We start from the raw sequence: 57,222 nt of genomic DNA, 5'->3' as shown, positions 1-57,222 counted from the left end.
CCATAGGTTTAACGCCTGTTCCTCTGTTTTTAGGGTTTACTAACACACTATCCACAGTATTAGGATTTAATGTGATGTCTCCTTTGAACGTTTCCTCAAGCTTGAAGTATTCCAATTTTAGTTTATCTTCAATGCTAATAGCTGTTGTAGTTACAACAGGAATAAATTTATCTAAATAAGAAGTGAATACATACTCTTTATGTAATACTTTATCAAACATACGTGCTATTTGAATAATGTAGGAGTACCATTTATTGAAATTGCGAATAGAAATTCTAAATTCGTGCTGTTCTTCATCGCTTAAGTCTGCATAACGTTCCAAAACTGGCTTTAAAAGACTGATCATTTCACCTAAATCTTTATCACCTTGTTTCCCTTTTTTATAATAAATTTTTAAGAATTTTTCAATATCTTGTTCATTATACAATTTATAATTGCGGATTATTGTTTGTACATCGTAAATCATATTTACATCAATTGCTTCATCCAGCGAAGTAGATTCATAGTACGGAGCAAATGCATCTTGTATTTCATCTGCTTTATTTACAAAATCCAATATAAAGGTATCTTCTTTTCCTGGATGTATGCGATTTAATCGAGATAAGGTTTGAACTGCTTTTACACCCGATAATTTTTTATCAATGAACATTGTATGTAAAAGTGGCTCATCGAATCCCGTTTGATATTTTTCTGCCACAATCAACACGTTAAAATCATTACCGTGGAATTCACCTTTTAATTGGTTCTCAGAGATGTTTCTACCATCTTTTGTTTTGTTCATACTCGTTTCACGGTAGTCAATTCCACCATCATTTACTACTCCAGAGAAGGCAATCAGAATGTCCAAATCATTGTAACCCTTTGCTTCAATATAACGCTTAAATTCGTGATAATAACGGACAGCGTGCAGCCGTGAAGCAGTAACCACCATAGCCTTAGCTTTACCGCCAATTTTATTCTTCGTGATATCACGGAATTGTTCAATCATAATAATCGTTTTTTGCTGCAAGTTGTGAGAATGCAGTGATTGGAAACGACGAATGGCTTTAACGCCTTTTGTCGTAGGAATCTCTGGGTTGTCCGGCGTTTTTTTCGCAATCCTATAAGATGTTTGGTATGTCATGTAATTCTTTAGGACATCCAAGATAAAGCCCTCTTCAATTGCTTGCCGCATACTATATACATGGAATGGATGGAATGTACCGTCATTATGGCGGGTTCCGAACATTTCTAAAGTCTTTTGTTTAGGAGTTGCCGTGAAAGAAAAGAAACTCAAGTTTTTATGTCGACCATGACTTAATAATTCTTTCACAATTTGGTCTTCTCCATCTTCCAAGTTAGCCTCTGCTTCTCCTTCAATTTCAGCGTATTCTCTTAACGCACCTTCCGTGTCTGCAAGTGCAGTTCTTAACTTCTTCGCACTGTTTCCTGTTTGAGATGAATGGGCTTCATCAACGATAATGGCAAATCTGCGACCAGTATTATCATTGATTTCATCAAAAATAACCGGGAACTTTTGAAGGGTTGTAATAATGATTTTCTTACCATCATTGATAGCATCTCGAAGGTCTTTAGAACTTTTTCCTTCACCTATAGTTTCTACAATTCCAACCGTATGGTCAAATCCCGAAATAGTAGCTTGTAATTGATTATCTAATACCCTTCTGTCCGTAACGACGATGACCGAAGTGAAGATATTTTGGTCTAACGCATCATGTAAACTAGACAAACGATAAGAAAGCCAGGCAATACTATTAGATTTTCCTGAACCAGCACTGTGTTGTATTAAGTAGTTTTCACCACTTCCATTCACACGAACATTTTCAACTAATTTTGTAACAACATCTAATTGATGGTACCTTGGGAAAATTAAGCTTCCTTTGGTAATGTCACCATCCAGGTGCATGTAACGCTGCAAGATATCAATCAAAGCATCTTTTCGGAGAACACTTTCCCATAAATAGGATGTTGAATAGCCACAAACATTTTGAGGATTTCCAGCACCCCCGACATTTCCAGCACCATTTGATCCTTGGTTAAATGGAAGGAAATATGTCTTGTTTCCATCTAATTTCGTTGTCATCCAAGCTTCGTACAAATCGACTGCAAAATAGACTAAGAAACGTTTGTTGAATTGAAAACATAATTCCCGTTTGTCACGATCATACATAAATTGTTTTTTAGCATTTTCAACGGTTTGCCCCTTGATTTGGTTTTTTAATTCCAATCCTACGATTGGAATACCGTTTAGTGACAAAACCATGTCAATGGTATTGCGGTTCTCCGTGGAGTAAGCGAATTGTCTTATACATGTTAGCCTATTGGCTTCATATGAGCGAATAACTTCGGTATTTAGGGAAGACTCCGGACGAAAAGAAGCAATTTTTAATCTTGCCCCTCTATCACTTATTCCGTGGCGCAAGACGTATAACAACCCATTAGTATTAATTTCTTGTGTCAATCGCTTGAATAGCTTATTTGGTGCATCCGATTGATACATTCTAACGTATTTCTTCCATTCCTTTTCTTGCGTTGTTTCTATATAAGCTATCAATTCATGGATATCAATAGCTTTCTCTTTGTCATAGGTAGCCTGAGTTCCTTTTGTATAACCTCCTTGGGTTAGAAGAAAAGTTTCAATGTCTTCTTCAAAACGTTTTTCAGTATCTTGTGTGACCGCCATTTAAAGGACCTCCTTTTTCCCTGTTACGTACTCATAAATCAAGGATTTTTTATAGTCCTCAAACTCTTTAATGAGTTGTTGTTTTTGTTCAATTAGACTATCTATATGAGAACATTTGTCATTAAGAAATTCTGCAATTTCAACTTGTTCTTTGCTTGGAGGTACTGCAATTTTATAATTTACTATGAAATTTCCTGGTATTCTCTTTAAGCCACCTGTACCATACATTGTGCTTACACCTTCATTTTTAAATCTCTCATCTTGCAATTTATAGAACAAAAATTCTGTATTAATTTTTTTTGTTCTTATCGTAAAAATTTCTGATGTTCCAAAGCCAATGCCATTGGTAAGATTTTTTGCTATTGCTATATTTCCATTTTCAAAACAAGGAGTTACTTTAGCTAAAACAATGTCATTCTCTTTAAAGTATGAATATCCTGAGTATACCTCACTTACAATTTGATTATTATCAAGTAACATCCTACCATTTCTTAATTTTTCCATTGGAAGAAATGTGCATTTAACATTTTTAGCTTTCACTTCAGATTTCGGAGGTTCAAAATTAATTAGATATTTAAGCTTATTAACCTCCCAATGTTTAGGAATTTCACCCATTGAATTAATTCCACTATTTTTCCTTTCTACTTCCCAATTTAATCCTTTTGTGACTGTTTCGGTAATCAGGGCTTGTTTATATTTTTTAATTTCATTAATGGAATGTTTTGTGTTTTCAATGATGCTATCAATTTTTCGTACTTTTTCGTTTAGAAAATTGGTGATTTTTTGTTGTTCATCCAATGACGGAACAGGTAAGACAAAATTTATGAATTTATCAGTTTGTAATCGCCATCTTCCCAAATTGGAAACTCCTTGTCCTAATCCAAAAAAAATTTTATTTGAATAGCACATTTGAAATATATATTTAAAATAATCACTTAAATAGGAGCTATTATTAATAAAATTAAAAACGCGATAATCCGGACTGGTAACACCACTATAGTTAGAACAATCAACCCAACCGGTTAACAAGTCCATATGATTCATTACAAAATCTCCAGGATTAACTAATTGATACTTACTATAATCCATAGCAATTTGACCTTCGTTACTAGATATGTCCTTTATTTTCAATCCTTTTTGGGTAACAGACAATACATTATGACCAGTTTCATTAGCTATAATTTTTTTTATTCGAAATATATATTTCAACTTTCTAGTTGTCCAATTTTTAGGGATTTCCCTAAGCCATTCAACTCCACTATCTTTCATAATCCTATCCATCGATTTCAACCTCCTGACCCGATAAAGCTTCAAAAGATTTCACGATACTTTCTTCTAGTTCTTTAATTCTATTTACTATAACTTCTGTTCTTTCAGGTTCTTCATACTTGTAAAACAAACGGGTAAAAGGAATCTCATATCCAACCTTAGTCTTTGTTTTATCTATCCATGCTTCAGGGTTAAAAGGTTTAACTTCACGTTCAAAATATGAATCAATGTCTTCAATCAATGGAATTTCTTCTGTATCTCTTAATTTAGTATCAGGTACTAGTTTATTTTTCTTCATCACAACATTGCCATCTTCATCTTTTAATGGCGACTCAATAGTTACTTTGTTAAAACCGAAGTCAACATTGTCTACTATTTTTGATTCAAGCGTTTTATCTCCTAATGTGTATTCTTTGTTAAAGAATTCTCCGTAAGCTTGAATAATGATTTCACGACAATCCTCAGTAATATCATTACGTTTGCTGCCAATAGCCTTACGACGTTTTTCAAACATGTTTGAAGCATCAATCAGCTGGACTTTACCTTTCCGATAGTCTTGTTTTTCTTTTGAAATGACCCAAACATATGTAGAAATTCCAGTATTATAGAAAGAGTCTCCAGGTAATTGCACAATCGCTTCCAACCAATCATTTTCGATTATATATCGACGAATTTCACTTTCTCCGCTTCCAGCAGCACCGCTAAACAAAGGAGAACCATTATGAATAATTGCCATTTTTCCTGTGTCTTTCAATTTTTTTATTCCGTTCAGCATGAACAGCAATTGACCATCGCTTTTCTTCGGCAATCCAACACCAAATCTACCATAACCTCCAAATTCATTTTCTGCCTTAACTTTTTTGTATTCTGCATTCCAGTCAATACCAAACGGGGGGTTACTGATGCAATAATCGAAGGTATAACCTTTGAATTGATCCTCTGTTAGCGTATTCCCTTGTTTCATGTTATCGGGATTTCCCCCCTTGATAATCATGTCAGCTTTAGCAATTGCGTAAGTTTGAGGATTAATCTCTTGACCGAATGTTGTAACCTCTGCATCAGCATCCAACAATTTTAAACGTTCTTCCATAGCTCCCAGCATTTGTGATGTACCCATTGTTTGGTCATAAACAGTTTTTACTACTCCTTCTTCTATTAAAGAATCCTTTTCTTCAGATAATAAGATATCCGTCATTAAATAGATGATATCACGACTGGTAAAATGCGCCCCAGCCTCTTCGTTGTAGCTTTCTGAGAATCGTTTTACTAAGTCTTCGAATACATATCCCATATCAGTGCTAGTAATGATATCTGCGCCCATATAACCCTTAGCCGTGTTAAATTCTTGAATTATGTGAAATAATTTCCCGTTTTTAGCTAACTTCGAGATGTGGGTATCCATTTCAAAATTAGTTAATACATCTTGGACATTTTCCGAAAAACCATTTAAATAAGCTCTAAAATTTTCTTCAATATGTTCAGGGTCTGCCAATAATGTATCAAATGTATACTGGCTAGTATTATAAAATATGTAGCCAGAAGCACGCTGAAGGAACCCATCTTTAACGGCAAATGTTTGATATTTTTCAGATGCTTCCATTACTGCATTTCTTGTTGGTAATAATGTATCATGGAATCTTTTGATAACTGTCATAGGCAGAATGACTTCACCATATTCATGTGGTTTATATAACCCTCTTAAAATTTCAGCAATATTCCAAATTAAATTCGATTTTTCTTGAACATTAAAGTTTGTTTGTAAGTGTCTTTTGGTTTCATTCATGTTTTAATTTCCTCCTAAAGTTTATTCACGGTGATTCCTTAAATGTTGTATGTAAATTATTCATATTTTACTTGCATTCATTACTCTTTATCACAAAGACAGGACCCACTTCACTAAAGTTACATTTCTATTCTCCTAATGAATTTTACATAAACCAATTTTACCATTTTTCGTATTATTATCGGTTATTACTTGACAAAATTTTTCCGGATTTAAATCTCTTATCATAACAAAAAAGCTGGGGTCGATGGAGGAAAAATCAAATAAGTTTATTACCTAGTAACATTTTTTATATTTAACAAAAAAATTTAAGAATATCAAAAAAAACACTTAATGAACCTGCTATTATAAGAACACATCTTACAAGGAGGACCATTAAAAATGGCTATTAAATGTCACCAAACACTTATTATTAAAGGAAATCCAAAAAAATATAGAGAGAATTATTCTACGTCTAACTGAGGAAGATAGGTGCGTACATTTTAGCAACATTCCATCTAAACAATATAATAATTTCCTAGGTTATGAGAATGAAAAGGATGAAGAACTCATTCTTGACAGCTCACAAATTTGGAAATGTCATTATTGTGATAAAATGACCGAATTGGTAGCTAACGGGTGTTGTGATAATTGTAATTGGGTATTATACACAATCGAATTATCCCAATCAATAGCTTTTGAGAACCGCCACCCTTTAATAAAAGGTAAATCTATTATCAAAAATGAAGAAAGAGAGAGAAATACAAATGAATAAAACTTTTGAAGATTACCCAACAGTGCTAACAGCAACGGACTTATCTGAAATTTTAAGAGTTTCAAAACCAACTGCCTATGAAATGATGGAAGAACAATCCTTTCCATTAATAAAAATCGGTCGAACCAAACGTGTTCTTAAAAATGAGTTTTTCCTGTGGTTAACACGTCAAAAACAGACAAATCAACACGTTCATAAATAATATAGATAATATTATCAATTAGCTTCAATATTTAGTATTTCCTAATACATAAAAAAAGGTAGTTATAAGATTCGCGTACATAAACAGAATTGTAAACCGATTTCCAAAATACATATTCATTCAATAATTATTATTTGGGTAAACAAGTGGTAAAATGAATGTAGACCACTTGCTTACCTTCTGCTAAAACGATTTAAAATGTGGAGGTAAGTTAAAATGAGCGGATATTTTCATAAAAGAGGAAAAACCTGGACATATGTAGTTCGAGTTAAAGATGCTGTAACCGGTAAAAGTAAACAAGTTACAAAGGGAGGATTCCGAAGAAAACAGGATGCAGAAATCGCTGCACGGAAGTTACTTGCTGAGGTAGATGAAAATGGGTATAAAGCACCTAGCAATGAAACCTTTTCAGCCTACACTGAATTTTGGTTTACAACCCATTATCAAAAAAGGATTAAAGAATCAACAGCTGAAGCCAGAAAGTATTTGATTAATAAACATTTAATTAGGGAAAATCCTTTTTCCGACAAACCGCTTTCAAAAATCACGACTGAAGATATTGACTCATTCTATAATCTCAAATTAGACGAGGGATATAGTACGAGTACAATACGAAAGATACACCAAATGATACATCAGTCATTGGAACAAGCTGTAACATGGGGGAAAATCAAGATAAATCCTGCAACAAAAGCTGACCCACCATCTGTTACTAAAGAAGAAATGAAAATCTGGTCTATTGAAGAAATTCGTTCATTTCTTGAACATTGCAAGGATGAAAGGCATTATATAACGTTTTTACTCGGCATATATTCTGGCATGCGCCGAGGAGAAATTCTAGGCATGGATTGGGCATCAATAGATTTCAAGAAGAAAGTCATTCAGGTAAGGCGTTCACTTACTCATGTAGAAGGTATAGGATATGTCGTTAAATCGACATTAAAAACAAAAAAAGCCTACCGACAAGTTCCAATTCCCGACTTTGTTTTAGATGAATTAAGAAACCATAAAAGCCTTCAAGAAAAATGGAAAAAACAGCTTGGAGAACAGTTTCATGACCAAGACTTGGTTATATGCACCGAAACAGGTAGCATACAAGATCCGCGAAATTTACTGCGAGCTATGGCAAGAATTATTAAAAAGGCTAATGTGAAGTCGATCCGTTTTCACGACCTTAGGCATACTCATACTTCCATTCTCATACATGAAGGAATTGACATTGTAAAAATTTCCCATCGATTAGGGCATGCAAACCCTAGAATTACGTATGAGAACTATGCGCATCTATTGCCAAACGTCGATAATGAGGTTGCCGATATCTTCCACAAGGCGCTACAAAGTTCACGTTAGCAAAATGTTAGCAAGCAAAAATTTCATTATTGAAATTGAGTAGTTAACAAAAAAACTATTACTCCAATTGAAAAAGAAATTGTTAAATGTAATTAGTTTAACAATTGTAGTAAACAAATAAAAAAAGCTGAAACCCTTGATAAATCAAGGATTTCAGCACTTGAAATTGATGACCCGTACTGGGTTCGAACCAGTGACCTCTTGCCTGTCAAGCAAGCGTTCTCCCACTGAACTAACGAGTCAATATGAAAAATCGGGAACGACCCCATCCCTGTCAAGGAAGTGCTCTCCCACTGAGCTAACAAGTCGTATTAAGCTACAAATATAATTATAGTAAAAATGAAAAAAAAGTCAATAGTTTTAAAAAAAGAACATGCGATCTATATTCATTTGAATAAAGAACGAATGTTCGGATACAATAATAGTATACGATATCAGAAAGGCGGGATTAACATGAATGGGCTTTTATTACGTTCTATAGAGGAAAAAGTTCCGTTGGAGATGATTTATCTATCAGAAAACCAGCAGATTTCACAACGTAAATTACTTGTGAAAGAAGTGAATGATGAGTACATTCGCGCTTACTGTCTTTTACGGAAACAGATTCGTACCTTTCGCAAGGAAAATATATTATCTATCATGCCAAATCCCCACTCTAAAGAACGCTTCCTACACTAATATTCACTCAAAAATAAACTTCACTTTCCACTTGAGCAATTCTAACAATGTTATGATAAAATGCAGTTGTATCAATCGAACATTGGGGGAATTGTCGCATGGAGATACCAAGAGGCACGATAAAAGAACATACAATTAAAAGTCATGAGCTCGAAGAAGACATACAGCTTCTCATTTATTTACCAGCAAATTTCTCACCATTATATAAATACTCACTGTTAATCGCCCAGGATGGCAGAGATTATTTTCAACTTGGCAGAATTGGACGATTAGCAGATGAGTATCTTTTTGAGCGAGAAATTGAAAATTTAATAATCGTTGGGATACCCTATAAGGATGTGGATGATCGCCGCAGGAAATACCACCCTGCTGGAGCACAAAATCAACAATACATTCGCTTTTTAGCACATGAACTAGTTCCATTCCTAGATAACGAGTTTCCAACTTATCAGATGGGCTCAACAAGGGCGCTGATCGGGGATTCACTTGGAGCAACTGTATCATTAATGACCGCTCTCCAATACCCGCACACCTTTGGTAAAGTGCTGCTACAATCACCATATATTGATGAACCGGTAAAGGATTCTGTCAAAAACTTCACAGAAACTGGACTTTTAGAAATCTATCACATCGTTGGTAATCAGGAAACTGAAGTCCAAACTACTAACGGTAAAACAAGTGACTTTCTTAAACCAAATCGTGAGCTTTCAACTCTTCTGACAAGCAAGTCCATTACATACTTTTATGAGGAATTCGATGGAGACCACACATGGACATATTGGCAGCCCGATTTAAAAAGAGCCTTAAAGATGATGTTTTAGCTGATTTAAGGTCATTTCATATTTTTTGAATATTTGCTATAATATCAAGAAGGTCCATGGCTGCACTGATTAAAGAAAAATTCTTGTTTATATGGAGGTTACACAAATGAAATTTGGGGTTGTTATTTTTCCATCAAAAAAACTACAGGATTTAGCTAATTCCTATCGTAAGCGTTATGACACGCATTATTCACTCATTACTCCACACCTAACGTTGAAAAATGCATTTGAAGCAAGTGAAGAGGATGTTGTTCACTTTGCTGATAAATTAAGGCAAATAGCAAGCAATACCAATGCGTTTACATTAAAAACAACTAAAATCAGCTCTTTTCAGCCAGTAAATAATGTGATCTATTTTAAAGTAGAGCCAACTGTAGAGTTAAATCTATTACATCATGAAATCAATCAAGAATTTAGTGAGCAAAATTTAGAATACGCCTTCGTTCCACATATTACGATTGGTCAAGAGCTATCAAATGATGAGCATTCAGATGTTTATGGCTCCTTAAGAATGAAAAGATTCGATCATGAAGAAACTGTTGACCGATTCCATTTACTCTATCAGTTAGAAAATGGTTCTTGGACGGTTTATGAAACATTTCGCCTAGGAAAGGAATAATCACCTGTGAATGTAAAAGTTGTAGAAAATGAAATAGAACTTGAAGATGCTTTTTCTGTCAGAAGAACGGTCTTTATTGACGAGCAAAATGTTCCTGCCGAAGAAGAAATTGATCAGCATGAGGATGAATGTACCCATTTTGTTGCCTATCATGATGGTTCACCAATTGCAGCCGGCAGGTTCCGTGTCGTCGATGGCTACGGTAAGGTAGAACGAATTTGTGTATTAAAAGAAGCTAGAAATACTGGCTCTGGAAAAGCCATTATGAGAGAAATTGAAGCTTATGCTCTCAAAAAGGATTTACATAAATTAAAATTGAATGCTCAAACACATGCTATCCAATTTTACGCTGGTCTAGGTTATGAGGTTGTTTCCGAAGAATTTTTAGACGCTGGTATTCCTCATAAAACCATGATAAAAAAAATTTAATTTCAAGCGCTTGCCCTTAAGTGGCAAGTGCTTTTTTCATTTCTTGAATAGACGGACACTTTTCGTTATTTCCTGGTTTTGATATGATAGAGTTTGTCGTATTTTTGAAAAAAGAGGCTAAATAATGAAAACTGCTATGCATCAAAATCAAAGGATTGTTCTTGAACAAGTAGCTAGAGAACAATATCAAATAATATATTTGCAGGGAAAAAACAATGAATTATCCTGCCCTGTATGTAATGAAAAGGTACGTTTATTTCTTGGTATACTGGAAGAACCTTATTTTTATCATATAAAATCTCCGGAACATTCATGCCCAGAACCCGTAATGGAAGAAATGGAACCAATTATGGTAGAGCGGAATGGATTTCGTATCCCCCAAGGAAGAACCATTATTGAAACAACTAAAAGTACCAGCACATTCCGTCCAGCAACAACGATCGAATGCTCACTGCCATTTAAAAAAACGGAAGGTTTAAACCATATTGAACAAGACTCCTATCTAAGAGAGCTGGCAGCAAATGGAGTTATACTTGATAAAAGTCAAGCAGCTGCTGTTATGGAAACTGAAGGCTCATTATTAGTCCTTGCTGGTGCCGGCAGCGGAAAAACACGAGTACTCACAGCGCGTACTGCTTATATGCTAAATGTGGAAAAAATTGACCCGCGTACCATCATGCTCGTCACATTTACCTCAAAAGCTGCTGGCGAAATGAAAAATCGATTGATGTCTTATCCGCAGATTAACAAGGGACAAATAAATAACTTAGTGACAGGCACCTTCCATAGTATTTTTTACCGTATCCTTATGTTTCATGAGGGGAGTAATTGGTCCGGAGAGCGTCTGTTAAAAAAGGAATGGCAGCGCGATAAGATTTTGAAAGAGGCTGGTAAGGAAATCGATTTATCTGAAAAGGAATTTGCCTATGATTTAGCCCTTCAGCAAATTGGCTTTTGGAAGAATTCACTTGTATTTCCTCATGAAGTGAAGCCGCTGACTGATTGGGAAGAAAAAGCTGCCTTCCTTTATAAGAAATATGAGGAATATAAAGCTCAAAAAGGCTTATTTGATTTTGACGACATGTTGATAGGATGCTATCAGCTGCTGAGGTCTAATTCTTCTCTTCTCGACCTATATCAAAATCGCTTTCAGTATTTTCTGATTGATGAATTTCAGGATATTAATAAAGTCCAATATGAACTGATAAAGCTGCTCTCAGGCAAGCATAAAAATGTTTGTGCTGTTGGGGATGACGATCAGGCTATCTATTCCTTCCGAGGCAGTGACCCTAGTTATCTGTTAGAGTTTGAAAAAGACTTTCCTTATGCAAAATTAGTTTCACTTGAGCAAAACTACCGCTCCTCTCATGAAATTGTCTCAACTGCCAATGCGATGATTGCGAAGAATAAAGTTCGAAGAGTAAAGAATATGAAGGCACAATTTGAATTCGGTACCTATCCTATCCTCTTCTTCCCTTTTGATGAGGAAGAAGAAGCAACGATGATTGTAACCGACATCCAAGAGAAAATCGTGCAAGGAGCAAAACCATCTGATTTTGCCGTTTTATATCGGACCAACGCTGGTTCTCGGGCTGTATTTGAACGTTTAGCAAGTTCGAACCTGCCTTTTAAAATTGATTTGGATTCAGAGGCTTTTTATGAACGGCGAATTGTAAAAAGCGTTCTTTCTTTTCTAAAAATAAGCTTAGATGAAGATGACAATCAGGCATTAGCTGATATTTTACCTGCTCTTTTTTTGAGTCAGACTGCCCTTAAGGATTTAAAAGCTGAAAGCATTCTTAAAGATTGTACCTATCTAGAGGCCCTATCACATTTAAAAACAAAACATGCTTTTCAAGAAAAAAAATTAAAAAAGGCCGTACAGCTCATTCGCTCGTTGAAATTTGCCTCCCCACTTAAGTCAATTGAAACGATCGAAAAGGACTTGGGTTTTCTTGACTTTTTGAAAAAACGAGGAAATGAATCGAATCAACAAGATAAAGGCTCTGATGATCTAAAGGATTTAAAAGTTGCAGCAAAAAGCTTTACGAGTATTCAAGCCTTCCTGTCACATGCTGAACATATGTCGGCGATGAACAAGGAAATCAAAAATTTAAGTAAGCATTTTCCTGACGCCATTAGTCTTAGCACCATCCACCGGGCAAAAGGATTAGAATACACAAACGTATATATCATAGGAGCGGTCGATGGCAGCCTGCCGCATGATTACGCATTGGAAAGCTCAAGAAATGGCGACTTTGCAGCACTGGAAGAAGAACGAAGACTTTTTTATGTGGCGATGACACGGGCAAAGCATGAACTTCTTATCTCTGTTCCCCAGAATCGAAGAGGTAAAAAGGCTAACCCTTCCCGTTTCTTAACACCTTTAATGAGAAAAAAGAAAAAATAACGAAAAGACCTGTTTCCACAACATGGAAAGAGGTCTTTTTTAATTATTTCTTATTAATCATTTTTGAAATCGTATTAAAATCAAGTTGTTTTCCATCATTAACGATAGATTGCACAATTTTATCTTCCGTTTCTTTATTTACTGGTTTGTTTGCAATTTGCGAAACTCGGCGGATAACATTGCGAACGGTTTTTTCATCTTTAAAATTTGCATTTTGTAAGGAATTCGCTAATTCTAGAATATCTTTCATATTAACGCCTGTTTTCTTTTCAACATTTTTAAAGAAACCATTATCCATGGTAAAAATCACGCTCCTTCATAGGCTACTGTTATTGTATGAAGAAGGGATAAAAACGTGAAAAAGAATAACAAGAAAAGCGGAAGCGCCTTGTCCAGGGGCTCTGGAGCTAGACACTTAAAAGAAAAAGGCTGGCCAACTGATATGGGCCAACCTCTTCTTTCGATGCTTTGCTTATGCTGTTTTTTAATAAAAGCTAGCACCAACAATGATTAAAAGAATGAATAATACGACGATTAAAACAAAAGTTGAACCGCCGCCATATCCACCACCGTAGCCACAGCCGCCATATCCATAGAACATAAAGTGTCACCTCACTTTGTAAGTCTCACTAATAACATATGAGATAAAGCTTCAAAGTGTACTAGGCGACACGCTGCAGACAACCTCTGAAATTTTCTTACCCCTTTGGTTTAAAGATTAAAGCACCAATAAATCCAAAAATAATTGCCGCTGAGATACCAGAACTGGTAACCTGAAACATGCCAGTTAAAACTCCAATCAGCCCATACTTTTCTGCGTCCTGCAAGGCACCATGGACTAAAGAATTTCCAAAGCTTGTGATAGGGATCGTTGCACCCGCACCAGCAAAATCCATTAGTGGCTCATACAGCCCAAATCCATCTAATATGGCGCCTGCCACTACTAGTAAACTTAGTGTATGACCAGGTGTAAGCTTAGCAACGTCAAATAGAAGCTGTCCGATCACACAAATCAATCCCCCAACCACAAATGCCCAAAAAAACATTGCTAACATGCGTATTACCTTCCCTCTTCATTCATTTCAATGGCCACCGCATGTGCGATACATGGAATCGATTCTTTTTGCTGAAAACTAAGCGGTGACAAAAGTGCCCCAGTTGCAACCACCAATATCCGCTTGTACCTTCCTTTTTGCAACTGGTTTAGTATATGGCCATATAAAACAACAGCTGAACAACCCGCACCGCTCCCCCCAGCTTGAACCGGCTGATCATCCTTATAAAGTAATAGACCACAATCTTGGAATTGTTTCCGTTCTAATTTAAGCCCACTCTTCCCGAGTAGTTCAAAGGCGGTGTCATGTCCAATTCTGCCCAAGTCACCTGTAATAATTAAATCATAGTAAGATGGGTCTAGTTCCATATCGCGAAAATGAGCCATGATGGTATCTGCAGCCGCAGGCGCCATGGCCCCTCCCATATTAAAAGGATCTGACAATCCCATATCGATAACCTTTCCAATCGTTGCCGAGGTGGTAACAGGCAGCTGTTGTCCAGGGCTATTTTGTGTAATCAAGCCAACCCCAGCACCTGTAACCGTCCATTGGGCCGTCGGAGGCTTCTGACCTCCATACTCAGTTGGATAACGAAATTGTTTTTCAGTAGCAGCATTATGGCTTGAGGCTCCAGTTAACACGTTTCTTGCCCCTTGGTAATTGACAACAAAAGATGCTAATGCCAATCCTTCCATAGAAGTCGAGCATGCACCAAAAAGTCCGAAATAAGGAATTTGCATGGTTCTTGCCGCAAAGCTTGTGGGAGTTATTTGATTAATTAAATCTCCAGCAAATAAAAATTCAACTTGTTCTTTCTCTAATTTTGCTTTTGCTAAAGTGGTTCTTACTGCCTCTTCCAATAGAACTCTTTGTGCCTTTTCGTAGGAATCCATCCCCATCCATAAATCCTCATGAAGGATATCAAAGTCATTAGCGAGGTTTCCATTTGCCTCAAAAGGACCTCCGGAAACACCTGTTGCCGCTATCATTGGTCGGTTATTAAAAACCCAAGATTGATGCCCTTTTAACAATTACAAAACCCCCCACATTCCCAGCAGCGTTTTAATTAGCGCAACAACAAACGCAGAGAACACTCCGAATAGAATAACTGAGCCAGCAAGCTTAAACATATTTCCGCCAACACCCAATACAAAGCCTTCTGTTCGGTGCTCGATTGCAGCAGAAATAACTGCATTCCCAAATCCAGTGACAGGCACAGCACTTCCGGCGCCAGCATACTGTCCAAGGCGATCATAGACACCAAATCCGGTTAGCAGCATTGACAAGAAAACCATTGTTGCTACTGTCGGATTACCAACATTCTGTTCTGTGAAATGGAAAAAGTATATGTAAAAATAACTTATTGCTTGCCCCACAGCACAAATTAATCCACCTACCCAAAACGCCTTTATACAATTTTTTAGGACAGGTCTTTTAAGCTCATGCTTCTGCTGAAGCTGCTGATATTTTTGTTGCTGGGGCGTCATATTTTTCTGCTTGCTCGCCATTGATATTCATCCCTTCTTACTTCATATCTGATGACATTTTAACAATCTCGTTAAAACGTTTTTCCGCCTGCTTATCAGAAAGGCTTCCATTATTCTTCCTCTCAACTAGGCGCACAGCTTCTAAAAATATCTTATAGTCACTCGACACTGTGAAATTTTCCTTCGGATATTTTTTTTCTAGGGTTTTGTTTAAATCCTTTTCAATTTCTTTCATATTGAATCGTTGCATATGTTTCACTTTATATACAACAAGTGTATCCTTTTTCCCTTTTACAACTGCAACATCATAAATCTCATCGAAACTTTCTACTTCCTTCTCAATTTTTTCTACTTTGTCCTGGCCCTTATTTTTCTCTGTAACAGTTGGGTTAGGATTGACCGTTTTCATGAGAGCCAGTTGGCTATCCTTCTCATTTGGCCCCTGACTACAAGAGCTCATTAAAAATATAGATACAAATAACATTAGCCGAATTATGTAGACCATTTATTTTCCTTCCCTTATCCGAATTATAGAAACACCACTCCAATATAGTTTTTTCGAAGTTAACAAAAATTATGACTTGATTGCGGTAACTTTTGTTTTTTAGCTTCTAGAGGGCAAAAAAAAACTGCCATTATATTCTGGCAGTTAACAGTTATCTTTGAGTTTTTTTACCGCAGCCGCAGCCTTTTTTCTTAGAAGTCGTTTTCTTCGTTTGAGTAGTTTTTGTTGATTGCGTTTTCTTATTATCTCTATTCACCCTATTACCACTCCCATATCGTTATTTCTACTACTAATAAGATATGTTAGAAAGATATAACTTGTCTCGGGCGTACAACCATTTTAGCTTATTTCTCTTATATCCAAAGCTGAACAACAGATTCTATAATTGCCGCCAAACCCGCAACTGCAAAAACGACAATAATGGGTACAAATATGGACGGTAGAAAGAGGTATCCAGTTATAACTGCTGCTGAAATCCACACGCCCGTACACCAATAACAGCTTAACAGCTCTCCAATAAATTTTTTAATGGGTGTACTCTTCGGAAGATAATACAACTCTACAATACCATCTTCGTTTTCTTCTTCAATTTCATCAAAAAACGGCTTCCTTAGAAATTCAGTAATTTTGTCAAAAACAATAAGCCTAGTTAATCGGAAACAGGCTAATCCCAATATAATAAAAGTTAAAAGATCAATGTTCATTTTTTCTATCCTTTCCATTTAATCAGCCTAATTTTAGTCAAAAAGGCGTTTGTCCGTTACCCAATTGGTCCTTTTTAAATATGTTAGTAGTGTAAGATATATATATCGGATAGGAGGAGTAATTAATGGGTTGTGGCAGAAATAGTGACTCACGGAGCAGCAATGGCTGTGTATGTGATGTTGTTCGTGCTATAAAAGACATCCAGGATAATGCTGTACTAGATGATGATTGTGTAGATTGTCCAAGTTGTTTCTTAGAACCGCTTGGTTCATTGGTGTCGCCAGCAAGAAGAGATCGTGCTGATACTCGTGTATTTGTATTAAAAAACGCTGATGGTTCACCATTCCACGCGTTCTTTAGCCCCGAAGGCAATGCTTGCGTTTCAATTTTCTTCCGCGTAGAAGATGTATTTGATAATTGTTGTGCAACACTTCGTGTTCTCATTCCAGGGCGTAGAGAAGGCGGGAACTTTATCCCAATTAACCTAGTTGCCGGCGGAGACAGATGCTGTATTAACCTTGAAAGAGTCTGTCAAGTGGATCGCTTCCGTGCAAGCAATGACTGTATAACAGTTGATTTAAATTGTTTCTGTGCAATACAATGTATTGCTGATGTAGACCTTGGTCTATGTGACTAATTCTTTGTAATAAAATGAGCCAGTCGATAACCCGGCTGGCTTTTTTTGTTTACCTCTTTATGCCTATCATCAAGACATCTTTTAAATTTTTTAAAGATATAGTCTCAGTTGTTTGATTTGGAAAGCGAATCGTTACATCCTGTTCATTGTATGCAACTAAATATCCTTGTAAATTTTTTTCTTCGGTATAAAAGACGCAAGGAACTGACGGTAATGCTTTAGGGAAGTTTTCTAGGTATTCTAACCGCTCCATAAGGTCCATTTCTCTAAAGCCTTTTACTTTGTTAAATGTACGGGGTTTTTCTTTTTGAATATTGTGGTCCTGTTTCACTTCTTTTTCTTTTGGCTCTTTAGGTATTTCTGTCTTAGCCAGTGAAACCTCAAAGAACTTTTTCTTGTTGCTTTCTTCCTCAAGCTCTGGTTCTTCAATTGGCAGCTGAACCTCCTGCCTGTTTGTAAAAACTTCCTGCATATTTTTTACAGGTGTATCTAGAAAAGTCTGTGAGACGTAAAGTAACGGTCCACGCTTTGTCTTTTTCTCCATCCAATTCACCTCCATTTACCTAGCCCTACACTCTATATGTATGCAGTTTGCCTATACTCGTTCTTAAAAAATATACATAGAAAAGCCCGCTAATTAAATTAGCGGGCATTACAATTATAAAATGTGGAAACCTGAGTCAACGTGTATATTTTCTCCTGTTATCCCTCTTGAAAGATCACTAAAAAGGAATAAAGCAGTATCGCCAACTTCTTCAGTTGTTGTGGCTCTTCTTAGCGGAGCTCTTTCTTCGACAACTCTTGTAATTTCGTTAAAATCGCCTACACCTTTAGCTGATAACGTTCGAATTGGACCAGCTGAGACTGAATTCACACGAATTCCATCTTTCCCTAAATCAGCTGCAAGATAGCGAACGCTGGCATCTAGAGAAGCTTTAGCTACACCCATAACATTATAGTTTGGTAATGCACGCTCTCCTCCAAGGTATGTTAAGGTAACAATACTGCCGCCTTCTGCCATTAACCCTCTTGCTTCCTTAGCCACAGCAGTTAAAGAATAGGAACTGATATTATGCGCTAATAAGAAACCTTCTCTTGTAGTATTTAAATATTCGCCTTTTAGCTCTTCTTTGTTCGCAAAAGCAATACAATGTGCAACTCCATGTATCGTCCCTACTGTTTCTTTAATTGCAGCAAAGCATTTCGCTACTTCTTCATCATTTGTTACATCACATGGAAGAACTAAGGTCCCTTCCGCTTCTAACGATTCCGCTAGTTCTCGGACATTCCCTTCAAGTCTTTCCCCTGCATAAGTAAAAACTAACCGTGCGCCAGCATTATGAAGCGAACGTGCAATTCCCCATGCGATACTACGTTTATTTGCTACCCCCATTACTACATATGTTTTTCCAGTTAAAGAAAGATTCATATAGAAAAAGTCCTCCCACTCCATGCATTATATTAGTTACTAGTACTTGGTACTAAGTTTACACTATTTACGAACAAATGAAAAGTATCAGCTTTCATAAGGCTATTCATCCTTAGAATTCTAATTCCCTCTTTAGCTCATCAACATACTCTTTTGACCCAGTCACAATTAAACGATCATTTAAGAGCAACTCAGTATCACCATGGGGTACAATAGAGTCCTTCCCCCGAAATATTCGAACAAAAATAACATCACCAGTAAATGGGAACCTCCTTAGAGTCATCCCGTCGTACTGTTCATTTTGCATTCTAATTTCAAATAGTGAGGTTTCTTGATTGGTTAAAATGTTCATTACACTTGGTGCTTCAATTAATGCCCGCAACAATGTTTTTGTTGACATAAAGGATGAGAAAACTTCAATTTCATTTTCTCTCAGACTTTGCTCAAATTCGGGACTTTCAATTCGAGCAATTACCCTGGAAACACCCATTTCCTTAGCCTTCAAAGCCAAATTAGCATTTGTCTGATCCTGGCCTGTAGAAATGACGACAATTTCCGTTTGAAAAATCATATTCTTTTCAATTGTCTCCAAAGAATAATCAAAAATCTCAACGATATCAAATAATGAATTAGAGATTAGTTTATCTGATTTCTCCATTTTTGTATGATATAGAGTTGGTTCATATAAACCTGATTTTAGTTCCCTTGAAACAGGTAGTGTAACTTGGTTTGCACCTAAAAATGCAATCCTTACCTTTGGGTCTGCAGCCACTTCTTTTGGGAACAATTTCTTAAAGGCTATTGGCGTAAAAATGGAGGTGATAACGGCAACGAGAATAAGGGTTCCACTCATCTCCGGTGTAATGACCTTCATACGCTCTCCAATCGTTGCTGCAGCTATTACTAAGGAGAGAGTGGATGTAAGTAAAAAACCCGAAGCAAGTACAGTCTTTGTATCGTACCAGATTTTCAGTAAATAAACCGGGACAAGCTTTGAAAGTAAAAGTCCCAATAATAATAATGGAATTAATAGCAATAGTTTTTTATTCGCAAAGAGTGACCATATATCTAACTCAACCCCAACCATTACAAAAAAGATTGGTATTAAGAATCCATAGCCGAAGGAATCTAGTTTATGGACTAGCTCCTGATTTGGAGAAAGGAGAGAGACAAGTACCCCTGCTAGGAAAGCTCCTAAAATGTTCTCTGCCCCAACAGTCTCTGAAAGTCCCACTAATACGATTATGAGCGTAAATACAGCACGGGTGCCGATTTGTACAGTCCCTTTTGACATTGATTCAAGCAAGGGACGATTTTTGAAACGTTTACCAACAAAATACAAAACAACACCAGCAGCAAACAATATAAGCAGAAGCCATGTATTCCCCTGACCTGGGTCATAAATAGACACAAAAATGGCCAAAAGGATCATGGTAACTAAATCAGCCACGACTGCAACTAACAAAATGATTTGTCCAATGTTTGATTTCATTAGATGTGCTTCTTTTAATGTGGGTACAACGACACCTAGAGATATGGTTGATATAATAAGTGTCATTAAAAAGGCATTGTCTATAAAACCTGCAAATACGAACAAATAGGACAAAACAAGTGAAAAAATAAATATGCCAATAAAGATGATAGCTGAGACCAAGAAAGTGTTCGGTTCCTTTTTACCATTTGGCAGTGTATTTTGTTTCTTCCCTCCTGTGAAGGCAGTAAAATCAATTTCTAATCCACTAAGAAACATGAGGAAAATAAAGCCAAGTGTCGAGAGCGTTGATAACCACATATCTTCATGAACTACATTGAAGCCGCTTTTCCCAATCACAAGTCCCATAATAATTTCTGCAACTACAACGGGGATATAATTTAATTTTAATCGGTGCAGTATAATGGGGGTTACAAAAGCAACCGTCACTACCACCAGTAAAGATATTACAGAAGCATGCTGTTCCATAAATGGCCTCCTTCATTTCTATTTATAAAAATCACTAAACAAACCAAAAATAAATATAAGGGGGAATATTCCATGAAAATTGATATCATTGGAGATATACATGGCTGTTTGCCAGAATTTGAAGCATTAACTAAGAAATTGGGTTACCACTGGAGTGATGGAATCCCGTCTCATCCCGAAAACAGACAGTTAGGTTTTGTTGGCGATTTAACGGATCGCGGTCCCTCTTCTCTGAAGGTTGCCGAAATAGTATGGCGACTTGTAAAAGAGCAGAAAAGGGCATTTTACACACCCGGAAACCATTGTAATAAACTATATCGTTACTTTCTAGGGAACAAAGTTCAAGAAACCCACGGACTCGAAACAACCGCAGCAGAATTCAAATCACTGCCACGAAAAGAACAGCAATCCATTAAAAGGAAATTCATTGAACTTTATGATACATCGCCTCTTCACTTAGTATTAGATGAAAATAAGCTAGTTATTGCACACGCTGGGATAAAAGAAGAATTTATCGGTAAAACAAACTCTAAAGTGAAGACGTTTGTCCTTTATGGTGATATTACTGGTGAAAAACACCCTGATGGTTCTCCTGTAAGAAGAGATTGGGCTAAACAGTATGCTGGTACATCTATAATCGTTTATGGTCACACACCCGTAAGAGAACCAAGAGTTATTAATAATACCTATAATATTGATACTGGAGCTGTTTTTGGCGGTAAATTAACTGCCCTTCGGTACCCAGAGTTGGAAATAGTTTCTGTAGATTCTACTATGCCATACATAGAAGAAAAATTTAAAGACTTTGCTTAAAAATAGGGTAAATTATCCTATCAGCATCGACAAATTTCCTAGGAAATCACCAAAAAGCGCAAAAAGGCTGACTTTTTTAGGAGTCAGCCTTTACTAATTCATACATATCTAATGGAAGGTTTGACGTGAAATTCATATCCTTGCCACTAAATGGATGAGGGAAATGAATCTTTTTACAATGTAGTGCCTGCCGATAAATGAGCGTTTGAATCCCCCCGTATAGGTCATCTCCTAATAAAGGGTGCCCAATAAAAGACATGTGAACCCTAATTTGATGTGTCCGCCCAGTCTTTAGCTGTAATTCAACGTGTGTAAACTCTTTATACCTTTTAAGTACCTTGTAATGGGTGCATGAATATTGCCCGTCACTCCGTACCTCTCTTTCAATAATACTGTCTAGCTTTCTTCCAATCGGCTCCTCGATTGAACCTTTTTCGAGTGCAAGATTACCCTCAGCAAGTGCTTCATAGGTTCTTTTTATATTACCATTTTGCTGTTGTTTGCTAAGTAGATGATGAACATGCCGATGCTTTGCAATTAAGACTATCCCGGAAGTATCTCGGTCCAAACGGGTGACAATATGAGAGGTAGCTCTAATTCCAATTTCTTCATAGTAACCTACCAAAGCGTTTGCAAGGCTTCCTGTGGGGTGTTCTCTCGATGGAATGGTGCTCATACCAGCAGGTTTGTTAACAACCAGTAAATATTGGTCTTCAAAAAGAATCTCCAATGGTATTTTTTCCCCTGCTGCTCCTTCACTTGGGTTCTCAGGAGGAAAAATAACGGTTAAGAATTCACCCTCTTTTAATATATAGCGAACATTCACTTCAATGTCATTCACCAGAATTTTCCCGCCATTATATTTTATATCCGTTAGAGCAATTCGAGATATCTCTTCTTCTTTCAAGAATTCCCTAATCATTCGGCCTGCTTGCTGTTTACTCACTTCCCACTGAAGTTGAAAACCTGATATCATGATGTTATTTCCTCCAGCTAATAGGATTAATCGGAATCCGATATAAATGAATCATGGACCCTCTTCCAAAAAGGAAATGGACGAAACCGAGCAAAGCGAATTTTTTCATCTGGCACCCTAAATTGAATAGATTTTACATCCTTATGAAGTAAAGTAAGATGATCAACCGTTACTTGGAAATCCACCCTATTAACCGGTTTCAGCATACAAGTATGATGGGATGGCAGGATTAGCGGTGATCCAACCGTTCGAAACACGCGATTATTTATTGAAGCCATCTCTGCAACCTGTAATGCCGATATCGATGGATGGATAATAGCGCCTCCAAGTGCTTTATTATAAGCCGTACTGCCAGATGGTGTCGAAACACATAAACCATCACCTCGAAACCGTTCAAAGTGCTGGCCGCGTATTTCCACATCCATAACCAATGTCCCTTCAACACTTTTGACAGTTGATTCATTTAGGGCAAGATATCTGGATTCTTTACCTGCATGCTGGTAACGGATGATTACTTCAATTAACGGATATTCAACAACCTGATATGGTGTTTTGGCAATCGCAATGACAAGCTTCTCAATTTCATCAGGTGTCCAGTCTGCATAAAAACCCAGATGGCCAGTATGAATCCCCACGAAAGCGGTCTTATCCAAGCGGCTGCTGTAGCGGTGAAAAGCATATAGAAGTGTCCCGTCACCCCCTATTGAGACGACAATATCTGGCTGGTCCTCGTCGTAAACAAGATCAAAGTCAAGTAAATACGTTCTCATCTTGTGCATTAAGATATTCGACTTTTGATCTCCTTTGGATGTAATGGCAAATTTCATCATCGTATACTCCTTGTACTGAGATTTACAAAAGCTTTATCAGCTTTTCTCCTCTTGTTTAAACTCTTTATTTCTAGTGAAAAACGCTTGTGCCTCTTGGATTTCACCACGAATTAATGACATTTCTTCATCTAATCTAAATGCTGCTTCCGCAGCTCGCTGCAGCCTCATTTGAATATCAGTTGGGAAAATCCCTTTATATTTATAACTTAAAGTGTGTTCAATTGTTGCCCAAAAGTTCATCGCAAGTGTTCTTATTTGTATTTCAGCAAGAATCCTTTTTTCTCCATGAATCGTTTGGACAGGATACATGATAACTACATGGTAAGAGCGATATCCACTGGTCTTTTTGTGTGAAATATAATCCCTTTCCTCAACAATTTGAAGATCATTTCGATTTCTTAATAAGCTAACAACATGATGAATGTCGTCCACAAATTGACACATGATTCTCATTCCAGCAATATCCTGCATTTCTTCTTCCAATCTATCTAGTGGAATACCTTTTTGATTTGCTTTATCAAGGATACTTGCAATTGGCTTAACTCTCCCCGTCACAAATTCAATAGGTGAATGGCTGGAATCTAGCTCAAATTGTCCTCTCATCCCTTTTAATTTTATTTTCAGCTCTGACACTGCCTGTTTATATGGAGCTAAAAACTGGTCCCAATGCTTCATCATTCCACCCCAATGACAACTATTATATGTTTAAAAAATCTCTTCTACTTTTGTGACCATTTCTGCACCATAATTACTATTGCCTCTTATGTTGTTTATTAGTTCAGTTAATTCCTCATAGAAATTAGTTAATTCCAATTGTTCATCCTCAAAAAGAATCCACACGGGAATCGGTTGTTCCAATACTTTTTTTAACAATGGCCAAATTGGTTCTTTCATGTCGATATATGTATAACCCTCTTGATTTTCCATTAAATAAACAAAAGAAAATTCTTTAGAATCAACAAGAATTTGTTCTGCAGGGCTTAACCCACTAATGGACTCACTTGCTTGTAAATATAACTTACTATCCGAAAAGTTTGCTTTATTAATCGTTATTCTTTTATTCATCCTTTTTACCTCCACTATTCACTCCCTTATTTTAGCATAATCTATCCATTTCTCCCAAGATTGCGGTTTATCTTAAAGCTAAGATACAATAAATATATGTTAGGAAAGGAATGGACCTGATGTCAGAGATAATCGAAATTGAATTTAAGAATTTACTTACAAAAGTCGAATATGAAAATCTTCTTAAGACATTTAATGTTGAGGGAAAAGATATTGTCAAGCAATCAAACCATTACTTTGACACACCTGATTTTGCATTAAAGAATTTAGGTTCTGCCTTAAGAATCAGAGAAAAGAATAATCGCTTTGAATTAACGTTAAAACAACCGGCTGCTGTTGGACTTTTAGAAACTACACAACAGTTATCAACAGTTGAGTTCAAGGCCGCCACTCAACACCAGATATTCCCTAAGGGAATCGTTCAAGAACGAATAGAACAATTAAAAATAGCTTTTAATACAATTGTATATTTTGGATCTCTCACAACCAAAAGGGCTGAATTCCCCTACAAAGAGGGTTTACTTGTATTGGATCATAGCTTTTATTTAAAAAAAGAAGACTATGAGGTTGAATATGAAGTGGAAGATTTTCAAACTGGGCAACTTGTATTCCAAGAACTACTCAAGCAATATGATATACCTATACGAAAAACTCAAAATAAGATTGCTCGGTTTTACCAGCAAAATTATAAGCGGTTTATTTGAGATATGAAATTGGCATTGATAAAATAAAGATACAAACATATTTAAAGGAGTTGTCAACATGAATGAGAAAAAGCCTACTCCATATGAGGCCCTTGGCGAAGATACTTTACATCGCCTCGTGGATACTTTTTATGGTCTAGTTGCACAACATCCTGATCTTGCTCCAATCTTTCCAAATGATTTTTCAGAAATTGCCCGAAAACAAAAGCAATTTCTAACACAATATTTGGGAGGACCACCTTTGTATACAGAGGAGCATGGTCATCCGATGATGCGTGCACGACATTTGCCTTTTCCCATTACTCCTGCTCGTGCAAAAGCATGGCTTTCATGCATGGCCCAAGCGATGGACAAGACTGGTTTAGAGGGTCCTTTCAGGGATGATTTTTATTCTAGGCTCTATCTTACTGCTCAGCACATGATTAATAAGCCTGATGACAGTGAGATACCGGGTGAAAATTCGTGAGTAATCCCGGGTTCACTTCAAAGCCAAACTCCTACAGTTATGACAAGAAGCCGCTTGAAATATATATGTTCATTGATCCTTTATGCCCAGAGTGTTGGGCACTTGAGCCTATCTTAAAAAAATTGCACATTGAATATGGCAGATATTTTTCCATAAAACATGTTTTAAGTGGTCGTATTGCAAATTTAAATGTCAGCAAAAAGAAAAATCATGAAGTAATTGCGGAATTATGGGAAAAGACAGCAAGCAGGTCAGGGATGTCCTGTGATGGAAGCCTTTGGTTAGAAAATCCAGTCGCTTCCCCTTATATAGCATCAGTGGCAATAAAGGCAGCTGAGCTGCAGGGCAGACGAGCGGGTATACGGTTTCTTCGCAAGCTGCAAGAAAAACTTTTTATTGATAAACAAAACATCTCCCATATCGAAGTGTTAACATCCTGTGCTAAAAATGCAGGATTAGATGTAGAGGAGTTCATATCTGATTTTCATTCTGAAAGTGCGGCTAAAGCATTCCAGTGTGACTTAAAAATCACCACCGAGATGGAGGTACAAGAAATACCGACGCTGGTATTTTTTAACGAGAATGCCGAGGATGAAGGTATTAAAATTACTGGGCCATACCCGTATGAAGTCTATGTGCAAATTCTTGAAGAAATGCTCTCTGAAGAGCCTGAAAAAAATCAGCCGCCCCCTATAGAGAAATTTCTAGAGTATTTTAAACTAGTAGCTTCTAAAGAAATCGCAGTAGTTTATAATATGACAATCACTCAAGTAGAGCGGGAAATGAAACAACTGCTTTTACTTCAAAAGGTAGAACAGCTTCCAGCAAAGTATGGGACATTTTGGCGGTATGTTGAAGACTAATTCAATCGCAGTGCCTTCACGAATGTGAAAAGACCTTGCAGCCAAACTGCAAGGTCTTTTTCTATTTATACGAACAAAGGGGATGGGAGAAATTTTTCACGGTCAAACAAAGGGGTATATGTTTGTTGTGACTAACTTCACGTATAGAATATACCATGTGGCAGAACCCATTGACAATGTGATTGTGTGTTATTTCACATAATTGTCAAAATCATATTAACTTAAATTGGACAATAAACTATAACTAGGTGTTGAAATACGAGTTTCCCAAAAAGGTGGAATACATTATGAAAAACTTGCCTGTTATCCTCATGATTCTCTTTATTTTTTGTGGATTTTCCCTTCACATTTTAGCCTTAATGAAGGTATTCCCATTATTAATTAGCATTCCGCTATTTTTCATTGGGATCTTTACTCTTCTTTTCTATTTGAATGACAGAAAAAGATTTAGAGGTTTTTAAAGGGATGGTACTCTTTGGTACCATCCCTTTCCCCATTAAGATAATAACTGCTCTAATTCATTTAATTTCTCTTCAAATACTTTACAAGCATCTTTGATTGGGTCAGCGCTAGTCATATCTACACCGGCTTTCTTAAGAACTTCAATTGGGTAGTCAGAGCTTCCAGAACTTAAGAAATCGATATAGCGTTTAACAGCAGGCTCACCTTCCTCTAATATTTGCTTACTTAATGCAGTAGCTGCACTAAACCCGGTAGCATATTGATATACATAATAATTGTAATAGAAATGAGGAATTCTAGCCCATTCTAAGCCGATTTCTTCGTCAATCACAATATCCTCTTCACCAAAATACTTCTTATTTAATGCATAATATTCACTCGTTAATAAATCTGCTGTCAGCGCCTCATTATTTTGAGCTTTTTGATGGATTAAGTGCTCATACTCCGCAAACATGGTTTGACGGAATACAGTGCCTCTAAATCCTTCTAAATAATGATTTAATAAATATATTCTTTTTTGTTCCTCATCAATCGTTTTCAATAAGTAATCATTTAAAAGTGCTTCATTACAGGTTGAAGCTACCTCAGCAACAAAAATAGAATAGTTTCCATACGGGTATGGCTGATTCTTTCTTGTATAGTAGCTGTGAACGGAATGGCCAAATTCATGCGCCAATGTAAATAAGTTATTCACATTATCCTGCCAATTCATTAGAATATATGGATTGGTGCCATAAGCTCCAGAAGAATAAGCTCCGCTGCGCTTTCCTTTATTCTCATGAACATCTACCCAGCGGTTTTCAAATCCTTCTTTTAAGATTTGAGAATACTCCTCCCCTAATGGAGCAAGCCCTTTTACAACTAGCTCTTCTGCCTGTTTGTAAGGGATCTCCATTTTAACGTCTTTTACCAGAGGTGTATATAAATCGTACATATGCAATTCGTTAACACCTAATACTTTTTTCCGTAGTTTAACGTAGCGATGCAATAAATGTAAATTATCGTTTATGGTGTTAACTAAATTATCATAGACGCTTTCTGGAATATTATTGGCTGAAAGTGCCGCATGTCTTGCAGAGTCATATTTTCTGATTCTAGCATTAAAATTATCCTTTTTCACATTGCCGCTAATCGTGCTGGCAAAGGTATTTCGGAATTTTCCATAAGTTTCGTAAACGGCTTTAAAGGCGTCTCGACGGACACTTTGATTTCCACTTTCAAGGAACCGGATGTAACGTCCATGAGTAATTTCAACCTCTTCACCATTATCATCTTTAACAGAAGGGAATTTTAAATCAGCGTTATTTAACATCCCGAAGGTATTACTAGATGCATCCATCACTTCACTTGCTTCTGCTAACAAGGCTTCCTGCTCGGCAGACAAAACATGTGGTCTTTGAAGGTTAATTTCCTCAATAGAATGCTCATAAAGTTTTAATTCAGCTTTCTCATTTAAAAATCCATGCACCTTACTTTCTTCAAGTGCGAGAATTTCAGGGACAATGAATGCTAATTGACTACCGGCTTGTGAGTAAAGGTTTTTCATTCTGTCATCTAATCCCTGGTAAAAGGAATTGGTCGTATCCTGGTCATAGCGCATATGGGCGTATGTATAAAGCTTGCCAATTCTCTCTAGAAGCTTATCTTGAAATTGAAGGGCATTATATAGTGTATCAGCACTCTCTCCAAGTTTCCCTTCGAACTCCTTAATCCCAGAAATCTGGTTCTTAACTTCTTGAAACTCTTGTTCCCATACTTTGTCACTTGAAAAGATATCTTCTAATTTCCATGTATCTTCAACAGGTATTTCGCTTCTTGCAGGCAATGCTTTTACTGCAGTTTCATTTGCCATATTTCTTCCTCCATTCAATTTTCTTCGGATTACGAAAAGAAATTTACCCTTTTTAATATTCTCCTTTATTCATGCGATTTCCTTTAATATAAATAAGATTTACCCATTATATTATGCCCTAAAGTACTATTTCATTTATGTTTTTGCCAGGATGGTCTTATTTTTTTGCAAAAATTCGCTCCTTCGTTCTTCCTTTTCCCGATTTGATTTGGGGATGTAAATCCTATTTTGTAGTTGATACGTCGTTTCGTTTCTTTTAATGACGACTCCAAGTCTCTCTAGTATATTAAAATACTCTTTGACCGCTAAAAAGAATGTTTCTCTTGGAATCTGAGGCAATTCCCTTAACACGATCTCCTTGTTTTTAATTCTATCGTTAAAATTTCTTTCAACCTCTTTCAGATTAATAAGATCATTGGGTGATTTGTCCAAGGCGTCTAAAAACAAATAGGTTTGCCAGACAATTGCAGGTGTTTGAATTAGAAGAGAATGATTAACAGGTAAACCGATTTCTGGGGGCAGCAAATATAAGTTGAGGTTATGAAGATAAATCTCGCGAAGAAAACGACTTTGGTCGGGGCTAGGATGAAGTGACCAATTCACAGTAGATCTCTCATTTTCAATTATCCATTTCAAGAATCTTGGGTAAGCTATCCAGCTGGGTGTTAAAATCTCTTCAATTCCGGCATTTTGGATAGAAAAATGGAGGGAATTTGCGATTGTATTTTTGATCGAATAAGGAAGAATTGAACTGAGGATTTGAAACTGTTTTTCTTCGGGGCAATAAGAAGGAAGTATCACCTGTCTGCCCTTAGTTTCTCTTAAAAAGAAATATTGGAATTTTGATAAAGAGAAAATATTACTCCTTTTTTGTTTTATATGCTTACTGCCTATAATCCAAAGGGGGATATAATTTTGTTGATAGTAGGAATCCGTTCGTTTGATAAATATTTCTTCCGTTATGGGTGAACATTGATATTCCAATGCATATTTGTTTCCATCATAATGGAACATGATATCCGGGCGCTGCCCGATGATCGGGTCAAAATATTCTAATTCTGCAGTGATTTGCTGACCTTTAAGCCATTGGTATAGCTGGAGCTTTCCTTCCATATGATAAATCGTTTCACTTTCATAGATATCCCTGCAAACCGTACCGCTTCGATGAGAAAAATGGTAAATTCGTTGATTGCCTAATTTAAGAGAAACTGCTTCTCCACAGACTGGACAAAAAAACTTCTCCGTGTTCCGAAGAGACATAAGATACTCCTTCCTATAATTATTACCTAAACTAAATGTTGTTCCTGAACTTGTTTTAGCATTTAACAAATAATTTCAACCTCCTTCTGTTTCTTACATTCGTTGAATCTTACAAAAAATCCTGTTTTAATCAAAAAGAAAACTCGCCAATTTGACGAGTTTGTGAACTTAAAGAAGCGGTGATAGCAACCTTGCTGTTGACTCAATTAGCCGCAAACCAATATGCCTTTTCCTAAATGAGGTTAATTCAAGCTCTTTTGCATATTCTAAGTCGTTAATATATTCTGCCACTAGCTTTTGCGTACTTTTTGTCCGAAATAAAAAAGCATTAACCTCGAAATTCAAATGAAAGCTCCGCATATCCATATTTGAAGTCCCTATCGAGGCAAGTTCATGATCAACAATTACGATTTTACTATGCATAAACCCGCGTTCATATTCATAAACCTTTACACCTGCTTCCAATAGTTCTGGAAAATAGGAACGTGAGGCATGAAAGACAATTCGTTTGTCAGGCCGGTTAGGTACAAGCAATCTCACATCAATCCCACTCAGGGCAGCCACTTTAATCGCTGAAAAAATATCCTCATCAGGGATAAAGTATGGTGAGGCAATCCAAACGGACTCTTTTGCAGATGTAATCATCGAGAAAAAAATATTTTTTATAACACTCCATTCATTATCCGGACCCCCGGCAATCAGCTGAACTCCACCATGATTTTTTTCATCTATTTGCGGAGACAAATATTCTGCTGTTAGGAAGCTATGATTGGTCATATAATACCAATCTTGTAAAAAAATTAGCTGCAGTGAGCGAACGGCTTCCCCTCTTAACATTAAATGGGTGTCTCGCCAGTAGCCATAGGTTTGATTCCTGCCTAAGTATTCATCACCAATATTTAGCCCGCCGACAAACCCAATCATTCCATCAATTACAATAATTTTTCGATGATTTCTGAAATTAAATTTATTATTTAAAAATGGCAGTTTAACAGGACCGAAACACACCGTTTCTATTCCAGCGTTTTTAAGATCGTTGATATACTTTTTGGATAATTTCCAAGAACCTACTGCGTCGTATAGGAATCGGACTTCAACCTCTTCTGCCGCCTTTTCAATTAATATTTCTTTAATTTCTTGTCCAATCCGATCATCCCGGACAATATAATACTCGATATGGATGTGATGCCTGGCTCTATTTAATTGCTCAATAATGTGATGAAAGGTTTCCTCACCGTTGGTTAGTACCTTCGTAGAGGTATCAAATGAAATCGGACTGTTCCCCAATTTTTGTGCCAAAGTAAATAGCCTTGCTTGGTGCTCGGCCATTAGTCCCAGTTTTTCTTCACTTCGCGGATCATTTTCACCCTCCACGTTCAAAAAAGCTTGTTTATCAAGAAAATATTTCTTCCGATACATTTTCTCCTTACGATAATTTCTTCCGAAAAGTAAATAGAAAAAGAAACCCACTAGTGGGAAGCTTCCCAAAACAACTAACCAGGTAATCGTTTGTGTTGGATGTCGATTCTCTAAAAAAATAACGAATGAAATAAATATAACAGACAACGTTATTAAAAGACTCAGAAAACCAAATATCCCATCATGTATATACTCCTTAAGGAAAAACATAAGTACGGATAGAACAAGTACAAACAATACAACCCTTACTGTGTTTTTCAGTCTCATCACCCTCAAAAAGAAATTAACCTATGTAAAAAATACCGATTTCAATAATCGAAATCGGTACGTTTATTTGAAATGCTTTCTTATTTCAGCAAACACATTCTTAGCAATTATCTCTTTACCATACTCTTGAATACGATGAATGGTTAACTGTGTTTCATAACCATATTCTAACAGGATACTTAGGATATCATCAATTTCGTCCTCTTCAAACAAATCTTCAGGAAACTCAGTATATAAATAATATTTATTATCAAAGTTGTACAATACAGTGATTAAATCATCAAGTCCGCCTCGATTTGACAACATAATGACGTCTTCAAAATCTTTGAATGCAATTAAGAACTCTAAAGCCTCTTCTTCAAGTATAAGGTCATCATCATTGCGATGTCCTGGATTGAAATGATGATCCAAGATATCTTCAATATTGCCATCAACAGGTAAATCCTTTAATTTATCATTTGGAATTGGAAGCTCAAACTTTTGTCCATCCTTTGAAACCTGCGCTTTTGTTACAAGAATTTCCAGCCCTTTTTCTAATGCCTGCACTTGAATCCATAAAGGTCCTTCCACAACAAACTCTTCTTCATGATGGACTTCATCCATCATCTCCCAAAAGAGTTCTTCACTTCGCTCCCGATTGTACCAAATTTCTTCACGATCAAAGCCTCGTTCTTCTATATCACCATAAGAGATGTAAAACTTTACTGTATTCTCATTAATTCGTTCGATTTCCATCCTTACCTCTCCCTTCCGTTTCCATATTGAAGGGACAAAATACCCCCAGCAGACAATGCTTTTAGCAATTTCCCAAAGAATTATAGTAATGTAAAAAAGAATATAATCCTTGTACTTTCATTTTATGACAAAAGTATTAATTTGGGAAATAAAATTACCTTTAATTGCAAAAACCATTAATTTGCCTATTAATTAGATATTCCTTACATTGTAACAAAATGACAGAGAAATCTCAAATTAAATGGCATCAAGAACAAAAAAAGCCCTCAGAATGAAGGCTTAATCAATTTAATTTAATTCACCATACGCTGGGCTTCTCTTAATTGGAAAGTTCGAACCCTCCGCGGTAGAAACCGTCTAATTTCATCTTCGTTATAGCCAACCTGCAAACGCTTTTCGTCGATAATAATAGGACGACGTAATAGCCCAGGGTTAGCTTTAATTAATTCGAATAAATCTTGTAATGGCATAGTGTCTAAGTTCACATCTAACTTTTGAAAGGTCTTAGATCGTGTAGAAATAATTTCGTCAGTACCATCTTCTGTCATTCGAAGAATTTCTTTAATTTCTTCAATTGACAATGGCTCAGAGAAAATATTTCGTTCAGTATATGGAATTTCATGTTCTTCTAACCATGATTTTGCTTTTCTGCATGATGTACAACTTGGTGAAGTGTATAATGTTACCATTCGTCTCCACACTCCTCTTTTTATTCCAACCCAAATCTATAGTATATCCATCTAGTTCTTAATTTAAAATTATTATAAATAAGTAATTTATATCATTAATTATACACCACTGTCTCTAAAAAAGGTATCCTTTTTTCAAAATTTATTGAATGTCCAATAAGTAGCGTTTATTATTAGTTTCCAATATATTAGACGATTATAACGCAAAAAGGTTTCATAATTTCAAAAGGTTTTTATCTTGTCATACTAAAAAACAAACTTAAATATTCTTCGCTTTAATCATTACTTTTATGTAGGTATTCACAGATAATGGTGAAACGAAATACAAGAATAATTTTCTCAATTAATACCCTCAGATTGAAAACGTATTCATTTTATTGTAACTATATCGTTTTTTATTCTTTTCCCTCTTTTAATAACGGTCAAGTTCTTTTAAAATGAATATGAGGGGTTTTACAATACACAGTGTTAATCATAATTTTTGAATTCGAAAAATGGAGGTTATATCATGGGTGGGTACATAGCTGATTTATCAATGGTTGCAATTCTTATTATTGGTATTACTGCCTTTATGGGTGTAATAACGAATGGTTTCGGCGAAAAGGTCTTCGGAGGAAAAAAACGATCTGAATTCGTTGAACAAAGTGCAAGGTTCCAAACACAGTGGAAAAACGTCGGCGGGAAAAAGAAGTAACATTAACTGACTTGATTACCAGTATATATTTATTTATAATAGATATAAATAAAATTATTAGCTTTAGCGATGATGAAGAGTAGTACGTATTTTCAACCGATTCAGAGAGTTTGTGGCTGGTGAGAACAAACACGGAAAAATACCGAATGGACTTTTGAGCTTCTTTTCCGAACTTCTATTTAAATAGTAGGAAAAGACGTTTTCCTTGCGTTAAAAGGATACCAGACTATCATCAGGATGGTTCTGGAATTGAGTGACTCTTTTGAGTAATTTAGGGTGGTACCGCGAACCATTCGTCCCTATCGTTGTGGGACGAATGGTTTTTTTTATTTTTATATAAATTAGGAGGAAATCGGTCATGAAAACAATTTTTTCAGGAATTCAGCCAAGTGGTACGATTACACTTGGAAATTATATTGGGGCTATGATGCAGTTTGTTGAATTGCAAAATGATTATAATTGTTACTTTTGTATCGTCGATCAACATGCGATAACTGTACCACAGGATCGTTTAGAACTTCGAAAAAATATTCGCAGTTTGGCTGCACTTTACCTGGCTGTTGGTATTGATCCAGATAAAGCAACCTTGTTTATCCAATCAGAGGTTCCAGCACATGCGCAGGCTGGATGGATGATGCAATGTATTTCTTATATCGGTGAATTAGAGAGAATGACTCAATTTAAGGATAAGTCAGCGGGTAAAGATGCGGTTTCGGCAAGTTTATTAACCTATCCGCCATTAATGGCTGCTGACATCCTTTTATACAATACCGACCTAGTTCCTGTTGGAGATGACCAGAAGCAGCATATGGAATTAACGCGCGACTTAGCGGAAAGATTCAATAAAAAATATGGGGAGATTTTGACCATCCCAGATATTCGTCTTCCTGAAGTTGGCGCACGAATTATGTCGTTACAGGAACCAAACAAGAAAATGAGCAAATCTGATCCAAATAAGAAAGCTTTTATTACCCCATTAGATGAACCAAACCAAATTACGAAGAAAATTAAAAGTGCTGTAACAGACTCTGAGGGAATTGTTAAATTTGATAAGATTAATAAGGCTGGAATATCTAATTTGCTATCTATTTATTCCATTCTAGGTAATAAGACAATCCCAGAGCTAGAGGAAATGTATCACGGGAAGGGCTATGGGGATTTCAAAGGTGATTTAGCTGATGTAGTCGTAAATGTATTTAAACCGATTCAAGAAAAATATAATCATTTAATGGAATCCAGCGAACTCGACAGGATTTTAGACGAAGGTGCTGAAAAGGCAAACCAAGTTGCAAGCAAAACCCTTAAGAAAATGGAAAATGCAATGGGACTAGGAAGAAGGAGAAGATAAAAAAATGCACGGCCGCGAATCTATCGCGGCCGTGTTTTTAATTTACTTTAGGTCCATGCTCCATTTCCCATAGCTTTTCAAAAAATGGCTGACCTTTTATTAGATTTTCACAAAATGTTTCATGTCGTCTAGTCCAGCCGTATTTTGTTTCCTCAAACAACTGCTGCCAAGCACATTCAAAATTCAATTCTTGAATGGCTGAATATCGCTCAGGACACCATTCAGTAAACCAATATCGAACTTCTGCTTCATTCTTTGATGTATGTAATTGATCTAGTGCCATAAATAATAGCTGTTTTAGTTGTCGCTCTTTTCGCGTAAGGCCAGTCATCAATACAGGCTCTGGTGATAAAATATGAAAATCCTTATCCACTGAAATCTTTTGGAAATGATATTGTTTTGCATCGTGGGCTGCAATCATCTCATACACTAACTGCTCTTGCCTTGGAATTAACCTGCTCTTTCTAATCGGTATCGAATAACCAATTGTATCGACAGCTAAAATCCCCACTCCATCTGTCACCACAAAGCAATACTCCAGTTGAACTCTTTCATGGTTTTTTCTTAAATAGGCCTTTTGAAAAATATCATCTAGAAGCTGTTGAGGTAGCTCTGAGAGATCGTTCTCAATATAATTAAAGAGAATCGGTTCAACTTTTAACAAAGGAGCTTGGTCTAACAGCTCAACACCGTCATCTTTGCGCCATTCATGAAAGTGGCACACATTATATCCGTTTTCTTCACCTTCAAACCAATTAACCCAAACATCATGAAGATACAACATTGTACAACCCCTCACTTCAAGAAACTGTTTGTCAATCAGTATGGGCAGACATAAGTTAATTTATTCCTGAGTTGGAATGTATAAAAAAAAAGCCTATTTTTTTCGGCTTTTTTTAGAAAGAATATCTTCAGCGGGTAAATATTTCTTTGCTGGTAAAGTAAAGGATAATTTTGTAGAGTAAGAATGGACTTGATAATAATCTTCCACAATTTTAAATCCGGCTGCGTATCCAAGTAATTTAGGAAATCTTCCTTCTCCAAATAATAACTCATCGTGTTTTCTTGAACTTTTTTTTAAATCCAAATTTTCATGCAAATAATCCTTCCACCAATTTTCAAATTCAGTGTCCGAATACAAGGTACACCAATCAGCTAAATAGTTTCTCCCACAGTGAACTAAAACGGAGTACTCTGCAAGCCCTTCAATTATGATTGAATCCAGTAAGGTATACTCTTCGAATCTTTTAGATTGTTTATTTAATCTGCAAACATGATGGTACTCATGAACAAATAGCGCCTCTAACTCTTTAGAAGTTATACGGTTCGAAAGAAATAAAAACATTTTATCCGGGTAGGAGACTCCACCCTTCACTTTTTCTGTTTGTCTAGAAAAGAAACTTCTATCTTGGCCGATTGGAAACAGATAGATGGGGATATCTGGTCCTCCCCATTTCTTTTTATAATCCTGGAAAATAAATTCCACTTCTTCCCAAACGTTATTTTCTTTCAACGAAGTGAAAATTTCCTTAGTCGTTCTTGATGGCCGATACATCCCAAATTCTATTAATTGATTATAAATTTTTGAAGAACTTAGCCCTTTGAAAGCAGGGAGCAGCTTTTCGCATATTTTAGTTGGACGATTAAACTCCTCCTCCAGCCACTTATCTGTTCGAATGATACCCATTTCCTCACTCCACACATACCATTTTTTACATTTTATGAATGATATGAAAAGTGGTTCGGAATGGTTGTCCTCATAAAATATAAAAAGCCGACCAGGATCCTTTCCTGGTCAGGCTGCTTATTTTTCATATTTTTTGAAGACTATCGTTGCATTGTGTCCGCCAAAGCCTAACGAGTTACTCATTGCTGCTTTAATTTCTTTTTGACGTGCCTTATTTGGAACATAATCTAAATCACATTCTGGATCTGCTGTTTCATAATTAATGGTTGGAGGCAGAATGCTCTCTTTCATTGCCAGTACGGTAAAGATTGCTTCAACACCACCTGCTGCTCCAAGAAGATGACCGGTCATTGATTTAGTGGAACTGATTGCCAGATTGTATGCATGGACTCCAAAAACTTCCTTCACTGCAAGTGTCTCGAATTTATCATTATACTCCGTACTAGTTCCATGAGCATTAATATAATCGATCTCATCAATATTTAGTCCGGCATCATTTATCGCCATTTTCATCGCGCGCGCGCCGCCTTCACCACCAGGGGCTGGTGCTGTTATATGATAGGCGTCACCAGTTGCACCATAGCCCACAATCTCAGCATATATTTTTGCACCGCGGGCTAATGCGTGCTCTAATTCTTCAAGAACAATGATACCAGCACCCTCACCGATAACAAAGCCATCACGATTTTTATCAAAAGGTCTGCTTGCACTTTTGGGGTCTGGATTTGTAGAAAGAGCCGTATTCGCACAGAAGCCAGCTACTGACATTTTTGTAATCGGCGCTTCTGCTCCACCAGTAATCATGGCATCAGCGTCACCACGCTGAATGACTTTAAAGGCGTCACCAATTGAATTGGTTCCTGTTGCACATGCAGTTACTGTACAAGAATTAAATCCTTTTGCTCCAAGTGATATTGAAACTTGACCAGTTGCCATATCAGGAATCAGCATTGGTACAAAGAATGGACTTACCCTGCGATAACCTCTTTTTTGAAAGATTTCATATTGTTCTTCAAATGTTTCCATTCCACCAATACCGGAACCAATCCACACTCCAATACGGTCTGCATTTTCATCAGTAATCGTTAGATTTGCATCTTCAACAGCCATCTGTGCTGATGCAACCGCATACTGAGTAAAACGATCCATTTTTCTTGCGTCTTTTCTATCCATATAGGTTTCCGGATTAAAGTCATTAATCTGTGCAGCAACCTTTGCAGGATACTCATCAGCATTCACTCTTGTTAATGGTCCAATGCCGGACTTCCCCTCAATAATCCCTTTCCATGTTGTTTCAACATCATTTCCAAGCGGAGTAACCGCCCCAACACCTGTAACCACAACTCTGCGCTTTTCCATTTGTGACATCTCCTTTAATACACTTCATGGTATATTTACCTACCCTTTTATTTACCCCATCTAAATGCAATTGCACCCCAAGTTAATCCACCGCCAAATCCTACCATAACAACAAGATCATCGTCTTTGATTTTTCCAGCCTCTATTTCCTCAACGAGAGAAATCGGAATAGACGCAGACGAAGTATTTCCGTATTTATGAACTGTCTTTGACATTTTTTCAACCGGCAGCTCCAGCCTTTGTCTTGAGGCCTCCATAATCCGGATATTGGCTTGGTGAGGGATTAAGAAATCAACATCATCTTTTGTCAGTCCAGCCTTTTCAAGAACATGAACACAGCTTTCCCCCATCTGACGCACCGCAAATTTAAAGACTTCCCGTCCATTCATAATAATATACTCATCTTGATATAAATGCTTAGCACCAGTACCATCTGCACCAAGTTCGAAAGAAAGAATTCCTCTATTTTCAGAAACCTCTCCAACAATTACAGCTCCAGCACCGTCTCCAAATAGTACTGCAGTGTTTCGGTCATTCCAGTCGGTTATCTTTGAAAGTTTTTCAACACCCACTACTAGAACATACTTATAAGCTCCTGATTCAACAAACTGCTTTCCGGTAATAATACCGTACATAAAACCTGCACAGGCTGCACTAACATCCATCGCTGCAGCTTTTTTCGCACCTAACCGTTCTTGAAGCATACATGCAACGGAAGGGAATGGCTGATCTGGTGTTACGGTTGCGACCAGAATTAAATCGATATCTTCAGGCGTGATTCCTGCATCTTCAATTGCCTTTTGTGCAGCTGCAAACCCCATATCAGAAGTGTTAGTATTATCATCTGCGATACGGCGTTCTTCAATGCCTGTTCGTGACCGAATCCATTCATCTGATGTATCCATTATTTTTTCTAAATCTGCATTTGTTACTATCTTTTCTGGCAAATACCTACCAATCCCAACAATTCCAGCGTTCAAGGAATCATCTCCTTATATAATTAATCTTTAGTTATTATCAATTATTATGACTTGGTACTAATTTTATCAAATAAAAGTGTATTTAAGCAACAATTAAATCACCAGCCCCGCTTACGTCCATACCATTTGTTCATAAACTTCATAATCTAAAAGGAGAATGATTACAACCAGGAGGGGCTTAAAATATGGGGAAAGAAAGTCATAAGGATGACCGATTTTCAAGGATGATGTTTGGCGATAGAAGAGAGAGTATACGAGGCAGTCACCATAGTGTTCCTGATTCGAATCCATCTTCACTTGATATTGAATCAATAATCGAAAACATAAGCAAATTAAGGGATACCTCCCAAAACTTAAAACCTTTATTTCAAATGGTTTATCCTTTTGTACAAGGATTTTTAAAGAAAAAATAAGCTGCCGTTATATACGGTAGCTCTCAGTTTGTCGAGAAAGGGTATTTTTCTCGACAATTTTATATTTTATCAGAGTCTAACCTACGATTTTTTAAAAAATTCGTGCCTGCTCAATGGCCTGTTGATTTCCACTCCAGGTGCTTCGCTTTCCGCGGGCGTGCCGGGAAGCCTCCTCGGCGCTGAAGCGCCTGCGGGGTCTCCCCCTGCCCCGTACTCCCGCAGGAGTCTTCGCACCTTCCGCTCCAATCAACAGGGGAGCATTAAATTAGAATAGCCACACACTTTCTCTAGCCTCGTTAAAAACAAATTCTGCTTCATTTTGTATCTCTTTTTTCGGCTTAAACATTTAATCCACCGTCCAATTAATATTAATTATATTATACCTAATTAACGCGGTGAATTATAAAAGTTGTTGATAAAGTCTTCTTTTCTGAAAGATTGTGCCATTATCAATATTGATAGCAAGGAGTGGATTGGAGCGAAAGGTGCTTGACTCCTGCGGGATGTAGAGGAAAGGTCGAGACCCCACAGACGCACAGCGTCGAGGAGGCTCGACTTCCTCCCCGCGGAAAGCAAGCACCTGTAGCGGAAAGGAACGGTCCGTTTGTATACAAAAAACAATATTCTATTAGAGAAGAGCCAAAATAAAAGACTGTCGAGAGTTTCTCGACAGCCTGAGCTGCCGTTATATACGGCAGCTTTTAATTTATTTGCTATTTAAGCGGTGTGCATGGTCAATTTGCTCAGTCAATCCTTTTGCAATCGAAACGGTACTTTTAACAGTAAATATGGTTATATTATCTTCCATGGTTTCCGCTTTTCTTTCGATTGAAGCTTGTTCATTGATACGCAGGAAGGAAGCACATAAATTCCATTGATCGCTCTTCCCACTTTGGAGTAAGTATCGCCCAGGCTGCTTGTTTTCGATTATTTCTATTATAGACTGCACAGCATCATCAACAAATATTGCGTCACTTGTCTCTTCACGCAGTCCTCTAAACGGTTTTCCCCTATTCATTTCAGTCAATATTGAGTTTTGAAACATAAAGGTATCTGGCTGCCATGTACCAAATATAGTTGGCAGGTAGAGTAACTGGATATCTTTTTTCTTAGCTTTTGCTCTATTTATGAAATCATCGATAACAATTTCAGCCTTTGATCCAAATTCATTTGCTAACATTTGGCTATGGACAAGAATAACAATTTGTTCCCAATTGTTCTGACTTAATAAATTGAATAACTTCTCTTCATTAAGTAAGTAATCTTCCTTATATCGCATAAATAGATCGTAAGCAGAAAGTACAATACTCTCATTATCAAATGAATTATTTGAAATTTCCTCTAATGAAACCTCATTAAAGTTAGCATTTCTACCGATTTCAAATCTCTTTTCATCTAGAATATCACGATCGTCTCCTGTTTCAATTTGTACTCCCCTAACTTCTATGCCTTTATCCAGTAATGCTTTGCATACATGAAAATTCACAAAGTCAAATACTCCAGCCATAACGACCTTGTCCATTACTATTCATGCCTCCCCGAGCTTCATTATTGAATCCTATGCGGCTTAATTCAGAAATATTTCTCATCCGGGGAGGAAGTGTCATAGTACTTTCTCAAACTGATTAAAAAACTTTTTCATCATATTTCCAAGCTGTTGTTTTTTTTCAGGAACTATATAAGTTGGACTAATATCTGTGTTAGCAAGTAATTGTTGTAGCTGTTTTGATTGATTATATGATTTCCCACTCGACATAATATGGATAATCTTTATTGGTACACCAAATTGTAATTTCACTTCATCATCCATACTTTCTAGTTCCTTAACAAGCAAAAGTGGATCAATCTTATGGGCAGCAGTTACTTCCCGCATTAATTTTTTATAAAAAAACTTATGTTCCTTTTCAAGTTCAATATGTTTTTTTAAGGAAAGTATCGGATTTAATAAAACTACTGATCGTAATTGCCCCTTCATCTTTTCCATTAATTTCACAGCAACAAGTGCTCCCATTCCCTCGGCTATCAGGTGAACTTTATTATTAAGGATCTCACTTCTAATTACTTGTTGATACAGCCTTTGTGCTAGGTCTACTGCTTGATCACTTCCCCAGTTTCGCCCATACAAATTTGAGGAAAAAATAGTATATCCTGATTCTTTCATTTGGTTGATAATGGCCAGTTTTCCTTCATTTTGAGTCCAAAAGCATTTGCTTTCGTCAACAAAATGTCTTTCATCCCCAATTATTAAAATTCCAAAACCTGTGGGCTTTTCAGGGTAATGGATGATATTCCACTGGGTATCCATCTGAAAATTCCGGTTCTCCATCGCTAAATCTCCTTTTACATATTTCCTCAAAATATTGTATGTGATTTCACATTAGATGAAAGGGAATATAGCCTAGCAAAAACAGATACCATCACTGTTTTTATCATAAATTTTAAGCGAATATGTGAATGTCAATTTTTGCGTTTATTATTTGAAAAGCATATGGTAATATTATTAGAGATGATAAATAGGGTAGAGGTGAAAGATAGTGCGATACTTTTGGACTTTTTTCTGGGCGTTTGTTTTAGTGCAAATGCTTTCATATGTAGTTAGTTCAATGACAGAAGGTGGAGTTTTCGACTTCAAGTCAGGGGCAATTATTTCTGTTGGTGTTTTCATTTTAATCGTTATTGCAACAGCTGTACTTCCTAATGAACCTGTAGAAAAACATTAATTAGTATTGAAAGGTCATCCATAATCTGGATGACCTTTTTATTTTCCTTCTCCAATGGTTATTGTTAATTCTCCATTTTCAGTTGTTACACTTACCACCGAATGATCTAGAACTTTACCAGCTATGATGGCCCTTGCAAGTTTTGTTTCGATATTCCTTTGGATAAATCGCTTTAATGGTCTTGCTCCATATATAGGATCAAAGCCATTTACAGCAATGTACTCTTTAGCACTATCAGAAATCGTTATTTCAATATCCTGTTCCTTTAACCTGCTTTGAAGTTCCTTCATCATTTTGACTACAATATCTTTTATTTCAGTTAACGATAAAGGTTTAAATAGTATCGTTTCATCTACCCTATTTAAAAATTCCGGCCGAAAATGGCTCTTTAATTGAGCAAGAACCTTTTCCCTCGTTGCCTCTGATATTTCAACTTCATTTTCATTTCGTTCCAGTAGAAAATGAGATCCAATATTGGAGGTCATGATGATGACGGTATTTTTAAAATCCACTGTTCTTCCTTGTGAATCCGTTATTCTCCCATCATCAAGTGCCTGCAGGAGAATGTTAAATACCTCTGGGTGAGCCTTTTCAATCTCATCCATGAGGATAACGGAATAAGGTCTTCTTCTAACAGCTTCCGTCAGCTGTCCACCTTCTTCGTACCCTACATACCCAGGAGGTGCTCCGATTAGCCTCGAGACAGCATGTTTTTCCATGTACTCAGACATATCTATTCTAATAATCTGCTCTTCACTATCAAATAAGGCTTCCGCAAGTGCTTTAGCAAGCTCTGTCTTCCCAACTCCCGTTGGTCCTAAGAAGAGAAATGACCCTATCGGTCTGTTTGGGTCCTTAATGCCGGCACGTGCCCGTAAAACGGCATCTGAAACCAATTGTACCGCTTCAATTTGTCCGATTACTCTTTCATGTAAGATGGATTCTAATCTTAGTAGTTTTTCTCTCTCACCTTCGACCAATTTTGAAAGCGGGATTCCTGTCCATCTTGATACGATATTTGATATCTCTTCTCCGGTAACTTCCTCGCGAAGCAGCCGCTCATTATTTGCTGTGGCTGATTCAAGCGCCAATAATTCTTTTTCTGCTAAAGGAATCTGACCATGACGAAGCTCAGCAGCACGGTTTAAATCATATTTGTCCTCAGCTTGCTGCAGTTCTCTTCGCAGCTTCTCAAGTTGTTCCCTTTTTTCCTGCAATTTTTGTATCCCTTGTTTTTCATGGAGCCATTGGGCTTTCATGCTGTTTGCCTGATCCTTTAACTCAGCAAGCTCCTTTAACAGGGAATCAAGTCTTTTTTTACTTGCGTCATCCTGCTCTTTCCTTAAGGCTGCTTCTTCTATTTCCAACTGCATAACTCTACGCGTTACCTCATCTAGTTCTGTTGGCATAGAGTCAATCTCAGTCCTGATTAATGCACATGCCTCATCTACTAAATCTATCGCTTTATCTGGCAGAAAGCGGTCGGTTATATACCTGTCTGATAATGTAGCAGCTGCAACAAGAGCTTGGTCATGGATTTTGACGCCATGGTGTACCTCGAATCTTTCTTTTAAACCACGTAAAATGGAGATTGTGTCCTCCACATTAGGTTCTTGAACAAGTACTTGTTGAAATCTACGCTCAAGCGCAGGATCTTTTTCAATATATTTTCGGTGTTCATCAAGGGTGGTTGCCCCAATACAATGAAGCTCACCACGAGCTAACATCGGTTTTAACATGTTCCCAGCATCCATAGCCCCATCTGTTTTTCCTGCACCGACAATGGTGTGCAGTTCATCAATAAATAACAAAATTTGTCCTTCGCTTTTTTTAACTTCATTTAAAACGGCTTTTAATCTTTCCTCAAATTCGCCTCTAAACTTTGCCCCTGCAATAAGTGCGCTCATATCTAATGAAAAAATAGTTTTATCTTTTAACCCCTCAGGAACGTCTTTTCTGACTATTCGCTGGGCCAGCCCCTCAACAATGGCTGTTTTTCCCACTCCAGGCTCCCCAATCAAAACAGGATTATTTTTTGTCTTTCTAGACAATATTCTGATAACATGACGTATTTCTGCGTCCCTTCCAATAACAGGATCAAGTTTGCCTGCCTTTACTTCGGCCACAAGGTCTCTTCCATATTTATTAAGCGCATCGTAAACAGCTTCAGGATTTTGTGATGTCACTCTTTGGTTCCCCCTTATTTCCTTAATTGCGGACAGGATGTATTCCGCCGTTTTTCCATTTGATTTAACTATTTTCCCCATTTCAGCGTCTTTATCGTAGCAAGCAGCTAATAAAATATGTTCGATAGAAATAAAGTCATCAGAAAACTTCGAAGCAAATTCCTCTGCGGAAACAAAAAGTCGTTGCAGCTTGGAGGTAATGTAGAGCCTTCCGTGCTCTGCACCACTGCCTGTAACCTGCGGCTTTTTATTTAGGGCGGTCTGTAATGCTTTTTCTACGCTTACCGTTGGGATATCTGCTTTTTCTAGAATTGCTTTTAATAAACTATCCTCTTGACGAAGAAGTATTAAGAATAAATGAAGTTCATCTACCTCTTGATGGCAGCTTTTTATAGCTAAGGACTGGGCATCAATAATTCCATTTTGTAACCGCTCTGTCATACGATTTAAATCCATCATTTCCACTCCTTTGACCATTACTGACCTTTATAAATTTATTATATACGAATATGTATTTAAATATAAAATAAAAGCCATCCGCTGGGGATGACTTTTTTCGAATGATTTAAGGTTTACGCTGGTAAGTCCAAACACGGTCGTCATTTGATGTTTCTGGAAACCTGTCTCCTGCTTTAAGCTTTATCATCTTAGGATTATTGACATTATCTCCTGTGTCACCCACTTCTATATATACGCCATTATTAGGTGCCTTTTTTCCTGATTTAAACTGTCGGTTTTGACCCATTTTTGTCCCTCCTTTTCATGTACATCTTTATTATTTCCATTTAATCCAGGGTCATTAAAGGAATTATTATGTAATGTACGGCTAATTTTGACGATTGTATGAACTTATGCCACAATCATTGATATATAAGCTTAGTTTTCAATATAATTATAGTATTATCTACCCCTTTAAAGGTGGTTTTTCTTATGCAGTCAATAAAAGAAATTCCTGTAAAGTTAACACAACTGTTTGATACGGTTCACCATATGAAGAAAATTGAAAAAGGCACTTTTCTGTTCCAGGAAGGTTCCACAGGAACTGAATTATATATCGTTCAAAGTGGAATCATTCAAATCAGCAAGATTATCCCTGATGGGCGCGAACTTACACTAAGAATGTGTTCAAGGGGAGACTTTATTGGAGAACTTGATTTATTTTCTCCTGCACCTAAATATTTATTAAGTGCACGTGTTGCTGAAAGCGGCGAAGTAGCTGTTATTATGAAGGATGTTCTTGAGGCGAAGCTTGCAAACAACAATGCTCTCTCGCTTGAATTTATGAAATGGATTAGTATGCAGTATCGGAAAACACAGACCAGATTTAGAGACCTTGTCCTGCATGGTAAAAAAGGTGCGTTATATTCTACACTCATACGAATTACTAATAGTTATGGCATAAAAACTAATAAAGGAATCTTAATTGAACTTCCATTAACCAATCAAGAATTGGCTAATTTTTGTGGAACATCACGGGAAGTAGTCAATCGGTTACTAGGTGATTTAAGAAAAACAGGCATCATTTCAATCGATAAAGGGTCCATTACCATTCATGATTTGGATTATCTAAAAAATGAAATTGATTGTGAGGACTGTTCTACGGAAATTTGTAAAATAGATTAAAAAGAAAAGCGCTGGAGCTAGACAAAAAAATCGGTCACATGACCGATTTTTTTATTTGCCGCTTTCTTCTACATTATGAGCAAGTATTCTTAACTCTTTTGAAATCACTGTCACTGTAATATCCTCAAGTATATGAAAAACTGGAACCGCCAAATGTTCCCTGACCACATCTATCAAAGCTTGATTCCAGACAAGGACTGCCTTAATATTCGTTACATAGGTAATCAGAGAAAGATCGTTCTCATTTCTAAGAATCAGTAATTTGGGATACACTTGTTTCTTATGACCTTCAATTAAGATAATATCAGGTCGAAAAAAATCCATAAATCTAATTTGTTCATCCAGAGTCAAAAAGGATTCATCTGCCTGCAGGACTAGTCTCCCATCGCCTTCAACCAAAGCAGCAAGAGCTCCTGCTTCTAGATGCCTGGATGAGTCCTTTTGAGGTATAACATCTGGCCTTCCCCCGTGTCCATGATGCTTGATTGTAACAATTTTAATACCCTCATTTTTTAAGGCTTCAATTAGTTTTAATATAAAGGTGGTTTTACCACTATTTTGGTATCCTACTACTTGAAAGATGATTGGCTTTACCAAGGCCATACACTGCCATCTTGGTCTTCAAGTAACAGGATATCAACCTCATCTCCAGCTTGAAAGCTTCTTGTACCTCCTGGAAGAATCATTAGAGAATTAGCTCCTGATAGACTCATGATGATATTGGATTTATCTAATCCACTCGGTGTCGCACTTAATCTGCCCTTTTTTACAGAAAATGCACTGCGGACAAATCTTGTGAATGGGTTTGCTTTTGGAAAGTCAACCTCTAGAACGGCTTTTTCTTTTCTTAGATGTGGACTAGCAGAAAACAGCATTGTGCGTATAATTGGTCGAGCAAACAACTCAAAACCAACATAACAGGCAGAAGGATTACCTGATAAACCAAACAGTAGTTTCCCTCCTAATTGAGCTACTGTTGTTACACTTCCTGGTCTCATTGCCACTTTATTAAATAACACCTCAGCACCAAGCTTTTCATAGATCGCAGGGAGATAATCAAAATCACCAACAGAAACGCCGCCCGTTGTGATGAGGATATCTACTTTTTCTATAGCACTTTTTACGGCTGTAAAACAAGTATCAAAAACATCAGGGAGCTTACCATAATAATGGACGATTGCACCAGCTCTTTGAATTTGAGCCGCTATCATATGTGAATTACTATTTCGGATTTTACCAGGTACCAATGCCTCATCCACTTCGAGCAATTCCGTTCCAGTCGCAAACAAACCTATAATGGGTTTTTTAGCAACGGGAACTTGGTGGTAGCCAAACGTAGCCAGCATGGCTTGAATACCAGGGTTTATTAATGTGCCCTTTTTTACCAGGACTTCACCTTCTTTGGCATCTTCTCCCCGGAAGGATACGTTATCCCCCTTATTAAAGCTTCGTTTTATCGACATATAAGGGGTCCCTTTTTTGTCATAGTCTTTTGCAACCTCAAACATGACAACTGCGTCTGTACCTTCAGGCATCATTGCTCCGGTCATAATTCGAACTGCTTCGTGTTCTTTAATTGTCATGGAAGATGTCATTCCCGCACCAAGATGGTCGACAACTTTAAATTCTAGTGGATTATTTGCTGAAGCTTCCTTAGTATCTATAGACCGGACAGCGAAACCATCATAAGGTGCTCGATCAAAATGAGGGACATCACTTGTTGCAATTAAGTCTTCTGATAAAAACCGTCCATAACTTTCATCGATAGAAACAAATTCTGTTTTACCACTTAACTGAAATTCCATTATTTTTTTAACTGCATCCCCAATCGGGATAGGCTTTCTTCTCTCTAACAATTCCATCAACTCCTGCAGGAAACAAATACTTTATATATAAATTTTTTATACATATTTCATTATAAGCCTATCGAAAAGTCTCTAATATAGCAAACATCACACCATTAAACAAAAAAATAGTAAATACTTTTGTTTGTGTGATTCAGGTCACCTATTTTTTCAAAGAAATACCTTATCCTTAAGGTAGAACTAATAATAAAAACAAAATATTAGGAGGAAAATATGATTACTTTCCCTTTTTCTACAAATACATTGGTTAAAGATATCGTAAATGAACTGCCAAAAACAAGCGATGTTTTCAAGAAATTCCGCATTGACTTTTGCTGTGGAGGCAATATTCCACTATCCGAGGCTATTGCAGCAAATGGATTAAATGAAAAAGCACTAATGGATGAATTAAAAGCAGTATTTGAAAAGTACAGTTCAACTGAAACGGACTTAGAAGTTTGGACGAAATCAGATTCAACTACCATCATTGATCATGTTATCAACCATTATCACCGTACATCGGAAGAAGAATTAACATTGCTTAGCCCTTATGTTACCAAGGTTTCACGTGTTCATGGCGATAGTCACCCAGAACTTTTAAAGGTTAATGAGCTATTTTATGAATTCAAAAAAGAATTAATGGAACATATGGAAAAAGAGGAAGCAATTGTATTTCCGTTAATCAAACAACTTGCCGATGGTACGGTTGAAAATCGTGAAGAAGCTATTAATATGATTGTAGAGCTTGAAAAAGAACATGATCATGCTGGTGAAATACTTAGACAGATTCGTGCTATTACATCTGACTATGCGCTTCCAGCTGATGCTTGTGGAACGTACACATTAGTATACAAGCGACTAGAAGAACTAGAAGGACTAACATTTATGCATGTACATTTAGAAAATAATATCTTGTTCCCTAGATATATTAATTAGATGTTTAAAGGGGCTGAACAATCAGCCTCCTTTTCTATGTAAAAAACCTCTCTTGTGAGTAGAGAGGTTTAGCCGCCTATATATGACATTTCAATTTTCTTGCGGTTCTTTGCTGTCTCTTCTGTTCTTTCATCTGAATACCTGTCATTTCGATTATTCCAAATAGCAGAGATTCGGTTTTTCAATTCCTCATCTGTGGCACCGTTTCTCATAAAGTTTCGAATATCATGACCATTCCCATTAAATAAACAAGTGAAAATTTGTCCATTTGCAGAAAGTCGAGAACGCGTACAGCTGCTGCAGAATGATTCTGAAACAGAAGAAATAAATCCAACATTTACATCTGTGTTTTGATAATTATATAATTTTGCGACTTCGCCAAAATAGGCAGGGTCAAGAGACTCTAATTGATAGTGTTCCTTTAATAGGTCATAAATTTGCTTTTTGGTGATGACATCATCCATTTTCCAGCCATTAGATGAGCCTACATCCATATACTCAATAAAGCGGAGCTCCAAGCCATTCTTTAAACAAAAATCAGCCATTGGGATGATTTCCGAATCGTTGAGGCCTTTTTTAACGACCATATTGATTTTAATTTTGAGACCAGCCTTCTTAGCTGCCTCAATCCCATCTAAAACTGGCTGTGTGCCAACACCACGACCGTTAATTTTTCCAAACAGCTCATCATTTAAAGTATCAAGGCTAACATTGACTCTTTGAAGACCAGCCTTTTTTAATTTATCAGCAAGTTTGGGAAGTAGAACTCCATTTGTCGTTAAAGCTATATCTTTTAAACCCTCAATCTTTGCAAGCTTTTCCACCAATATCGGAAGATCTCTTCGAAGAAGTGGTTCACCGCCAGTTAGACGTATTTTTTCCACACCAACACTTATAAAAGCCTTTGCTATCCGCTCGATTTCCTCGTATGTCAGCAGCGCACTTTTTGGCAGAAATTCAAAATCATCGCCAAATTGATCGGCTGGCATGCAATATTGACAGCGGAAGTTACAACGATCGATTACTGAGATTCTTAAATCACGTAATGGTCGATCTAATTTATCTTTAATAATGGTCTTTTCCATTCGTATCAACTCCATTATTTTAAAAGCGAATAATATAATACAAGTGTACCTGCTACTAACAAAAAATACTGTTACTTTATTCACTATCATAACATTTCTTTTTCTATTTATTAACGCTTTCATTGAAGATTTATTAACAGTTGAAAATAAAATCCGAGAGTTTTCACTATATTGTCATTGTTTACTCCGTTAAAACTTCAAAACTTACGATAAAATAAGACTAACGAAAATAGAAGAAAAGTACTAAGGATAAACAATACCTCTGAGGTGAGAATACATGTTGACTAAAATTAAACCAACCCATTCCATAGAAATTAAAGAATTACTACGATTTTCCGATCGGAAATTTAGAAGTGAACGAGGAACCTATTTATTTCAAGAAGGTATGCTTGCAGAAGAACTTTATATTATTATATCTGGAAAAATTCAAATCAGTAAAATAACTTCAGATGGACGTGAACTCTCTTTAAGAATTTGTGGTGAAAACGATATCTGTGGGGAATTAACGCTGTTTACCGACAATCCAAGGTATTTACTAAGTGCCAGAGTTTTAGAGGAAGGTGAAATCGTTGCCATCAAAAAAGATGTCATCGAAAGTGAAATATTCCAAAATAGTAAGCTTGCCTTCGAGTTTATGAAATGGATGAGTGACCATTTCCGGAAAACCCAGACAAAGTTTCGTGATCTTGTCTTAAATGGAAAACGAGGAGCACTTTTTTCAACATTAATTCGAATGTCTAATAGCTATGGTATTCATAAAGAAAATGAAATATTAATTGATTTACCATTAACGAACCAGGAACTTGCAAATTTTTGCGGAACTTCAAGAGAGAGTACAAACCGTATCCTAAGCGAATTGAAAAAAGATAAAAAAATCAGTATTAAAAAAGGAAAAATTTCTATTTTAGATCTTCAATATTTAAAAGACGAGATTGGCTGTGAAAATTGCCCAGCCGTATATTGCAGTATTGAATAATAGATGGAAGCAATCATGAATGAATGATTGCTTCCATTTTTTTTATGATTGAACCTGTTTTTCTCTCATCGCTTTTGGAATATAAACACAGAATGGTTCGCTTTCTAGGTAATCTCCGGTCATCGCATAGGCTCTTGATCTAGAACCGCCGCATACATGGCGGAATTCACAAACACCACATTTTCCTTTATAGAGATCAGGATTTCTTAGTGATTTAAAAATTGGTGACTCGCGATAAATCTCCGCTAGCGGCGTCTCTCTTACATTTCCTGCTTTGACAGGTAATAAGCCGCTTGGGTATACATCCCCAATATGTGAGATGAAGACAAATCCATTTCCGTCATTGACGCCTTTAGGTGCTCGTCCAAGTCCGTCAATCGAACCTGTTAACCCCTGTTCTGTTAACGCACTCAAATAATCAATTTCCTCTGTCTGGTCCTTTGCCTCACGCATCTTTTGCTGAATAACAACACGTCGGTAATGCTGAGCAGCTGTTGTCTTAATATCAAAGGAAACGCGCTTACTAAGGTCATATAGCCATCTGAACACTTTCTCATGCTCTACAGGTGAGATCATATCAGATTCTTGACCTCTGCCTGTTGGGACAAGGAAAAAGACACTCCAAAGTACACAGCCTAAATCCTCAACCATTTTTGCCATTTCATCGAGGTACTCTATATTATATCTTGATATTACGGTATTGATTTGAATTGGAATTTCGAGTTCATGCAGGTATTTAATTCTTTCCATTGTAAGGTCGAAGGATCCCGCTGTTCCACGGAAGTGATCGTGAACCTCAGCTGTTGGACCATCGATACTAAATGCCCAGCGAGAAAGACCAACTTCTTTCGCCTTTTCAATTGCCTCTTTTGTAACATTTGGTGTCGCACTTGGTGTCATCGAAACTCTAACGCCTTTTTCAACTGCATATTTTGCAATATCAAAAACATCTTGTCTCATTAATGGGTCCCCGCCTGTAAATACAAGCATCGGATTATTCATTTCGTATATTTGATCAATTAGATTCTTACCTTCTTCAAATGATAGTTCACGTGGGTCTCTTTTTAATTGAGCCTCTGCACGACAATGTAAACAAGCAAGTTGACATGCGCGTGTTAGCTCCCAAATTACGATAAATGGATCTTTATTAAAGTCTCGGCCAAAAGCCATATGAAACGCCTCCTAAAGCGGCCATTTCAACAAAACCAAACAGCCTAATTACCTGTATTATATAGGGGATTCCACTATGGATAAGTGAACTACCTCACATTACATTTAAAATTATATGTCTACTTTGTGAAGTGAAAAAATAAAAAACAGCAGAAAATCTGCTGTTTAAGATATGGTTATTACTTCATATCTTGCCGATAACTCAATAAAATCAGCCATACCGCTAATTTTACCTACTGTTAACTTTTCCTCCACTTTGTAATGATCAACGCAGGTTTTACATGCCAAAATCTCCACACCTTTTTCTTCCATTTCTTTCAAGTGAACAGAAACGAAGGAATCCTCTGTCATGGTTAGGACTCCGCTGTTCATACAAAATACAGCAGCAGGAAGTTCTTCTCTTTGCTTCATTAAGGTGAAATAGGTTTCAAGTACGTTCTCTCCAAGAAATTGATCGCCGCGGCCCAGTTGGTTGGAACTAACTAAAATGATCTTGTTTTTCATCTTTTCTTATCGAATTCCTAAAGCGATTTTTGCATAGCGGGACATCATTTCCTTGTTCCATGGCGGGTTAAACACGATATTAACCTCAACCTCTTTTATTTCAGGAATATCTGCTAACGCTCTTTTTACTTGGTCTACTATTGTTCCTGCAAGCGGGCAGCCCATTGAAGTTAACGTCATGGTAATCGTAGTGTTTCCTTCATCGTCCATCTCAGCATCATATACTAAACCTAAATTTACAATATCCACACCTAATTCTGGATCTATTACCAATTCTAATGCACCCATGATATTTTCTTTTAATTCTTCATTCATTTTAAAACACTCCTTTTATTTTAATAAATGTTTCTCAAACCATTCAACAGTGGCTTTTAAACCTTCTCTGCTAACTTTGTGATCAGCTTGTGCATCACTTATAAAGTGAATATTAGATGGTGTTTTCTCATAATTATCCTTTATCGATAGATAAAATTGATACGTTAAGTGAAAGGGTATGATTGGATCCTTTTGTCCATGCCAAAATAATAACGGGCGATTTTCAAGCTTTTCAGGTTGAAGACTTAAATCATATGGACGAAGGAAAGATAATTGCTCTTCAATTTGTTCATCCGTAAAAGAAAGAGTAATCCCAAGGCTTTTCATTTGTTCTAATTGCCAATGTAAATATTCTTCATATGCAGGCATTCCCATTAAGCTGACTGCAGCTTTAATCCATTTATATTTGGTTAAAGCACCCAAGGTAACAATCCCGCCCATTGAAGTTCCAGCAAGTCCAATTTGCTCCTGATCTGCTAATCCCTCATTAACATAGTATTCCTTATAATCGTTTAATTCATGGATAGTCTTAATGACAATTTCCCAAAATTGACTGTATAGATTTTTCTCAGTTAAACCTTGCTCTCTTTCACCATGGTATATCGCCTCTGGTAAGATGACCCGAAATCCCTTTTCCGCTAATAAATAGGCGTAATGAAGGTTGTGCTCCTTTGCACTGGTAAATCCATGGTTAAAAATAATGAGAGGAAGCCTTCTTTGTTGTTCACTGTTATTTACTATATGTAAATGAGGATTATTTTTCAGCAAACTTTTTTCTACGATAATCACTTAGGAAGAACCTCCTGGGTAAATTAATTATATCGGAAATCCGATTCAAATGAAGTGAATTTTTTTACAGGTAAGGTATAAAATTGTTAACATAGTACTTATATACATTTGTAGTGTAACATTTCGTTTGCTATTTATCTAAAGCTTAGACTTATGGAATAAAAAAACAATTAAAGAGGAGTCACTATGGCTGAAAAACATTTAATTGCATTGGACTTAGATGGAACTTTATTAAAAGATGATAAAACGATTTCTGAGAAAACAAAATACGTTTTAAGTAAAGCTCGTGAACAAGGTCATGTGGTTATGATTGCAACAGGAAGACCCTATCGTTCAAGTGAACCCTATTACCACGAACTTAAGCTCGATACTCCCATTGTGAATTTCAATGGTGCCTTTATGCATCACCCGCTAGATTCAAGCTGGGGTTTTTATCATGATCCTCTGGATTTAAAAGTAGCCAAAGATATTGTAGAAGCATGCCGTTCATTCAACTTTCACAATATTATTGCCGAAGTCATTGATGATGTTTATTTCCACTATCATGACGAAAAACTGTTAGATATATTCGGTATGGGGAATCCAAATGTAACAACGGGTGATTTGCGAAATTATTTAAAAGACTCCCCAACTAGTTTGTTAATCCATACGGAGGAAGATGAATTAAAGCAAATCCGCCGACATTTGTCAGATGTTCACGCTGAGGTCATCGACCATCGCAGCTGGGCAGCACCATGGCATGTTATTGAAATTATTAAAACAGGCTTAAGCAAGGCTGTTGGATTAAAAAAGGCTTCAGAATACTTCAACATTCCTCCTGAAAGAATTATTGCTTTTGGCGATGAAGATAATGATTTAGAAATGCTTGAGTATGCTGGTCGTGGTGTAGCCATGGGAAATGGGATTGATAAAGTCAAATCTATTGCAAATGAAGTGACCCTTACGAATGAGGAAGATGGTATCGGGGTATATTTGTCAGATTTGTTAAATATAAAATAATTTAAGTGGTTCACCATTGTTTACCTAAATGAAAAACTCTGATTTGAGCATACTATTTTTGTGAGGCAGTTTACACTGCTTCACACCAAGCTCACCAAATTGGAGGGATTACAATGGGTAAACGAAACAAATCAAAACGCTTTGTCCAGCAAGGAGTGGATACTGTCAGTAAACACGATGAACGTATTCCTTACCACATGACCTACGCTGAAGCGGAAGCCCAGAAAATGTCCAATGTGCGTGACTCCTCGCTTGGAGGGATATAACGATGGGAAACCAGTTATTCCAAGAAGCAAGAAGATTTGTTGAGATGGCGAAAACGGCCGACCCTGCTGAACGTAATTCTGTGGTTTCGAAAGCGAAAAATGCATTAAGTTCAGCATACGCTAATTCAACAGTCGCAGAACAAAGTCAGCTCCAAGAAATGCAAAATGAGCTTGAGCAATTGAAATAATAGAAAAGCTGGCACGTTACCAAAAGCGTGCCAGCTTTTCTTTCTCATCAGGCCGTCATGAACACTTCATGGTTACTACTTTTTCATAATTCTTCTAATTTCGGTCATCATGAAGGCTTTATGGTTCAGGATTTTCTGCTGGAATATTAAAATTTACCTTACTGACTAATTTTTGGTTGTTACTTAACGGTTGGTCATTTAGTTTTCTTGGTAAGAGAGTGGCAGTAACTGTATATTGTCCTTCAGAAACTCTTTTTCCATTTACTTGGTAATTCCATTTTTCTACCTTTTTAAAGGTTTGATGTGGGTCAATCTTAAGGGTTTGCAAGGCCTGTAAAAAAAATCGGCCTTTTGAATATCGATATACCTCATGCCCAGATGCATCTGCCACAGAAATCTCAACATATTGAGATGTAGGAAACTCAAAGCTTATTGGGTGATCCCATGGATTTTTGATTAGTATCTCGAATTCCACCTTCTCATGTCCAGCAATAGGAGTTACTGAAAATTGAAATGGATGATTGTCCTCACCATAATTTGCTTCTCCTTTTAAACTAAAGGGAAATAGAAACAAAATCACACATAAAATACTTCTCACGTTTTACACCCTCCTTATTCACGCCTAAAGAATCCATAAATTCCAGTTGTCTGAATGATATTGGTAAATGCATTTGGATCAACCTCAGCAAGGATACGTTCCAAATCATATAGCTCATAACGGGTAATAACAATCATCAGCATGTCTCTAGATTCATTTGAAAAGGCACCTTTTGCAGGAATCATTGTAATTCCTCTTACTAACTGCGAATGGATAGCTGCCTTTAGCTCATCTGCCTTTTTTGTAATAATCATTGCTGTAAGCTTAGCATGCCTCGTATGGATAGCATCCACTACTCTTGTTGAAGCATATAAGGAAACAATCGTATAGAGGGCTTTTTCCCATCCATATAAAAATCCAGCTGTAATAATAATAAATGCGTTTAAAATAAACATATAACTGCCAATCGGTTTATCTTTCATCCTTGATAAAACCATTGCAATAATATCTAAGCCCCCAGTTGAAGCCCCCCATTTCAAGGTGATTCCAACACCAACTGCTAGTATTACCCCGCCAAATACAGCATTAAGGAGAATATCATTTGAAACTTGTGTAATGGGAATTAATTCTAAGAATAGTGACGATAAAGCCACACTTAAAAAACTATAAATGGTAAAGGATTTACCTACCTTCAACCACCCTAAAATGGCTACTGGTATATTCAGCAATAGTAATAAAAATCCCATTGAAATATTTAAGGGGGTTTGTTCACTTAATACCTTCGATAATAATTGTGCTATTCCAGTAAATCCACTAGAATAAACATTTGCTGGAATTAAAAATAAATTTATTGCCAGGGCATTTAGGAATGCACCCACAATAACAATGATTGATTTTTTGGTTTGCTGCCATATCAAATGCACCATCTCCTTCAACTTTTGAGGTATTATCTCTAAGCAGATAATTGTATTTTTGAGGTGAAACCGATAAACTGAAACTAACTATATTAGCTTGAAAGCAGGTGAGCTTCATGCCGGTAAAAATACTAGCTGACAGCGCATGCGATTTACCAAAAGATTTTTACTCTGCACATAACGTCACATTATTCCCACTTAAGGTACAGGTTAATGGGCAAGAATATGAGGATGTTAAAACAATTGATCCGAAAACTGTGTATGACGCCATACGCGCGGGCGATGTTCCGAAAACGTCTCAGGTTTCTCCTTTATTATTTGAGGAAGTCTTTACTAATATGGCTGAAAATAATGAAGATGGAATATATATTGCTTTTTCTTCAGCATTATCTGGTACATATCAGACATCTGTTATGATTCTTGACCAAGTAAAGGAAAAATATCCAAACTTTAATTTAACGATTGTCGATACAAAATGTGCTTCTCTTGGTTTTGGCCTTGTCGTAAAAGA

Annotated in this window: 62 protein-coding genes, 1 tRNA gene and 1 other annotated feature (2 of these 64 running past the window's edge); of the genes, 23 read left to right on the top strand and 40 right to left on the bottom strand. The window is 36.8% G+C overall.

Translation table 11 applies throughout. From position 1 onward, the window contains the following. The 3 genes in view from ACY3XC_RS19195 to ACY3XC_RS19185 are tightly spaced (each overlapping or abutting the next) and all read right to left on the bottom strand, a layout consistent with a single transcriptional unit that may run on beyond the window. Positions 1-2,683, bottom strand: the 5' portion of a protein-coding gene (locus ACY3XC_RS19195) for a type I restriction endonuclease subunit R (protein WP_464869943.1). The gene continues 323 nt to the left of window position 1, outside the view; only the first 2,683 of its 3,006 coding nucleotides appear in the window; it begins with the start codon at positions 2,681-2,683; its stop codon lies off the left edge, out of view. Then, the gene (locus tag ACY3XC_RS19190; RefSeq protein ID WP_464869942.1) at positions 2,684-3,964 is read right to left on the bottom strand and encodes a restriction endonuclease subunit S; all 1,281 of its coding nucleotides are present in this window, start codon (positions 3,962-3,964) and stop codon (positions 2,684-2,686) included. Next, positions 3,957-5,735, bottom strand: coding sequence for a type I restriction-modification system subunit M (locus ACY3XC_RS19185; protein ID WP_464869941.1), 1,779 nt, complete (start codon positions 5,733-5,735; stop codon positions 3,957-3,959). The genes ACY3XC_RS19190 and ACY3XC_RS19185 overlap by 8 nt, the downstream gene beginning before the upstream one ends. Positions 5,736-6,481: 746 nt before the next feature. Between ACY3XC_RS19185 and ACY3XC_RS19180 the strand changes: the two genes are divergently transcribed. Together ACY3XC_RS19180 and ACY3XC_RS19175 are read left to right on the top strand one after the other, a co-directional pair. Continuing rightward, positions 6,482-6,691: a helix-turn-helix domain-containing protein gene (locus ACY3XC_RS19180; RefSeq protein ID WP_464869940.1), complete on the top strand. Its 210-nt coding sequence runs from the start codon at positions 6,482-6,484 to the stop codon at positions 6,689-6,691. Between the two features lie 216 nt (positions 6,692-6,907). Then, positions 6,908-8,041, top strand: a complete 1,134-nt coding sequence (locus ACY3XC_RS19175; RefSeq protein ID WP_464869939.1) for a site-specific integrase — start codon at positions 6,908-6,910, stop codon at positions 8,039-8,041. Positions 8,042-8,211: 170 nt separating this feature from the next. On the opposite strand, the gene ACY3XC_RS19170 is transcribed toward ACY3XC_RS19175, so the two are convergent. Continuing rightward, a tRNA-Val gene (locus tag ACY3XC_RS19170) sits at positions 8,212-8,283 on the bottom strand. Between the two features lie 211 nt (positions 8,284-8,494). Here ACY3XC_RS19170 and ACY3XC_RS19165 point away from each other — a divergent pair. The 5 genes from ACY3XC_RS19165 to ACY3XC_RS19145 all read left to right on the top strand — a co-directional run bounded on the left by ACY3XC_RS19165 (position 8,495) and on the right by ACY3XC_RS19145 (position 12,998). Beyond that, on the top strand, positions 8,495-8,719 hold the full coding sequence (locus ACY3XC_RS19165; protein ID WP_464869938.1) for a WYL domain-containing protein: 225 nt from the start codon (positions 8,495-8,497) through the stop codon (positions 8,717-8,719). 98 nt (positions 8,720-8,817) lie between these two features. Continuing rightward, on the top strand, positions 8,818-9,540 hold the full coding sequence (locus tag ACY3XC_RS19160; protein WP_179158348.1) for an alpha/beta hydrolase: 723 nt from the start codon (positions 8,818-8,820) through the stop codon (positions 9,538-9,540). 106 nt (positions 9,541-9,646) lie between these two features. Beyond that, positions 9,647-10,159, top strand: a complete 513-nt coding sequence (locus ACY3XC_RS19155) for a YjcG family protein (RefSeq protein ID WP_464869937.1) — start codon at positions 9,647-9,649, stop codon at positions 10,157-10,159. 6 nt (positions 10,160-10,165) lie between these two features. After that, positions 10,166-10,588: a GNAT family N-acetyltransferase gene (locus ACY3XC_RS19150; protein ID WP_464869936.1), complete on the top strand. Its 423-nt coding sequence runs from the start codon at positions 10,166-10,168 to the stop codon at positions 10,586-10,588. A 124-nt stretch (positions 10,589-10,712) separates the two neighbouring features. Continuing rightward, a complete protein-coding gene (locus tag ACY3XC_RS19145; protein ID WP_464869935.1) occupies positions 10,713-12,998 on the top strand; it encodes an ATP-dependent helicase in 2,286 nt (761 codons plus the stop codon). Between the two features lie 43 nt (positions 12,999-13,041). Here the strand turns inward: ACY3XC_RS19145 and spoVIF are convergent, their stop codons facing one another. The 7 genes from spoVIF to ACY3XC_RS19110 all read right to left on the bottom strand — a co-directional run bounded on the left by spoVIF (position 13,042) and on the right by ACY3XC_RS19110 (position 16,749). Beyond that, positions 13,042-13,296 (bottom strand): sporulation-specific transcription regulator SpoVIF, encoded by a 255-nt coding sequence (spoVIF, locus tag ACY3XC_RS19140; protein WP_095249762.1) that lies wholly within the window; start codon positions 13,294-13,296, stop codon positions 13,042-13,044. A 186-nt stretch (positions 13,297-13,482) separates the two neighbouring features. After that, a complete protein-coding gene (locus tag ACY3XC_RS19135; protein ID WP_179158343.1) occupies positions 13,483-13,599 on the bottom strand; it encodes a YjcZ family sporulation protein in 117 nt (38 codons plus the stop codon). A 97-nt stretch (positions 13,600-13,696) separates the two neighbouring features. Then, on the bottom strand, positions 13,697-14,053 hold the full coding sequence (gene spoVAE, locus ACY3XC_RS19130) for a stage V sporulation protein AE (protein WP_464869933.1): 357 nt from the start codon (positions 14,051-14,053) through the stop codon (positions 13,697-13,699). 5 nt (positions 14,054-14,058) lie between these two features. After that, the gene (spoVAD, locus tag ACY3XC_RS19125) at positions 14,059-15,084 is read right to left on the bottom strand and encodes a stage V sporulation protein AD (protein WP_179158341.1); all 1,026 of its coding nucleotides are present in this window, start codon (positions 15,082-15,084) and stop codon (positions 14,059-14,061) included. Then, positions 15,085-15,561: a stage V sporulation protein AC gene (spoVAC, locus tag ACY3XC_RS19120; RefSeq protein WP_179158340.1), complete on the bottom strand. Its 477-nt coding sequence runs from the start codon at positions 15,559-15,561 to the stop codon at positions 15,085-15,087. A 16-nt stretch (positions 15,562-15,577) separates the two neighbouring features. After that, the gene (locus tag ACY3XC_RS19115; RefSeq protein WP_464869932.1) at positions 15,578-16,045 is read right to left on the bottom strand and encodes a sporulation protein; all 468 of its coding nucleotides are present in this window, start codon (positions 16,043-16,045) and stop codon (positions 15,578-15,580) included. 353 nt (positions 16,046-16,398) lie between these two features. Then, positions 16,399-16,749, bottom strand: a complete 351-nt coding sequence (locus ACY3XC_RS19110) for a DUF1360 domain-containing protein (protein WP_464869931.1) — start codon at positions 16,747-16,749, stop codon at positions 16,399-16,401. Between the two features lie 125 nt (positions 16,750-16,874). On the opposite strand from ACY3XC_RS19110, the gene ACY3XC_RS19105 reads away from it, so the two are divergent. Further along, complete coding sequence (locus ACY3XC_RS19105; protein ID WP_464869930.1) at positions 16,875-17,387, top strand: CotY/CotZ family spore coat protein; 513 nt, start codon at positions 16,875-16,877, stop codon at positions 17,385-17,387. A gap of 49 nt (positions 17,388-17,436) precedes the next feature. Here the strand turns inward: ACY3XC_RS19105 and ACY3XC_RS19100 are convergent, their stop codons facing one another. The 3 genes from ACY3XC_RS19100 to ACY3XC_RS19090 all read right to left on the bottom strand — a co-directional run bounded on the left by ACY3XC_RS19100 (position 17,437) and on the right by ACY3XC_RS19090 (position 20,776). Continuing rightward, positions 17,437-17,931 carry a CotO family spore coat protein gene (locus ACY3XC_RS19100; protein ID WP_464869929.1) on the bottom strand — a complete coding sequence of 165 codons (495 nt, stop codon included), beginning with the start codon at positions 17,929-17,931 and terminating at the stop codon, positions 17,437-17,439. 114 nt (positions 17,932-18,045) lie between these two features. Continuing rightward, positions 18,046-18,816, bottom strand: a complete 771-nt coding sequence (gene fabI, locus ACY3XC_RS19095; RefSeq protein ID WP_464869928.1) for an enoyl-ACP reductase FabI — start codon at positions 18,814-18,816, stop codon at positions 18,046-18,048. 112 nt (positions 18,817-18,928) lie between these two features. Further along, positions 18,929-20,776, bottom strand: coding sequence for a monovalent cation:proton antiporter family protein (locus ACY3XC_RS19090; protein ID WP_464869927.1), 1,848 nt, complete (start codon positions 20,774-20,776; stop codon positions 18,929-18,931). A gap of 72 nt (positions 20,777-20,848) precedes the next feature. Here ACY3XC_RS19090 and prpE point away from each other — a divergent pair, with 72 nt between their 5' ends. Then, positions 20,849-21,589, top strand: coding sequence for a bis(5'-nucleosyl)-tetraphosphatase PrpE (gene prpE, locus ACY3XC_RS19085; protein WP_464869926.1), 741 nt, complete (start codon positions 20,849-20,851; stop codon positions 21,587-21,589). Between the two features lie 76 nt (positions 21,590-21,665). Here prpE and ACY3XC_RS19080 read toward each other — a convergent pair whose 3' ends face one another. The 4 genes from ACY3XC_RS19080 to ACY3XC_RS19065 are packed head-to-tail and all read right to left on the bottom strand — an operon-like array spanning position 21,666 to position 24,460. Further along, positions 21,666-22,565, bottom strand: coding sequence for an RluA family pseudouridine synthase (locus tag ACY3XC_RS19080; protein WP_464869925.1), 900 nt, complete (start codon positions 22,563-22,565; stop codon positions 21,666-21,668). A gap of 26 nt (positions 22,566-22,591) precedes the next feature. Continuing rightward, a complete protein-coding gene (locus tag ACY3XC_RS19075) occupies positions 22,592-23,392 on the bottom strand; it encodes an NAD kinase (RefSeq protein WP_179158331.1) in 801 nt (266 codons plus the stop codon). A gap of 39 nt (positions 23,393-23,431) precedes the next feature. Continuing rightward, positions 23,432-24,070, bottom strand: a complete 639-nt coding sequence (gene yjbM, locus ACY3XC_RS19070) for a GTP diphosphokinase (protein ID WP_179158330.1) — start codon at positions 24,068-24,070, stop codon at positions 23,432-23,434. A gap of 30 nt (positions 24,071-24,100) precedes the next feature. Then, complete coding sequence (locus tag ACY3XC_RS19065; protein ID WP_464869924.1) at positions 24,101-24,460, bottom strand: UPF0738 family protein; 360 nt, start codon at positions 24,458-24,460, stop codon at positions 24,101-24,103. A 119-nt stretch (positions 24,461-24,579) separates the two neighbouring features. On the opposite strand from ACY3XC_RS19065, the gene ACY3XC_RS19060 reads away from it, so the two are divergent. The 3 genes from ACY3XC_RS19060 to ACY3XC_RS19050 are packed head-to-tail and all read left to right on the top strand — an operon-like array spanning position 24,580 to position 26,493. Further along, positions 24,580-25,164 carry a CYTH domain-containing protein gene (locus tag ACY3XC_RS19060; RefSeq protein WP_464869923.1) on the top strand — a complete coding sequence of 195 codons (585 nt, stop codon included), beginning with the start codon at positions 24,580-24,582 and terminating at the stop codon, positions 25,162-25,164. Between the two features lie 58 nt (positions 25,165-25,222). Then, positions 25,223-25,630: a globin domain-containing protein gene (locus tag ACY3XC_RS19055; RefSeq protein WP_464869922.1), complete on the top strand. Its 408-nt coding sequence runs from the start codon at positions 25,223-25,225 to the stop codon at positions 25,628-25,630. Next, on the top strand, positions 25,627-26,493 hold the full coding sequence (locus ACY3XC_RS19050) for a ClpXP adapter SpxH family protein (protein WP_464869921.1): 867 nt from the start codon (positions 25,627-25,629) through the stop codon (positions 26,491-26,493). Before ACY3XC_RS19055 ends, ACY3XC_RS19050 begins: the two co-directional genes overlap by 4 nt. 496 nt (positions 26,494-26,989) lie before the next feature. On the opposite strand, the gene pepF is transcribed toward ACY3XC_RS19050, so the two are convergent. From pepF to spxA, 5 genes are all read right to left on the bottom strand, one after another. After that, entirely contained in the window at positions 26,990-28,807 is a 1,818-nt protein-coding gene (gene pepF, locus ACY3XC_RS19045; RefSeq protein ID WP_464869920.1) for an oligoendopeptidase F, read from the bottom strand. Positions 28,808-28,942: 135 nt separating this feature from the next. Then, a complete protein-coding gene (locus ACY3XC_RS19040; RefSeq protein ID WP_464869919.1) occupies positions 28,943-30,136 on the bottom strand; it encodes a competence protein CoiA in 1,194 nt (397 codons plus the stop codon). A 99-nt stretch (positions 30,137-30,235) separates the two neighbouring features. Continuing rightward, entirely contained in the window at positions 30,236-31,747 is a 1,512-nt protein-coding gene (gene cls, locus ACY3XC_RS19035; RefSeq protein ID WP_464870009.1) for a cardiolipin synthase, read from the bottom strand. Between the two features lie 69 nt (positions 31,748-31,816). Further along, positions 31,817-32,488, bottom strand: a complete 672-nt coding sequence (gene mecA / locus ACY3XC_RS19030) for an adaptor protein MecA (RefSeq protein ID WP_464869918.1) — start codon at positions 32,486-32,488, stop codon at positions 31,817-31,819. Positions 32,489-32,781: 293 nt separating this feature from the next. Then, the gene (gene spxA / locus ACY3XC_RS19025; RefSeq protein ID WP_045519743.1) at positions 32,782-33,177 is read right to left on the bottom strand and encodes a transcriptional regulator SpxA; all 396 of its coding nucleotides are present in this window, start codon (positions 33,175-33,177) and stop codon (positions 32,782-32,784) included. A gap of 508 nt (positions 33,178-33,685) precedes the next feature. On the opposite strand from spxA, the gene ACY3XC_RS19020 reads away from it, so the two are divergent. Both ACY3XC_RS19020 and trpS read left to right on the top strand, forming a co-directional pair. Continuing rightward, entirely contained in the window at positions 33,686-33,871 is a 186-nt protein-coding gene (locus ACY3XC_RS19020) for a hypothetical protein (protein WP_179158323.1), read from the top strand. 60 nt (positions 33,872-33,931) lie between these two features. Further along, positions 33,932-34,175: a binding site (T-box leader), on the top strand. A 54-nt stretch (positions 34,176-34,229) separates the two neighbouring features. Then, positions 34,230-35,219 carry a tryptophan--tRNA ligase gene (gene trpS / locus ACY3XC_RS19015; RefSeq protein WP_464869917.1) on the top strand — a complete coding sequence of 330 codons (990 nt, stop codon included), beginning with the start codon at positions 34,230-34,232 and terminating at the stop codon, positions 35,217-35,219. Between the two features lie 37 nt (positions 35,220-35,256). Here trpS and ACY3XC_RS19010 read toward each other — a convergent pair whose 3' ends face one another. The 4 genes from ACY3XC_RS19010 to ACY3XC_RS18995 form a co-directional block, all read right to left on the bottom strand. After that, the gene (locus ACY3XC_RS19010; protein WP_179158321.1) at positions 35,257-36,003 is read right to left on the bottom strand and encodes a YjbA family protein; all 747 of its coding nucleotides are present in this window, start codon (positions 36,001-36,003) and stop codon (positions 35,257-35,259) included. A gap of 93 nt (positions 36,004-36,096) precedes the next feature. Further along, positions 36,097-36,906 carry a DUF2268 domain-containing putative Zn-dependent protease gene (locus ACY3XC_RS19005; RefSeq protein WP_464869916.1) on the bottom strand — a complete coding sequence of 270 codons (810 nt, stop codon included), beginning with the start codon at positions 36,904-36,906 and terminating at the stop codon, positions 36,097-36,099. Between the two features lie 117 nt (positions 36,907-37,023). Then, complete coding sequence (fabF, locus tag ACY3XC_RS19000) at positions 37,024-38,265, bottom strand: beta-ketoacyl-ACP synthase II (RefSeq protein WP_464869915.1); 1,242 nt, start codon at positions 38,263-38,265, stop codon at positions 37,024-37,026. A 47-nt stretch (positions 38,266-38,312) separates the two neighbouring features. Then, the gene (locus ACY3XC_RS18995; RefSeq protein WP_464869914.1) at positions 38,313-39,245 is read right to left on the bottom strand and encodes a beta-ketoacyl-ACP synthase III; all 933 of its coding nucleotides are present in this window, start codon (positions 39,243-39,245) and stop codon (positions 38,313-38,315) included. Positions 39,246-39,430: 185 nt separating this feature from the next. On the opposite strand from ACY3XC_RS18995, the gene ACY3XC_RS18990 reads away from it, so the two are divergent. Continuing rightward, positions 39,431-39,658 carry a hypothetical protein gene (locus ACY3XC_RS18990; protein WP_464869913.1) on the top strand — a complete coding sequence of 76 codons (228 nt, stop codon included), beginning with the start codon at positions 39,431-39,433 and terminating at the stop codon, positions 39,656-39,658. Between the two features lie 706 nt (positions 39,659-40,364). On the opposite strand, the gene ACY3XC_RS18985 is transcribed toward ACY3XC_RS18990, so the two are convergent. Further along, positions 40,365-41,180, bottom strand: coding sequence for a hypothetical protein (locus tag ACY3XC_RS18985; RefSeq protein WP_464869912.1), 816 nt, complete (start codon positions 41,178-41,180; stop codon positions 40,365-40,367). A gap of 81 nt (positions 41,181-41,261) precedes the next feature. Further along, entirely contained in the window at positions 41,262-41,984 is a 723-nt protein-coding gene (locus ACY3XC_RS18980) for a lipase family protein (protein ID WP_464869911.1), read from the bottom strand. Positions 41,985-42,192: 208 nt separating this feature from the next. Here ACY3XC_RS18980 and ACY3XC_RS18975 point away from each other — a divergent pair, with 208 nt between their 5' ends. Next, positions 42,193-42,378 (top strand): YjzD family protein, encoded by a 186-nt coding sequence (locus ACY3XC_RS18975; RefSeq protein WP_095249794.1) that lies wholly within the window; start codon positions 42,193-42,195, stop codon positions 42,376-42,378. A 38-nt stretch (positions 42,379-42,416) separates the two neighbouring features. Here ACY3XC_RS18975 and clpB read toward each other — a convergent pair whose 3' ends face one another. Both clpB and ACY3XC_RS18965 read right to left on the bottom strand, forming a co-directional pair. Beyond that, positions 42,417-45,020 carry an ATP-dependent chaperone ClpB gene (gene clpB, locus ACY3XC_RS18970; protein WP_464870008.1) on the bottom strand — a complete coding sequence of 868 codons (2,604 nt, stop codon included), beginning with the start codon at positions 45,018-45,020 and terminating at the stop codon, positions 42,417-42,419. Positions 45,021-45,129: 109 nt separating this feature from the next. Beyond that, positions 45,130-45,309: a YjzC family protein gene (locus ACY3XC_RS18965; protein WP_179158313.1), complete on the bottom strand. Its 180-nt coding sequence runs from the start codon at positions 45,307-45,309 to the stop codon at positions 45,130-45,132. Between the two features lie 185 nt (positions 45,310-45,494). Between ACY3XC_RS18965 and ACY3XC_RS18960 the strand changes: the two genes are divergently transcribed. After that, entirely contained in the window at positions 45,495-46,187 is a 693-nt protein-coding gene (locus tag ACY3XC_RS18960; protein WP_464869910.1) for a Crp/Fnr family transcriptional regulator, read from the top strand. A 51-nt stretch (positions 46,188-46,238) separates the two neighbouring features. Here ACY3XC_RS18960 and mobB read toward each other — a convergent pair whose 3' ends face one another. Together mobB and ACY3XC_RS18950 are read right to left on the bottom strand one after the other, a co-directional pair. Then, a complete protein-coding gene (gene mobB / locus ACY3XC_RS18955; protein ID WP_464869909.1) occupies positions 46,239-46,790 on the bottom strand; it encodes a molybdopterin-guanine dinucleotide biosynthesis protein B in 552 nt (183 codons plus the stop codon). Next, on the bottom strand, positions 46,778-48,043 hold the full coding sequence (locus tag ACY3XC_RS18950) for a molybdopterin molybdotransferase MoeA (protein ID WP_464869908.1): 1,266 nt from the start codon (positions 48,041-48,043) through the stop codon (positions 46,778-46,780). Before ACY3XC_RS18950 ends, mobB begins: the two co-directional genes overlap by 13 nt. 222 nt (positions 48,044-48,265) lie before the next feature. Here ACY3XC_RS18950 and ric point away from each other — a divergent pair, with 222 nt between their 5' ends. Continuing rightward, entirely contained in the window at positions 48,266-48,967 is a 702-nt protein-coding gene (gene ric / locus ACY3XC_RS18945) for an iron-sulfur cluster repair di-iron protein (protein WP_464869907.1), read from the top strand. A gap of 68 nt (positions 48,968-49,035) precedes the next feature. On the opposite strand, the gene moaA is transcribed toward ric, so the two are convergent. Continuing rightward, a complete protein-coding gene (gene moaA, locus ACY3XC_RS18940) occupies positions 49,036-50,052 on the bottom strand; it encodes a GTP 3',8-cyclase MoaA (protein ID WP_464869906.1) in 1,017 nt (338 codons plus the stop codon). Positions 50,053-50,329: 277 nt separating this feature from the next. Between moaA and ACY3XC_RS18935 the strand changes: the two genes are divergently transcribed. Further along, entirely contained in the window at positions 50,330-51,028 is a 699-nt protein-coding gene (locus ACY3XC_RS18935; protein WP_464869905.1) for a Crp/Fnr family transcriptional regulator, read from the top strand. Positions 51,029-51,070: 42 nt separating this feature from the next. Here the strand turns inward: ACY3XC_RS18935 and ACY3XC_RS18930 are convergent, their stop codons facing one another. The 4 genes from ACY3XC_RS18930 to ACY3XC_RS18915 form a co-directional block, all read right to left on the bottom strand. After that, positions 51,071-52,198, bottom strand: a complete 1,128-nt coding sequence (locus ACY3XC_RS18930; RefSeq protein ID WP_464869904.1) for a TIGR04053 family radical SAM/SPASM domain-containing protein — start codon at positions 52,196-52,198, stop codon at positions 51,071-51,073. Between the two features lie 165 nt (positions 52,199-52,363). Continuing rightward, entirely contained in the window at positions 52,364-52,702 is a 339-nt protein-coding gene (locus tag ACY3XC_RS18925; protein WP_179158308.1) for a DsrE family protein, read from the bottom strand. Positions 52,703-52,708: 6 nt separating this feature from the next. Then, positions 52,709-53,017 carry a metal-sulfur cluster assembly factor gene (locus tag ACY3XC_RS18920; RefSeq protein ID WP_179158307.1) on the bottom strand — a complete coding sequence of 103 codons (309 nt, stop codon included), beginning with the start codon at positions 53,015-53,017 and terminating at the stop codon, positions 52,709-52,711. Positions 53,018-53,032: 15 nt separating this feature from the next. Beyond that, on the bottom strand, positions 53,033-53,806 hold the full coding sequence (locus tag ACY3XC_RS18915; protein WP_464869903.1) for an alpha/beta fold hydrolase: 774 nt from the start codon (positions 53,804-53,806) through the stop codon (positions 53,033-53,035). A gap of 186 nt (positions 53,807-53,992) precedes the next feature. On the opposite strand from ACY3XC_RS18915, the gene ACY3XC_RS18910 reads away from it, so the two are divergent. The 3 genes from ACY3XC_RS18910 (at position 53,993) to ACY3XC_RS18900 (ending at position 55,259) form a co-directional block, all read left to right on the top strand. Then, a complete protein-coding gene (locus ACY3XC_RS18910) occupies positions 53,993-54,805 on the top strand; it encodes a Cof-type HAD-IIB family hydrolase (RefSeq protein WP_464869902.1) in 813 nt (270 codons plus the stop codon). 113 nt (positions 54,806-54,918) lie between these two features. Next, positions 54,919-55,071, top strand: coding sequence for a hypothetical protein (locus ACY3XC_RS18905; RefSeq protein ID WP_179158304.1), 153 nt, complete (start codon positions 54,919-54,921; stop codon positions 55,069-55,071). A 2-nt stretch (positions 55,072-55,073) separates the two neighbouring features. After that, complete coding sequence (locus tag ACY3XC_RS18900) at positions 55,074-55,259, top strand: DUF3813 domain-containing protein (RefSeq protein ID WP_095248599.1); 186 nt, start codon at positions 55,074-55,076, stop codon at positions 55,257-55,259. 118 nt (positions 55,260-55,377) lie between these two features. Here the strand turns inward: ACY3XC_RS18900 and ACY3XC_RS18895 are convergent, their stop codons facing one another. Continuing rightward, positions 55,378-55,857 carry a BsuPI-related putative proteinase inhibitor gene (locus ACY3XC_RS18895; protein ID WP_464869901.1) on the bottom strand — a complete coding sequence of 160 codons (480 nt, stop codon included), beginning with the start codon at positions 55,855-55,857 and terminating at the stop codon, positions 55,378-55,380. 14 nt (positions 55,858-55,871) lie between these two features. Next, positions 55,872-56,714 (bottom strand): YitT family protein, encoded by an 843-nt coding sequence (locus ACY3XC_RS18890; RefSeq protein ID WP_464869900.1) that lies wholly within the window; start codon positions 56,712-56,714, stop codon positions 55,872-55,874. Between the two features lie 113 nt (positions 56,715-56,827). Between ACY3XC_RS18890 and ACY3XC_RS18885 the strand changes: the two genes are divergently transcribed. Beyond that, on the top strand, positions 56,828-57,222 hold the 5' end (the start) of the coding sequence (locus ACY3XC_RS18885) for a DegV family protein (protein ID WP_464869899.1). 466 nt of this gene lie beyond the right edge of the window; 395 of the gene's 861 nt are visible here — the first part of the coding sequence; its start codon is at positions 56,828-56,830; the stop codon falls past the right edge of the window.

This window comes from Bacillus sp. CZDM1 (assembly GCF_055502545.1).
Note: the sequence above shows the minus strand (reverse complement) of the source record. Positions and strands in the feature narration are given on the sequence as shown.

Excerpts from the sequence above, each read along its gene's own strand:
- ACY3XC_RS19190 (WP_464869942.1), bottom strand. The coding sequence starts at position 3,964 with ATGGATAGGATTATGAAAGATAGTGGAGTTGAATGGCTTAGGGAAATC.
- ACY3XC_RS19185 (WP_464869941.1), bottom strand. The coding sequence starts at position 5,735 with ATGAATGAAACCAAAAGACACTTACAAACAAACTTTAATGTTCAAGAA.
- ACY3XC_RS19180 (WP_464869940.1), top strand. The coding sequence starts at position 6,482 with ATGAATAAAACTTTTGAAGATTACCCAACAGTGCTAACAGCAACGGAC.
- ACY3XC_RS19175 (WP_464869939.1), top strand. The coding sequence starts at position 6,908 with ATGAGCGGATATTTTCATAAAAGAGGAAAAACCTGGACATATGTAGTT.
- ACY3XC_RS19165 (WP_464869938.1), top strand. The coding sequence starts at position 8,495 with ATGAATGGGCTTTTATTACGTTCTATAGAGGAAAAAGTTCCGTTGGAG.
- ACY3XC_RS19160 (WP_179158348.1), top strand. The coding sequence starts at position 8,818 with ATGGAGATACCAAGAGGCACGATAAAAGAACATACAATTAAAAGTCAT.
- ACY3XC_RS19155 (WP_464869937.1), top strand. The coding sequence starts at position 9,647 with ATGAAATTTGGGGTTGTTATTTTTCCATCAAAAAAACTACAGGATTTA.
- ACY3XC_RS19145 (WP_464869935.1), top strand. The coding sequence starts at position 10,713 with ATGAAAACTGCTATGCATCAAAATCAAAGGATTGTTCTTGAACAAGTA.
- spoVIF (WP_095249762.1), bottom strand. The coding sequence starts at position 13,296 with ATGGATAATGGTTTCTTTAAAAATGTTGAAAAGAAAACAGGCGTTAAT.
- ACY3XC_RS19135 (WP_179158343.1), bottom strand. The coding sequence starts at position 13,599 with ATGTTCTATGGATATGGCGGCTGTGGCTACGGTGGTGGATATGGCGGC.
- spoVAE (WP_464869933.1), bottom strand. The coding sequence starts at position 14,053 with ATGTTAGCAATGTTTTTTTGGGCATTTGTGGTTGGGGGATTGATTTGT.
- spoVAC (WP_179158340.1), bottom strand. The coding sequence starts at position 15,561 with ATGGCGAGCAAGCAGAAAAATATGACGCCCCAGCAACAAAAATATCAG.
- ACY3XC_RS19115 (WP_464869932.1), bottom strand. The coding sequence starts at position 16,045 with ATGGTCTACATAATTCGGCTAATGTTATTTGTATCTATATTTTTAATG.
- ACY3XC_RS19110 (WP_464869931.1), bottom strand. The coding sequence starts at position 16,749 with ATGAACATTGATCTTTTAACTTTTATTATATTGGGATTAGCCTGTTTC.
- ACY3XC_RS19105 (WP_464869930.1), top strand. The coding sequence starts at position 16,875 with ATGGGTTGTGGCAGAAATAGTGACTCACGGAGCAGCAATGGCTGTGTA.
- ACY3XC_RS19100 (WP_464869929.1), bottom strand. The coding sequence starts at position 17,931 with ATGGAGAAAAAGACAAAGCGTGGACCGTTACTTTACGTCTCACAGACT.
- fabI (WP_464869928.1), bottom strand. The coding sequence starts at position 18,816 with ATGAATCTTTCTTTAACTGGAAAAACATATGTAGTAATGGGGGTAGCA.
- ACY3XC_RS19090 (WP_464869927.1), bottom strand. The coding sequence starts at position 20,776 with ATGGAACAGCATGCTTCTGTAATATCTTTACTGGTGGTAGTGACGGTT.
- prpE (WP_464869926.1), top strand. The coding sequence starts at position 20,849 with ATGAAAATTGATATCATTGGAGATATACATGGCTGTTTGCCAGAATTT.
- ACY3XC_RS19080 (WP_464869925.1), bottom strand. The coding sequence starts at position 22,565 with ATGATATCAGGTTTTCAACTTCAGTGGGAAGTGAGTAAACAGCAAGCA.
- ACY3XC_RS19075 (WP_179158331.1), bottom strand. The coding sequence starts at position 23,392 with ATGAAATTTGCCATTACATCCAAAGGAGATCAAAAGTCGAATATCTTA.
- yjbM (WP_179158330.1), bottom strand. The coding sequence starts at position 24,070 with ATGAAGCATTGGGACCAGTTTTTAGCTCCATATAAACAGGCAGTGTCA.
- ACY3XC_RS19065 (WP_464869924.1), bottom strand. The coding sequence starts at position 24,460 with ATGAATAAAAGAATAACGATTAATAAAGCAAACTTTTCGGATAGTAAG.
- ACY3XC_RS19060 (WP_464869923.1), top strand. The coding sequence starts at position 24,580 with ATGTCAGAGATAATCGAAATTGAATTTAAGAATTTACTTACAAAAGTC.
- ACY3XC_RS19055 (WP_464869922.1), top strand. The coding sequence starts at position 25,223 with ATGAATGAGAAAAAGCCTACTCCATATGAGGCCCTTGGCGAAGATACT.
- pepF (WP_464869920.1), bottom strand. The coding sequence starts at position 28,807 with ATGGCAAATGAAACTGCAGTAAAAGCATTGCCTGCAAGAAGCGAAATA.
- mecA (WP_464869918.1), bottom strand. The coding sequence starts at position 32,488 with ATGGAAATCGAACGAATTAATGAGAATACAGTAAAGTTTTACATCTCT.
- spxA (WP_045519743.1), bottom strand. The coding sequence starts at position 33,177 with ATGGTAACATTATACACTTCACCAAGTTGTACATCATGCAGAAAAGCA.
- ACY3XC_RS19020 (WP_179158323.1), top strand. The coding sequence starts at position 33,686 with ATGGGTGGGTACATAGCTGATTTATCAATGGTTGCAATTCTTATTATT.
- trpS (WP_464869917.1), top strand. The coding sequence starts at position 34,230 with ATGAAAACAATTTTTTCAGGAATTCAGCCAAGTGGTACGATTACACTT.
- ACY3XC_RS19010 (WP_179158321.1), bottom strand. The coding sequence starts at position 36,003 with ATGTTGTATCTTCATGATGTTTGGGTTAATTGGTTTGAAGGTGAAGAA.
- ACY3XC_RS19005 (WP_464869916.1), bottom strand. The coding sequence starts at position 36,906 with ATGGGTATCATTCGAACAGATAAGTGGCTGGAGGAGGAGTTTAATCGT.
- fabF (WP_464869915.1), bottom strand. The coding sequence starts at position 38,265 with ATGGAAAAGCGCAGAGTTGTGGTTACAGGTGTTGGGGCGGTTACTCCG.
- ACY3XC_RS18990 (WP_464869913.1), top strand. The coding sequence starts at position 39,431 with ATGGGGAAAGAAAGTCATAAGGATGACCGATTTTCAAGGATGATGTTT.
- ACY3XC_RS18985 (WP_464869912.1), bottom strand. The coding sequence starts at position 41,180 with ATGGACAAGGTCGTTATGGCTGGAGTATTTGACTTTGTGAATTTTCAT.
- ACY3XC_RS18980 (WP_464869911.1), bottom strand. The coding sequence starts at position 41,984 with ATGGAGAACCGGAATTTTCAGATGGATACCCAGTGGAATATCATCCAT.
- clpB (WP_464870008.1), bottom strand. The coding sequence starts at position 45,020 with ATGGATTTAAATCGTATGACAGAGCGGTTACAAAATGGAATTATTGAT.
- ACY3XC_RS18965 (WP_179158313.1), bottom strand. The coding sequence starts at position 45,309 with ATGGGTCAAAACCGACAGTTTAAATCAGGAAAAAAGGCACCTAATAAT.
- ACY3XC_RS18960 (WP_464869910.1), top strand. The coding sequence starts at position 45,495 with ATGCAGTCAATAAAAGAAATTCCTGTAAAGTTAACACAACTGTTTGAT.
- mobB (WP_464869909.1), bottom strand. The coding sequence starts at position 46,790 with ATGGCCTTGGTAAAGCCAATCATCTTTCAAGTAGTAGGATACCAAAAT.
- ric (WP_464869907.1), top strand. The coding sequence starts at position 48,266 with ATGATTACTTTCCCTTTTTCTACAAATACATTGGTTAAAGATATCGTA.
- moaA (WP_464869906.1), bottom strand. The coding sequence starts at position 50,052 with ATGGAAAAGACCATTATTAAAGATAAATTAGATCGACCATTACGTGAT.
- ACY3XC_RS18935 (WP_464869905.1), top strand. The coding sequence starts at position 50,330 with ATGTTGACTAAAATTAAACCAACCCATTCCATAGAAATTAAAGAATTA.
- ACY3XC_RS18930 (WP_464869904.1), bottom strand. The coding sequence starts at position 52,198 with ATGGCTTTTGGCCGAGACTTTAATAAAGATCCATTTATCGTAATTTGG.
- ACY3XC_RS18925 (WP_179158308.1), bottom strand. The coding sequence starts at position 52,702 with ATGAAAAACAAGATCATTTTAGTTAGTTCCAACCAACTGGGCCGCGGC.
- ACY3XC_RS18920 (WP_179158307.1), bottom strand. The coding sequence starts at position 53,017 with ATGAATGAAGAATTAAAAGAAAATATCATGGGTGCATTAGAATTGGTA.
- ACY3XC_RS18910 (WP_464869902.1), top strand. The coding sequence starts at position 53,993 with ATGGCTGAAAAACATTTAATTGCATTGGACTTAGATGGAACTTTATTA.
- ACY3XC_RS18905 (WP_179158304.1), top strand. The coding sequence starts at position 54,919 with ATGGGTAAACGAAACAAATCAAAACGCTTTGTCCAGCAAGGAGTGGAT.
- ACY3XC_RS18900 (WP_095248599.1), top strand. The coding sequence starts at position 55,074 with ATGGGAAACCAGTTATTCCAAGAAGCAAGAAGATTTGTTGAGATGGCG.